The organism is Pseudomonas panipatensis (assembly GCF_900099785.1).
In the GTDB taxonomy this organism is placed as follows: Bacteria; Pseudomonadota; Gammaproteobacteria; order Pseudomonadales; family Pseudomonadaceae; genus Pseudomonas; species Pseudomonas panipatensis.
In genome coordinates this window covers 55,390-108,194 of the sequence record NZ_FNDS01000011.1, presented here as the reverse complement: position 1 = coordinate 108,194, position 52,805 = coordinate 55,390, and the positions used below count along the sequence as shown (strand labels likewise).

58 protein-coding genes (1 of these 58 running past the window's edge) are annotated in these 52,805 nt (G+C 68.2%); 43 read left to right on the top strand and 15 right to left on the bottom strand.

Annotated features, from left to right (window positions below; translation table 11 throughout):
- The 7 genes in view from BLQ74_RS22555 to BLQ74_RS22530 are tightly spaced (at most 56 nt apart) and all read left to right on the top strand, a layout consistent with a single transcriptional unit that may run on beyond the window.
- Positions 1-22: the 3' end of a DUF3383 domain-containing protein gene (locus BLQ74_RS22555; protein WP_090266786.1), read on the top strand. 1,457 nt of this gene lie to the left of the window's left edge; 22 of the gene's 1,479 nt are visible here — the last part of the coding sequence; its start codon lies off the left edge, out of view; it ends in the stop codon at positions 20-22.
- A gap of 15 nt (positions 23-37) precedes the next feature.
- Positions 38-478 (top strand): phage structural protein, encoded by a 441-nt coding sequence (locus tag BLQ74_RS22550; RefSeq protein ID WP_090266782.1) that lies wholly within the window; start codon positions 38-40, stop codon positions 476-478.
- The gene (locus BLQ74_RS22545) at positions 478-930 is read left to right on the top strand and encodes a phage tail assembly chaperone (RefSeq protein WP_090266780.1); all 453 of its coding nucleotides are present in this window, start codon (positions 478-480) and stop codon (positions 928-930) included. The genes BLQ74_RS22550 and BLQ74_RS22545 overlap by 1 nt, the downstream gene beginning before the upstream one ends.
- 56 nt (positions 931-986) lie before the next feature.
- Complete coding sequence (locus BLQ74_RS27980; RefSeq protein ID WP_280139888.1) at positions 987-1,112, top strand: DUF6889 family protein; 126 nt, start codon at positions 987-989, stop codon at positions 1,110-1,112.
- Positions 1,113-2,813, top strand: a complete 1,701-nt coding sequence (locus tag BLQ74_RS22540) for a phage tail tip lysozyme (RefSeq protein WP_090266778.1) — start codon at positions 1,113-1,115, stop codon at positions 2,811-2,813. It abuts the gene before it with no gap.
- 1 nt (position 2,814) lies between these two features.
- Positions 2,815-3,405 (top strand): phage baseplate protein, encoded by a 591-nt coding sequence (locus BLQ74_RS22535; RefSeq protein ID WP_090266776.1) that lies wholly within the window; start codon positions 2,815-2,817, stop codon positions 3,403-3,405.
- 3 nt (positions 3,406-3,408) lie between these two features.
- Entirely contained in the window at positions 3,409-3,723 is a 315-nt protein-coding gene (locus BLQ74_RS22530) for a phage baseplate plug family protein (RefSeq protein WP_090266774.1), read from the top strand.
- Here the strand turns inward: BLQ74_RS22530 and BLQ74_RS27190 are convergent.
- Positions 3,717-4,286: a hypothetical protein gene (locus tag BLQ74_RS27190; RefSeq protein WP_139199107.1), complete on the bottom strand. Its 570-nt coding sequence runs from the start codon at positions 4,284-4,286 to the stop codon at positions 3,717-3,719. The two genes, BLQ74_RS22530 and BLQ74_RS27190, sit on opposite strands and share 7 nt — an antisense overlap.
- A gap of 25 nt (positions 4,287-4,311) precedes the next feature.
- On the opposite strand from BLQ74_RS27190, the gene BLQ74_RS22520 reads away from it, so the two are divergent.
- Positions 4,312-5,286, top strand: a complete 975-nt coding sequence (locus tag BLQ74_RS22520) for a phage protein (protein WP_090266767.1) — start codon at positions 4,312-4,314, stop codon at positions 5,284-5,286.
- Here BLQ74_RS22520 and BLQ74_RS22515 read toward each other — a convergent pair.
- Positions 5,283-5,651, bottom strand: a complete 369-nt coding sequence (locus tag BLQ74_RS22515) for a hypothetical protein (RefSeq protein WP_090266764.1) — start codon at positions 5,649-5,651, stop codon at positions 5,283-5,285. The genes BLQ74_RS22520 and BLQ74_RS22515 overlap by 4 nt on opposite strands.
- Between BLQ74_RS22515 and BLQ74_RS22510 the strand changes: the two genes are divergently transcribed.
- From BLQ74_RS22510 to BLQ74_RS22450, 13 genes are all read left to right on the top strand, one after another.
- Positions 5,650-6,318 carry a Gp138 family membrane-puncturing spike protein gene (locus BLQ74_RS22510; RefSeq protein WP_212633161.1) on the top strand — a complete coding sequence of 223 codons (669 nt, stop codon included), beginning with the start codon at positions 5,650-5,652 and terminating at the stop codon, positions 6,316-6,318. The two genes, BLQ74_RS22515 and BLQ74_RS22510, sit on opposite strands and share 2 nt — an antisense overlap.
- Complete coding sequence (locus BLQ74_RS22505; RefSeq protein ID WP_090266761.1) at positions 6,315-6,668, top strand: contractile injection system sheath initiator; 354 nt, start codon at positions 6,315-6,317, stop codon at positions 6,666-6,668. The genes BLQ74_RS22510 and BLQ74_RS22505 overlap by 4 nt, the downstream gene beginning before the upstream one ends.
- Positions 6,669-7,847, top strand: a complete 1,179-nt coding sequence (locus tag BLQ74_RS22500) for a baseplate J/gp47 family protein (RefSeq protein ID WP_090266758.1) — start codon at positions 6,669-6,671, stop codon at positions 7,845-7,847.
- A 3-nt stretch (positions 7,848-7,850) separates the two neighbouring features.
- Positions 7,851-8,513, top strand: a complete 663-nt coding sequence (locus BLQ74_RS22495; RefSeq protein WP_090266755.1) for a DUF2612 domain-containing protein — start codon at positions 7,851-7,853, stop codon at positions 8,511-8,513.
- 12 nt (positions 8,514-8,525) lie between these two features.
- The gene (locus BLQ74_RS27590) at positions 8,526-9,836 is read left to right on the top strand and encodes a glycine-rich domain-containing protein (protein ID WP_212633160.1); all 1,311 of its coding nucleotides are present in this window, start codon (positions 8,526-8,528) and stop codon (positions 9,834-9,836) included.
- On the top strand, positions 9,833-10,351 hold the full coding sequence (locus BLQ74_RS22485) for a DUF4376 domain-containing protein (protein WP_090266751.1): 519 nt from the start codon (positions 9,833-9,835) through the stop codon (positions 10,349-10,351). Before BLQ74_RS27590 ends, BLQ74_RS22485 begins: the two co-directional genes overlap by 4 nt.
- Positions 10,348-10,752 (top strand): DUF1353 domain-containing protein, encoded by a 405-nt coding sequence (locus tag BLQ74_RS22480; protein WP_090266749.1) that lies wholly within the window; start codon positions 10,348-10,350, stop codon positions 10,750-10,752. Before BLQ74_RS22485 ends, BLQ74_RS22480 begins: the two co-directional genes overlap by 4 nt.
- Positions 10,752-11,381 carry a glycoside hydrolase family 19 protein gene (locus tag BLQ74_RS22475; protein WP_090266745.1) on the top strand — a complete coding sequence of 210 codons (630 nt, stop codon included), beginning with the start codon at positions 10,752-10,754 and terminating at the stop codon, positions 11,379-11,381. Before BLQ74_RS22480 ends, BLQ74_RS22475 begins: the two co-directional genes overlap by 1 nt.
- Entirely contained in the window at positions 11,378-11,692 is a 315-nt protein-coding gene (locus BLQ74_RS22470; protein ID WP_090266741.1) for a ubiquitination-like system serine protease family protein, read from the top strand. Before BLQ74_RS22475 ends, BLQ74_RS22470 begins: the two co-directional genes overlap by 4 nt.
- Positions 11,692-12,195: a DUF2514 family protein gene (locus BLQ74_RS22465; RefSeq protein WP_090266738.1), complete on the top strand. Its 504-nt coding sequence runs from the start codon at positions 11,692-11,694 to the stop codon at positions 12,193-12,195. Before BLQ74_RS22470 ends, BLQ74_RS22465 begins: the two co-directional genes overlap by 1 nt.
- Positions 12,196-12,343: 148 nt before the next feature.
- Positions 12,344-13,123 (top strand): AAA family ATPase, encoded by a 780-nt coding sequence (locus BLQ74_RS22460; RefSeq protein WP_244507249.1) that lies wholly within the window; start codon positions 12,344-12,346, stop codon positions 13,121-13,123.
- On the top strand, positions 13,116-14,699 hold the full coding sequence (locus BLQ74_RS22455) for a cobaltochelatase CobT-related protein (RefSeq protein ID WP_170842852.1): 1,584 nt from the start codon (positions 13,116-13,118) through the stop codon (positions 14,697-14,699). Before BLQ74_RS22460 ends, BLQ74_RS22455 begins: the two co-directional genes overlap by 8 nt.
- Positions 14,696-16,624, top strand: a complete 1,929-nt coding sequence (locus BLQ74_RS22450; protein ID WP_090266728.1) for an asparagine synthetase B family protein — start codon at positions 14,696-14,698, stop codon at positions 16,622-16,624. Before BLQ74_RS22455 ends, BLQ74_RS22450 begins: the two co-directional genes overlap by 4 nt.
- 36 nt (positions 16,625-16,660) lie before the next feature.
- Here the strand turns inward: BLQ74_RS22450 and BLQ74_RS27470 are convergent, their stop codons facing one another.
- Positions 16,661-16,828, bottom strand: coding sequence for a hypothetical protein (locus BLQ74_RS27470; RefSeq protein WP_170842851.1), 168 nt, complete (start codon positions 16,826-16,828; stop codon positions 16,661-16,663).
- A gap of 159 nt (positions 16,829-16,987) precedes the next feature.
- Here BLQ74_RS27470 and BLQ74_RS22445 point away from each other — a divergent pair, with 159 nt between their 5' ends.
- The 11 genes from BLQ74_RS22445 to BLQ74_RS22395 all read left to right on the top strand — a co-directional run bounded on the left by BLQ74_RS22445 (position 16,988) and on the right by BLQ74_RS22395 (position 28,843).
- On the top strand, positions 16,988-17,269 hold the full coding sequence (locus BLQ74_RS22445) for a lasso peptide biosynthesis PqqD family chaperone (RefSeq protein ID WP_090266724.1): 282 nt from the start codon (positions 16,988-16,990) through the stop codon (positions 17,267-17,269).
- Positions 17,270-17,351: 82 nt separating this feature from the next.
- Positions 17,352-17,759 (top strand): lasso peptide biosynthesis B2 protein, encoded by a 408-nt coding sequence (locus tag BLQ74_RS22440; RefSeq protein ID WP_170842850.1) that lies wholly within the window; start codon positions 17,352-17,354, stop codon positions 17,757-17,759.
- Positions 17,753-18,997 (top strand): lipopolysaccharide biosynthesis protein, encoded by a 1,245-nt coding sequence (locus tag BLQ74_RS22435; RefSeq protein ID WP_244507248.1) that lies wholly within the window; start codon positions 17,753-17,755, stop codon positions 18,995-18,997. The genes BLQ74_RS22440 and BLQ74_RS22435 overlap by 7 nt, the downstream gene beginning before the upstream one ends.
- A gap of 109 nt (positions 18,998-19,106) precedes the next feature.
- The gene (locus BLQ74_RS22430) at positions 19,107-20,339 is read left to right on the top strand and encodes a hypothetical protein (protein ID WP_139199105.1); all 1,233 of its coding nucleotides are present in this window, start codon (positions 19,107-19,109) and stop codon (positions 20,337-20,339) included.
- Complete coding sequence (locus BLQ74_RS22425; protein ID WP_090266713.1) at positions 20,336-21,262, top strand: NAD-dependent epimerase/dehydratase family protein; 927 nt, start codon at positions 20,336-20,338, stop codon at positions 21,260-21,262. The genes BLQ74_RS22430 and BLQ74_RS22425 overlap by 4 nt, the downstream gene beginning before the upstream one ends.
- Before the next feature lie 73 nt (positions 21,263-21,335).
- Positions 21,336-22,700: a hypothetical protein gene (locus tag BLQ74_RS22420; protein ID WP_090266709.1), complete on the top strand. Its 1,365-nt coding sequence runs from the start codon at positions 21,336-21,338 to the stop codon at positions 22,698-22,700.
- Positions 22,688-24,526 carry an asparagine synthase (glutamine-hydrolyzing) gene (gene asnB / locus BLQ74_RS22415; protein WP_090266706.1) on the top strand — a complete coding sequence of 613 codons (1,839 nt, stop codon included), beginning with the start codon at positions 22,688-22,690 and terminating at the stop codon, positions 24,524-24,526. Before BLQ74_RS22420 ends, asnB begins: the two co-directional genes overlap by 13 nt.
- Positions 24,519-25,517 carry a class I SAM-dependent methyltransferase gene (locus BLQ74_RS22410; protein WP_090266702.1) on the top strand — a complete coding sequence of 333 codons (999 nt, stop codon included), beginning with the start codon at positions 24,519-24,521 and terminating at the stop codon, positions 25,515-25,517. Before asnB ends, BLQ74_RS22410 begins: the two co-directional genes overlap by 8 nt.
- Positions 25,514-26,818, top strand: a complete 1,305-nt coding sequence (locus tag BLQ74_RS22405) for a hypothetical protein (protein ID WP_212633159.1) — start codon at positions 25,514-25,516, stop codon at positions 26,816-26,818. Before BLQ74_RS22410 ends, BLQ74_RS22405 begins: the two co-directional genes overlap by 4 nt.
- Entirely contained in the window at positions 26,811-27,581 is a 771-nt protein-coding gene (locus BLQ74_RS22400) for a WecB/TagA/CpsF family glycosyltransferase (protein ID WP_090266699.1), read from the top strand. Before BLQ74_RS22405 ends, BLQ74_RS22400 begins: the two co-directional genes overlap by 8 nt.
- Positions 27,578-28,843 carry an O-antigen ligase family protein gene (locus BLQ74_RS22395; RefSeq protein WP_090266696.1) on the top strand — a complete coding sequence of 422 codons (1,266 nt, stop codon included), beginning with the start codon at positions 27,578-27,580 and terminating at the stop codon, positions 28,841-28,843. The genes BLQ74_RS22400 and BLQ74_RS22395 overlap by 4 nt, the downstream gene beginning before the upstream one ends.
- 3 nt (positions 28,844-28,846) lie before the next feature.
- On the opposite strand, the gene BLQ74_RS22390 is transcribed toward BLQ74_RS22395, so the two are convergent.
- Genes BLQ74_RS22390 through BLQ74_RS22380 form a run of 3 tightly spaced genes read right to left on the bottom strand, consistent with a single transcriptional unit; the run spans position 28,847 to position 32,265 of the window.
- Entirely contained in the window at positions 28,847-30,595 is a 1,749-nt protein-coding gene (locus tag BLQ74_RS22390) for an N-acyl-D-amino-acid deacylase family protein (protein WP_090266693.1), read from the bottom strand.
- Positions 30,592-31,335, bottom strand: coding sequence for a TSUP family transporter (locus BLQ74_RS22385; RefSeq protein WP_090266689.1), 744 nt, complete (start codon positions 31,333-31,335; stop codon positions 30,592-30,594). Before BLQ74_RS22385 ends, BLQ74_RS22390 begins: the two co-directional genes overlap by 4 nt.
- Positions 31,336-31,344: 9 nt before the next feature.
- Positions 31,345-32,265 carry a bile acid:sodium symporter family protein gene (locus BLQ74_RS22380; protein WP_090266685.1) on the bottom strand — a complete coding sequence of 307 codons (921 nt, stop codon included), beginning with the start codon at positions 32,263-32,265 and terminating at the stop codon, positions 31,345-31,347.
- A 179-nt stretch (positions 32,266-32,444) separates the two neighbouring features.
- On the opposite strand from BLQ74_RS22380, the gene BLQ74_RS22375 reads away from it, so the two are divergent.
- Together BLQ74_RS22375 and BLQ74_RS22370 are read left to right on the top strand one after the other, a co-directional pair.
- Positions 32,445-33,410 (top strand): AraC family transcriptional regulator, encoded by a 966-nt coding sequence (locus BLQ74_RS22375; protein ID WP_090266681.1) that lies wholly within the window; start codon positions 32,445-32,447, stop codon positions 33,408-33,410.
- Between the two features lie 154 nt (positions 33,411-33,564).
- Positions 33,565-34,995: an ArnT family glycosyltransferase gene (locus BLQ74_RS22370; RefSeq protein WP_090266677.1), complete on the top strand. Its 1,431-nt coding sequence runs from the start codon at positions 33,565-33,567 to the stop codon at positions 34,993-34,995.
- Between the two features lie 85 nt (positions 34,996-35,080).
- Here the strand turns inward: BLQ74_RS22370 and BLQ74_RS22365 are convergent, their stop codons facing one another.
- The 3 genes from BLQ74_RS22365 to ftsH all read right to left on the bottom strand — a co-directional run bounded on the left by BLQ74_RS22365 (position 35,081) and on the right by ftsH (position 38,307).
- Positions 35,081-35,779, bottom strand: coding sequence for a TVP38/TMEM64 family protein (locus tag BLQ74_RS22365; RefSeq protein WP_212633158.1), 699 nt, complete (start codon positions 35,777-35,779; stop codon positions 35,081-35,083).
- 174 nt (positions 35,780-35,953) lie between these two features.
- Positions 35,954-36,412, bottom strand: coding sequence for an MEKHLA domain-containing protein (locus tag BLQ74_RS22360; protein ID WP_090267064.1), 459 nt, complete (start codon positions 36,410-36,412; stop codon positions 35,954-35,956).
- A 74-nt stretch (positions 36,413-36,486) separates the two neighbouring features.
- A complete protein-coding gene (ftsH, locus tag BLQ74_RS22355) occupies positions 36,487-38,307 on the bottom strand; it encodes an ATP-dependent zinc metalloprotease FtsH (protein WP_090266674.1) in 1,821 nt (606 codons plus the stop codon).
- Positions 38,308-38,575: 268 nt separating this feature from the next.
- Between ftsH and BLQ74_RS22350 the strand changes: the two genes are divergently transcribed.
- Positions 38,576-39,262 (top strand): phosphoribosyltransferase, encoded by a 687-nt coding sequence (locus BLQ74_RS22350; RefSeq protein WP_090267061.1) that lies wholly within the window; start codon positions 38,576-38,578, stop codon positions 39,260-39,262.
- Positions 39,259-39,927: a dienelactone hydrolase family protein gene (locus BLQ74_RS22345; protein ID WP_090266670.1), complete on the top strand. Its 669-nt coding sequence runs from the start codon at positions 39,259-39,261 to the stop codon at positions 39,925-39,927. The genes BLQ74_RS22350 and BLQ74_RS22345 overlap by 4 nt, the downstream gene beginning before the upstream one ends.
- Here BLQ74_RS22345 and BLQ74_RS22340 read toward each other — a convergent pair.
- Positions 39,903-40,463 carry a phosphoribosyltransferase family protein gene (locus BLQ74_RS22340; RefSeq protein WP_090266667.1) on the bottom strand — a complete coding sequence of 187 codons (561 nt, stop codon included), beginning with the start codon at positions 40,461-40,463 and terminating at the stop codon, positions 39,903-39,905. The genes BLQ74_RS22345 and BLQ74_RS22340 overlap by 25 nt on opposite strands.
- A 274-nt stretch (positions 40,464-40,737) precedes the next feature.
- Between BLQ74_RS22340 and BLQ74_RS22335 the strand changes: the two genes are divergently transcribed.
- Complete coding sequence (locus BLQ74_RS22335; RefSeq protein WP_090266664.1) at positions 40,738-42,126, top strand: nicotinate phosphoribosyltransferase; 1,389 nt, start codon at positions 40,738-40,740, stop codon at positions 42,124-42,126.
- Positions 42,127-42,129: 3 nt separating this feature from the next.
- Here the strand turns inward: BLQ74_RS22335 and pncA are convergent, their stop codons facing one another.
- Together pncA and BLQ74_RS22325 are read right to left on the bottom strand one after the other, a co-directional pair.
- Positions 42,130-42,750: a bifunctional nicotinamidase/pyrazinamidase gene (gene pncA / locus BLQ74_RS22330; protein WP_212633165.1), complete on the bottom strand. Its 621-nt coding sequence runs from the start codon at positions 42,748-42,750 to the stop codon at positions 42,130-42,132.
- A complete protein-coding gene (locus BLQ74_RS22325; RefSeq protein WP_090266660.1) occupies positions 42,747-43,724 on the bottom strand; it encodes a ribose-phosphate diphosphokinase in 978 nt (325 codons plus the stop codon). Before BLQ74_RS22325 ends, pncA begins: the two co-directional genes overlap by 4 nt.
- A gap of 323 nt (positions 43,725-44,047) precedes the next feature.
- Between BLQ74_RS22325 and acsA the strand changes: the two genes are divergently transcribed.
- The 6 genes from acsA (at position 44,048) to BLQ74_RS22295 (ending at position 50,298) form a co-directional block, all read left to right on the top strand.
- On the top strand, positions 44,048-45,805 hold the full coding sequence (gene acsA / locus BLQ74_RS22320; protein ID WP_090266657.1) for an acetate--CoA ligase: 1,758 nt from the start codon (positions 44,048-44,050) through the stop codon (positions 45,803-45,805).
- Positions 45,802-46,791 (top strand): pyruvate dehydrogenase (acetyl-transferring) E1 component subunit alpha, encoded by a 990-nt coding sequence (pdhA, locus tag BLQ74_RS22315; protein ID WP_090266655.1) that lies wholly within the window; start codon positions 45,802-45,804, stop codon positions 46,789-46,791. The genes acsA and pdhA overlap by 4 nt, the downstream gene beginning before the upstream one ends.
- Complete coding sequence (locus BLQ74_RS22310) at positions 46,788-47,762, top strand: alpha-ketoacid dehydrogenase subunit beta (protein ID WP_090266651.1); 975 nt, start codon at positions 46,788-46,790, stop codon at positions 47,760-47,762. The genes pdhA and BLQ74_RS22310 overlap by 4 nt, the downstream gene beginning before the upstream one ends.
- 18 nt (positions 47,763-47,780) lie before the next feature.
- On the top strand, positions 47,781-48,944 hold the full coding sequence (locus BLQ74_RS22305; protein ID WP_090266648.1) for a dihydrolipoamide acetyltransferase family protein: 1,164 nt from the start codon (positions 47,781-47,783) through the stop codon (positions 48,942-48,944).
- Positions 48,945-48,955: 11 nt separating this feature from the next.
- Entirely contained in the window at positions 48,956-49,207 is a 252-nt protein-coding gene (locus BLQ74_RS22300) for an acyl carrier protein (protein ID WP_090266645.1), read from the top strand.
- 170 nt (positions 49,208-49,377) lie between these two features.
- Complete coding sequence (locus BLQ74_RS22295; protein WP_170842849.1) at positions 49,378-50,298, top strand: universal stress protein; 921 nt, start codon at positions 49,378-49,380, stop codon at positions 50,296-50,298.
- 155 nt (positions 50,299-50,453) lie between these two features.
- Here BLQ74_RS22295 and BLQ74_RS22290 read toward each other — a convergent pair whose 3' ends face one another.
- The 3 genes from BLQ74_RS22290 to BLQ74_RS22280 form a co-directional block, all read right to left on the bottom strand.
- A complete protein-coding gene (locus tag BLQ74_RS22290) occupies positions 50,454-51,650 on the bottom strand; it encodes a DUF2252 family protein (protein WP_090266639.1) in 1,197 nt (398 codons plus the stop codon).
- A gap of 257 nt (positions 51,651-51,907) precedes the next feature.
- The gene (locus BLQ74_RS22285) at positions 51,908-52,231 is read right to left on the bottom strand and encodes a DUF2388 domain-containing protein (protein WP_090266636.1); all 324 of its coding nucleotides are present in this window, start codon (positions 52,229-52,231) and stop codon (positions 51,908-51,910) included.
- A gap of 163 nt (positions 52,232-52,394) precedes the next feature.
- On the bottom strand, positions 52,395-52,691 hold the full coding sequence (locus BLQ74_RS22280) for a hypothetical protein (RefSeq protein WP_090266632.1): 297 nt from the start codon (positions 52,689-52,691) through the stop codon (positions 52,395-52,397).
- Positions 52,692-52,805: the final 114 nt, after the last annotated feature.

Below are 52,805 nucleotides of genomic sequence, written 5' to 3'. Positions count from 1 at the left end.
CATCGTCAACGTCAACCGCTGATCGGAGCAGACCTGAATGAGCACCTATAGCTTCCTCGATGTAAACGCGACCCTGTCCGGCGCCGGCGCGATGATCGATCTGGGCGCCGGATCTGCCAACGCGGAGGAGGGCATCTCCATAGTCATGGCGGGCGACAAGAACACCATGACCGTCGGCGCTGACGGCGAAGGCATGCATTCGCTGCATGCCGACAAGTCGGGCCAGGTCACCGTCCGCTTGCTGAAGACCTCGCCGAAGAACGCCCAGCTGATGGCGCTGTACGACGCCCAGTCGCTGAGCTCCTCGGCATGGGGGAACAACATCATCACCCTGACCCATTCGGTCAGTGGCGACACCACTGTGGCGCGCTCTTGTGCCTTCAAGAAGCGCCCCGATCTGAACTACCGCAAGGACGGCGACATCGTCGAGTGGACCTTCGACTCCATCAAGATCGACGGCATCCTGGGGACCTACTGATGGCTGAGTTCACCGTAAACGGCCAGTGCTACCGAACCGCTAAGCTCGACGCCATGCGCCAATTCCACCTGTCGCGCAAGATCGCTCCGATCATTCCGGCGCTGATCCCGGTGTTCTCCAAGTTGGCCGAGAGCCAGAGAGCTGAGGGCGCGAAGCCGCTGAGCAACGACCTGACCGGCATGGCTGAGTTGTTCGAGCCCTTTGCCGGAGCTATCGCTGGAATGTCGGATGAAGCTGCGGAGTACGTGATGGGCACCTGCCTGTCCGTGGTGCAGCGGCAGCAGGGCACGACCTGGTCGCCGGTCTGGAGCGACCGGCAGAAGGTCTGCATGTTCGACGACATCGACGCTGGTGTGATGGTGCAGCTTGCTGCCTTCGTGGTGCGCGAGTCGCTCGGCCCTTTTTTGGCCGGACTCCTGTCGACCTCGGCGCAACCTCAGGCCCAGGCGTAGAGCTTGCCGTCCTGCCTGAGGGGCTCGACTGGCTGCTCCTGCCGGTCGCCGAGGGCATGTGCAAGTACGAGTCCCTGCTCGACGGGACACTGGATCTGGCGGATATCGCCCTGATGAACGACTGCCTCCTGGTGCGCGCTGAGAACAAGGCGCGCCTGCAGAAGGCTATGGAGTCCAAATAAATGGCCGATTCCGATGTGATCAAGGAGTTCCTGGTCGGGCTCGGCTTCAAGGTGGATGAGAAGGGGCTGAAGACCTTCACCGGCGGCATCGACAACGCCACCAAGGCGGTGACCAAGCTGGTCACCACGCTGGCCGGCGCATCGCTGACTGTCGCTGCCGGAGTCTCGGCCTTCGCCTCGAACCTGGAGGGCCTGTACTACGCGGCGCAGCGAACCGGTGCCGCGGCGGATAGCCTGAAGGCTGCCGATTACGCAGCGCGCGATCTAGGGGCGTCCGCCGGCGAAGTGCGTAGCTCCCTTGAGGGCGTGGCGCGCTTCCTGCGCGATAACCCGGGCGGCGAGGGCTTCCTGCAGAGCCTCGGCGTCCAGACGCGAGATGCCCGCGGCAACATCAAGGATACCGCCGACATCCTGGTCGGCCTTGGCCAGCGACTGCGCTCGATGCCGTGGTATCAGGCCAAGCAGTACGCCTCGATCCTCGGCGTCGACGAGAACACGCTGCGCGCCATCATGAATGGCGAGTTCGGCCGCAAGCTCGAGGAAAACCGCAAGAAGCTCTCCGGCGCCGGTCTGAATCAGGCGACCCGCGATGCTCACCAGTTCATGACGGAGCTGCGCGGAATCGGCCTGCAGTTCGAGACGCTGGGCACCCAGGTACAGGCCGAGCTGATGCGCCGGCTTGGGCCGGAGCTGGCGAAGTTCTCCGACTGGTTCGAGAAAAACAGCCCAATGATCGCCGGCCGCATCGTCGACGTCACCGAGAAGCTGATCACCCTGGCGCAGGATTCCGAGCCGTACCTGAAGTCGGTCTACGATTTCTTCGTCAAGCTGGACCAGGCCACTGACGGCTGGAGCACGAAGATCATCGTGTTGCTCGGCCTGATGCGCATGCTGGGCCTGACTTCGCTGGTCACCGGCATCCTCAACCTGGCTGCGGCGTTCGTTCGGCTCGGCGGCGGGATCACTGGTGCTTCGACGGCGGCGGCTGGTGCTTCTGCTCTTTCTACGCTGGTCGTGGGAGCCGGCGCGATGCTGTATTCGCCATCGCTCAACGAGGGCGAGGACGCAGAGGTGGCCCGCATCCGTCAGGAGAAAGGTCTACCAGCGCAGGAACCGAAGACACCGGGCCTCGATGCCGCTGCAAACGCCTGGCGCACGCTGCAGGGCGTCGACAAGGACAAGTCGACCTTCGCGATGGATTTCTTTCAGGCGCAGGGCTGGGCGCCGCACCAGGCGGCAGGAATCGTGTCTAACCTGGCCGCTGAAAGCGACCTGAATCCTCATGCCATTGGTGATTGGGGAAGGGCTGCCGGGCTTGGCCAATGGCACCCGGATCGCCAGCAGGCGTTCGAGAAATTCGCCGGCTTCAGCCTGCATGATCCGCGCGCGGACTTCATGAAGCAGTTGGAGTTCGTCCAGTACGAGCTGACCCAGGGTGCCGAGCAGAAGGCCGGGAAGCTCCTCATGGCCGCGCAGAATGCCCAGGACGCCGGATCGGTTGTCTCGCGCTACTACGAACGCCCTGCAGCGGCTGATGCCGAGGCGGCCAAGCGCGGCGCCATGGCGGTGCAGATGACCCAGAAGACCGATATCCATGTCAACGGCGGTGGCGACCCGAACTCGACCGCCCAGGCGGTGGCCGGTGCTCAGGGGCGCGTCAATCAGGACATGGTCCGCAACCTGAACACGGCGGTGCAATGAGATGCCCAACTTCGCAGGCCTGATCACGATCGACCCCAAGCGATCGATCGGCTCGATCACCGCGATGGTGACGCTGGAGGAGGTGAGCACTGACACCCTCCAAGTCACCGAGCACCCGGTCGAGCAGGGCGCCAACATCAACGACCACGCCTTCGTGCAGCCTTCGGAGGTGGTGATCCGCTGCGGCTGGAGCAACTCCAGCCTTTCCGGTCTGCTGTCCGGGATTGGCCAGTCGGTATCTGCTCTTTTTGGCGGATCGGCGTTCGGATCCGACTACGTGTCGAGCGTCTACAACCAGTTGCTGGCGCTGCAGCAGTCCCGTATTCCCTTCGACGTATCGACCGGGAAGCGGACGTACCAGAACATGCTGATGCGCAGCCTGGCGCTGACCACCGACCCGACGTCGGAGAACGCGCTGATGTGCACGGTGGTTTGCCGCCAGGTGATCATCGTGCAGACCCAGGCGACCACGCTGCCACCGCGCGACAGCCAGGCGACTCCGCAGGCCACCGGTGAGGTGGCGAACATGGGCACCAAGCAGGTCGCCACGGCCTACCCGGCCCCGGGCGGCTGGCAGCCACCGAACGGGTGAGGCATGGCCAACTACGAGATTCCGCTGTCCGCAGAAGGCCAGCGCTTCAGCATTTCCCTGAGCGGCACCGAGTACCAGCTGCGCGTGCAGTGGCGGAACGCGGCCGATGCCGGGTGGACGCTGGATATTTCCGACTCCAGCGGTAACGCCATCGTCAACGGCATCCCGCTGGTGACCGGCTGCAACCTGTTGGCGCCCTATGGGCACCTTGGATTCACCGGAGTGCTGTGGGTGCAAACCACGGCCGATCCTGACGCGGTACCGACCTTCGACAACCTCGGAAATGCTTCGCACCTGTACTGGTGGACGGATCAGTAGTTGAAAGATGTGCCGGCATTGGTCTTTTTGGCCTCAAGCTCCTGCTCGATACAGCTCTGCAGGATCATGTAAGAGCCGGCCCCACTGGCCTTGGCGACCATAGTGCAATGGCTTTGCATGGTTTCAGGAATGCGCCCCCAGGTTGGTTTGAGCTCGTTGTACGCAGACTGCTCCATCTCCATGCAACTGCCATAAATCATCTCCGATGGAGAACCACTCGCAGAAGAAACCTTCCGGCATTGCGCCGCCGCGTCGAAGCGAGGAATTCCGCTGGATGAATCCGGCTTCCGGCATTCGACCCAAGACTTGTCTGCGCCAATTGCATCATCCGGTCCCCAGCACCAGCCGCGCGACTGAAGCTCTTTGTAGGCTTCATCCCTACGGGCACATTCTCGCTGAGCATCTGGCCGATCACGGCACATGTCATTCATTGCTGAGTAGACGGATACCAAGTTGGGTAGGTTTGCAGATGCCAGGTCGGAGGTGTAGGGGTCTTGCCCGGCGAAAGCCGTGCCACAAGCGACAACAACGAATACCGCGGCAGGGATGCCTTTCCAGAGCATTTGTCGATCATCCTGAGGAAAAGCGATGAGCGTACCCCAATACCTCCGCCAGATCAGCCTGAAGATCGGCAACGACGAGACCGCGCTCGACCTGTCGGACCTGCGCATCCGATTCTCGATCAGGCGGGGCGACCTGAAGACTCCGAACTCTGCGGACATTCGGGTCTACAACGTCAGCGACCAGACGGCGCAGCGCGCGCAGAAGGAGTTCGAGCGGATCGTCTTGCAGGCCGGCTACGCCGGGAACTACGGGGTGATCTTCGACGGCACCATCAAACAGGTGCGCCGCGGCCGAGAAAGCCAGACCGACACCTACCTCGACATCACTGCCGCCGACGGCGACAGTGCCTACAATTTCGCGGTTATGAATGCCTCACTGGCTGCCGGCTCGACGCCGGACGATCACCTGCAGGTCGCACTGCAGGCCATGGCCTCGCGAGGTATCACCATGGGGCAGGGCATGACCCTGTCGGGTAACAAGCTGCCGCGCGGCAAGGTGATGTTCGGCATGGTCCGTGATCACCTGGACAACCTGGGGAAAACGCAGGATCTGAGCTGGAGCTTGCAGGATGGCCAGCTGACGCTGATCCCGAACACCGCCTACCTGCCAGGTGAAGCCGTGGTGGTCACCTCGGCGACCGGCATGGTCGGCCTGCCTGAGCAGACCCAGAACGGCATCACCGTGAAGATGCTGCTGAACCCGAGCGTGAAGGTCGGCCGGAGGCTGCAGATCGACAATGCCAGTATCCAGCAGTACCGGTATGGCCTATCGCTCGGGGACACCAACTCCAATCAGTGGGTGAAGAACAGCTCGTTCCTTTCGGCCGACGGCTTCTACCGCTCGATCGTGGTGAACCACTCGGGCGATACCCGCGGCAATGAGTGGTACACCGATGTCATCTGCCTGGCGGTGGACGCAACCGTCCCGCCGGGGCTGCTCGACCGCCCAGAGACACCTGGCGCTGTGGCGCCGGCTGGGCCGGTCAAGCCCTACGGCTAGGGCCGCTTGTATACCGACTTGATGACTCGCGCGCTGCCCGACTTGTTCACGGTTGCGGTAACGAACGCAGCTTCCGGCAGCCTCATTGTCTCGCCGTTGTCGTAGACGACCACGACATCGCCTCCGATCAGACGGCCCCAGCACGCCTTCGATGGATAGGTGACCGGCGAGGTGTACTCGCGCATGTCTTTGGCGTTGACGAGTGGGAGCTTACAGGGGCGGTCCTGATAGAGGACCTGCTTCGCGGCTCGAGCATCGAACTCGTCGCCCACGTACCGGCGCCCGTCCGCTGGATCGAACAGCACCGTTTCTGCTGCAGCAGATCCACAAACGGCCAGCAGTCCCAACAGCAACATCTTCTTCATGGTGATCTCCTTGGACAGACGCGAGCGGATGCTTGATCCGATCGAGTGGGTTTCCATCGCCTTTGGCGGCCTGCAGTCGAAACTATGGACCGCGCTGCCCGGCATTATCCAGAGCTTCGATCCAGTTGCCATGACCTGCGTGGTGCAGCCTGCCATCCAGGCGCTGGTGCGTGATGAGGCCGGCAACCTGTCGCCGGTCAACCTTCCGCTGCTGCTTGACTGCCCGGTGCAGTTCCCGGCCGGCGGTGGTTGCACGCTGACCTTCCCGGTGAAAGCCAACGACGAATGCCTGGTGGTGTTCGCCTCGCGCTGCATCGACTCATGGTGGCAATCGGGCGGCATCCAGGCCCAGGCCGAACTGCGCATGCATGACCTATCGGACGGATTCGCGCTGCTGGGATTTCGATCCAAACCGAGGGTGATCGGGGCGGTCAGCACCAGCGCGGCCCAGCTGCGAAGCGATGACGGCGCGACCTTCGTGTCCGTGGCGCCCGGCGGTGCTGTGGCGATCACTGCTCCCGCCGGCCTGACGATCAATGCCGACGTGACGGTGAACGGCAAGGTGACCACTACCGGCGACGTGAAGGCCGGGACGATCAGCCTGCAGACCCACAAGCACACCGGCGTCACGACCGGCAGCGGCACCAGCGGAGGCCCGACGCCATGAGGTATCGAAAGCTCGACGCCGCGGGCGACTACAGCTTCGGCAGCGGCTCGGCGGACTTCTACGTCAACTCGCCGGAGGCCGTGGCCCAGGCCGTGCTCACCCGCCTGGAGCTGTTCAAGGGTGAGTGGTTCCTCGACACCGCCGACGGCACGCCCTGGAGCACCGAGGTGCTCGGCGAGGGCACGCGCGGCACCTACGACATGGCGATCCGTAACCGCATCCTCGGAACGACCGGCGTCAACCAGATCGACAGCTACGACAGCACCTTCGACGCGGACGCGCGGAAGCTGTCGGTCACCTGCACGATCACCACGGCCTATGGCCAGACCACCATCAGCGAGACGCTCTGAATGGCCTCTTCGACCGCACCGACCATCGATGCCAGCGGCATCTCCGCGCCGAACTACGCCGATTCGCTGGCGTACCTGCAGCAGTCGTTCCGCTCGATCTACGGAGCGGACGTCTACCTGGGCAACGACAGCCAGGACGGACAGCTGCTGAGTGTGCTGGCGCTGGCCATCAGCGACGCCAACGCCGCCATCATCTCCGCCTACAACGCCTTTTCGCCGAACACCGCCCAGGGCAACGGTCTGTCGAGCAATGTGAAGATCAACGGCATCAGCCGCGGAGTGGCCACTAACTCGCAGGTCGACCTACAGGTGGTTGGCCAGGCAGGTACAGTGATCACCCAGGGCATCGCCCGGGATGTGAACGGCAACAACTGGGCACTCCCGGCCACCGTTACCATTCCGCCGGCCGGCACGATCACGGTGACCGCGACGTGCACAACGTCTGGCGCAGTCGCCGCCGGCATCGGCCAAGTGAACATCATCGCCACGCCGACTCGCGGTTGGCAGTCGGTGACCAACGCCTCGGCGGCAGAGCCGGGCGCTCCGGTGGAGACCGACTCCGCGCTCCGCCAACGGCAGCAGGTCTCCGTCGCGTTGCCGTCGCGCACAGTGCTTGAAGGTACAACCGGCGCTGTGGCCAACATCACAGGCGTCACCCGGCTGGCGACCTATGAGAACGACACCAACTCGACCGACGCCAACGGCATTCCGGCGCACTCCATCTCGCTGGTAGTTGAAGGCGGGGACGCGGCGGCCATCGCCCAGGCCATCGCCGACAAGAAAACCCCTGGGACTGGCACCTACGGCACCACCTCGCAGACCGTGACCGATGTCTACGGGCGCCCCCTGACCATCAACTTCTACCGGCCGACCTACCAGGCCATAACCGTGGCGATCTCTCTGAAGGCCCTCGCGGGCTACAGCTCAAACGTCGGCGCTGCGGTGCAGCAGGCAGTCTCGGACTACATCAACGGCGTGGCCATCGGCGGCGGCCTGAGCAAGGCGGTCGAGTGGGCTGACGCGATCACTGCGGCCAACAGCGTGGCCAACAGCAACACCTTCAAGCTGACCGCACTGACTATCACCGGTCCTGGTGGCGCTGGCACTCCTGATGTGGCGCTGGCGTTCAACCAGGCGGCCAGCTGCGCCCCAGCATCTGTAACCCTGACGGTGACCTGATCCATGGCCGACATCTCCGATTACCTCGGGCTGATCACCAGCGAGCATTCCGACAAGCCGAAGTTCATGGCCACGGTGCAGGCAGTGCTGCAGCCTCTGGTTGATGTGATTAATGCTGCCGATGGATTGGCGGCTAACTTCGACCTGGATGTGGCCATCGGTGCGCAGCTCGATATCGTCGGTCTGTGGGTAGGCATCAGTCGCCATGTCAAAACCCCTCTTGCAGGCGTCTATTTCTCATTCGATATCGACGGTATCGGTCTCGATCAAGGGGTATGGAAAGGGCCATTCGACCCTGACTCAGGCGTCGTGTCTCTCGACGATGACACCTACAGGCTCCTGATCAGAGCAAAGATCGGGGCAAACCATTGGGACGGAACGCTGGGTGCGTCGAAGGCAATCCTCGACTTGGTGTTCAGTGGTGCCACGCACGTGTTTATCCAGGACAACCAAGATATGTCGATGACCATCGGCGTATCAGGTGCTCGCCCAACACCTCTTGCCCTGGCCCTTCTAACCGGCGGCTACATCCCGATAAAGCCCGAAGGCGTAAGGGTCGACTACTACGTCGTCACCAGTGTTGACGGGCCTCTCTTTGGCTTCGACATCATCAATGAATACATCGCCGGCTTCGATCAAGGTAGCTGGGGAACCGTCTACTCCTAACTGGAGAACTTCATGGCAAATAATGACTTCCTGCCGTTTGCCGGCGGGGCGGGTTCGAACGTCCTAACGCAGAGCGCCTATGCCGCGCTGGCCGCGCGTACAGCAGGGTTTTCGGCAGGTACGGCTCAGTCTGCGCAGTTGAACAAAGTTTGGCGCCAATCTTCAATTATGGCGGCAGTCCTTGCGCAATTGATTGTCGATAAGACAGGGCTTGATGCAGTCGATGACGGCACTACGGCGACCTTGCTTGCAAATCTCAAGTCAGCACTTTCGATTGGCGTGACCGCCGCGCAGTTTGATGCCTCGACCAAGTTGGCAACAACGGCATTCGTGCAGAACGCCCTGGGCAACATCAAGGCATTTCAGGCTGTGACGGCGAATACCGCGCTGACCGCCGCGCAGGCGGGAACCTATGTCTGCTCCAATGCCGGGACCGGCGCCGTAAACCTGCAATTGCCGCTGCTGAGTTCGGTTGCGCCTGGTGCGACTTTTGTGATCTCGCACATCTCCAGTGCCATGTCGAGCTTCGCGGTAGGCGCTGCTGGCTCCGATCTTCTCGTCTTCCTCGACTTCGCTACGCAGCTTACGCCCTACGTCATGGCTAAGGGCGAGACGATTGTTGTCGTGTCCACGGGCTCTGCCTGGAAAATCATGGCGCGCACAGACGGCATCGCAAATGGGCGCCTTATCGGCGTGCAGGTTTTTGCCTCAGCAGGCAGCTTCACCTACACGCCAACCGATGGAACCAAGTCGGTTGTTGTTGAGGCAGTCGGTGGTGGCGGTGGCGGTGGTGGTGCCCCTGCATCTGGCGCGGGTGCCATTTCTGTGGGTGGCGGCGGGGGTGCCGGCGCTTATGCCAAGAAACGAATTACCTCAGGATTCGCCGGGGTAACTGTGACCGTTGGCGCAGGCGGAACTGCCTCGGCTGGGGCGACAGGGGGCGCGGGCGGTAGCTCCTCGTTCGGTGCCCTGCTCAGCGTCGGCGGGGGGGCAGGGGGCGCGACTGGTGGTCCAGCAGGCTCCTGCTTCTTCGCCAATGGCGGCAGTGGATCGTTAACTATCAGCGGATCTCCTGACGTCTCCAGCAGCGGTGGGATCGGATTTGCCGGATATGGAATTGTCGGCACCGGATATCTGCCCGTTGGAGGCTTCGGCGGGGCTTCCTATTTTGGCATGGGGGGTAACGGAGGGTCTGGCTCTGTCGGCGGCGCGGCACAAGCAAAAGGCTCGGGAGGCGGTGGCGCTGGGATCGGCGTCAGCGCTTCTGCACTCGCCGGCGGGGTCGGCGCGTCGGGCATGGTAATTGTCTGGGAGTACGCATGATGAAAACGTATGCGCGGATTGAGGACGTGGTCGTTGTCGAGCTGTTTGAAACTGACGGCGATATCAGCGAGATGTTCCATCCTGACCTGGTCTGGGTCGTAGTACCTGATGGCGCGGATGTAGCCTGTGGCTGGACCTATGCCGCGGGAAAATTCTCCGCGCCAGTCGTTCCTGCGCCGACGGCAGAAGAGATGAAGGCCAAGATCGCCGAACGCCGCTGGCAGCAGGTGCAAGCTGGCACCAATGCGGATGGCGTCCATCTGGACACCAGCGACACCAGCCAGGTGAAGATCACCGGCGCAGCCCTGGAAGCAACACTCGACTCGACCTATAGCTGTGACTGGAAGGCGGCCGACGGTAGCTGGGTGACCCTCAGTGCCACGCAGATCCTGGCCATTGCTCGGGCGATGCGGGCATACATCCAGGCGTGCTATGACCGTGAAAAGGCCCTGGCGGAAGAGGTCGATGCCGGCACCTTCACCGAAGCAATGCTCGACGAAGGCTGGCCGACATGAGCCGGTTCCTGACCACGCTGAAGACCGAGCAACTGGGGAAGTGGAATCACCGACTGTTGGCTGACCTGGTGCTCGAGGATGACCTCGGCACGTTCACCGCGCCGGCAGGCTTTGAGACGAACTTCGCCAGCCTGCAGGTGCTGCACAACGCCGTGCTCTTCGTGTTCTTCGCCCTGGTCGCCGGTTACGGCAACCTCGCAGCGACCATCCACGACCAGCTGTACACGGCCGGCCAACTGCCCCGGAAGGACTGCGATGCGGTGTTCTACCGCGCGCTCCGCGCCGAGGGGGTTGCAGCCTGGCGGGCCTGGATCATGTGGGCCGGCGTCCGAATCGGCGGTGCATCGCACTACACCAAGACCCGGCCCAGCGCCGGGTCTTCTGTTTCTGGAGGCCAGTAATGCCCATCACCGAGCAGCAGTTGCTGCAGATCCTTCCGAACGCCGGCCCTCGAGCCGGCGTTTTCGTTCCTGCGCTCAACCGGGCGATGATCCGCTTCGGCATCACGTCGAACGTGCGCATGGCCGCCTTCCTGGCCCAGGTCGGGCATGAGAGCGCGCAGCTCACCGCGCTGGTCGAGAACCTGAATTACTCGGCCCAGGGCCTGGCCAACACCTGGCCAAGCCGGTATCGCGGTGCCGATGGGCAGCCGAACGCACTGGCGAACCAGATCGCGCGTAACCCGCCGTTGATCGCCAATACGACCTATGCCGGCCGGAACGGAAACGGCCCGGTCAGCTCCGGTGACGGCTGGCTCTACCGTGGCCGCGGCCTGATCCAGATCACCGGGCGTGCGAACTACCGCGCCGCTGGCGCCGGGATTGGCCAGCCGCTGGAGGATCAGCCGCAACTGCTCGAGCAGCCTGACTTCGCCGCGATGTCGGCCGCATGGTGGTGGTCGGCCAATGGCCTGAACGACCTGGCCGACGCCGGGCGCTTCGACGACATCACTCGACGCATCAACGGCGGCTTGAATGGGCAGGCCGAGCGCCTGGCGCTGTGGGCCAAGGCCAAGGAGGTGCTTGTATGAGCGCCTTTGTTCAGTTGTCGCCGATCCTGGAGCGTGCCGACGACCAACTGTTCTTTCTTTGCCCCGGCTGCCAGATGCTGCATGGCGTCAACGTCAACCGTGCCATGCCTGGACCTGGTTGGGACTGGAACGGCGACGTGAACAAGCCGACCTTCAGCCCTTCGATCCTGGTTCAGTACTGGTGGGGCGAACAGCGAGAGGATCGCCGCTGCCACTCCTTCGTCCGAGATGGTCGCATCGAGTTCCTGAGCGACTGTACCCATGCCCTGGCCGGACAGACGGTCAACCTTCCCGAGATCGGAGACTACTGATGCTTCTCAACTACTGGAAGCCGCTCGCCCTGGCGCTGCTGATCGGCGCCGTCGGCGCGTTCTGCTGGCAGCAGGGCAGCTCCCGCGCCGATGCCGCCTGGCGGGCGAAGTGGGAACGGCACCTGGCCGCCGATGCTGCGGAGACCGCCAAAGCCCAGGCCGAGCAACGCGCGATCGAGCAATCCCGCCAACAATCCATTTCAAAGGTGACACAAGATGCCCAACGTGAAATCGACCGCGCGGCTACTGATGCTGCCGCTGCTCGCGCTTCTGCTGGCAGCCTGCGGGACGCAGCCGACAACCTCGCACGCAGACTGGCAGCAAGTGAAGCCGGCCGCGATACCTGCACTGCCGGAGCAAGCAAGGCAGCTGCCGCCTCCGCCCAGTTGCTCGCCGACGTGCTCAAGCGCGCTGACGAAAGAGCGGGAGTCCTGGCGGAGGCTTTTGACCAGTCCCGCACCCGGGGGCTAGCGTGTGAGGCAGCGTATGACGCGCTGCGGTGAAGCTATATAAAGGAAGGGATTCGCCCAGAACCGGGCAGGGAAGGGCCAGTGACTTTCCAAGTGACATAGTCACTCGCTGTCCGGCATGGTGAGGCGTTCATTGCAGCGAAGCGCCAAGGAAATAAGGCCTCCCGCGCGGGGTAGCGGTGTGACGCTCACGCATGGCCCGCATGGCAGCGGCAAGAGCAGCCATATCGAGCAGGTCGCGGCGCGCCTGAACTGGCCGTGCCTGCGCATCAACCTCGACGGCCATGTGACCCGCGCCGACCTGATCGGCCGCGACATGCTGCTGCTGCGCGATGGCCGTCAGGTCAGCGAGTTCGTCCCCGGCCTGCTGGTCTGGGCGCTGCAGCGGCCAATGGCGCTGATCCTCGACGAGTACGATGCCGGTCGCCCCGACGTGATGCTGGTGCTGCAGCGGCTGCTGGAAGCCGATGGCCGGCTGACCCTGCTCGACCAGAACCAGGTGCTCACGCCGCACCCGGCCTTCCGCCTGTTCGCCACGGCGAATACCGCCGGGCAGGGCGATGGCAGCGGCCTGTATGCCGGCACCCAGGCGTTGAACCAGGCGCAACTGGATCGCTGGAGCGTGGTGGCGCAGCTCGATTACCCGGCGCCCGAGCAGGAGCGCGCGATCCTCGCCGCGCGCGTGCCGCAGGTGCCGGCGCCGATCCTCACGGCAATGCTCAACCTGGCCGGACTGGCGCGGCGGGCACAGGCCAACGGCGATCTGTCGTCGCTGCTGTCGATGCGCAGCCTGATCGCCTGGTGCGAGAACCATGCCTTGCTCGGCGATGTGCGCCTGGCCTTCCGCCTGGCCTTCTACAACCGCTGCGACGACAGCGAGCGCGCCTTGCTGGCGGAAATCTTCCAGCGTTGTTTCGCTGAAGAACTCCATGGCGACAGCGCCGGTTCCACGCATGACTGAGCCAGCACGCCGGGCCAACGCGCTGGCGGCCTGGCAGCGCACCTATGCCGATGGCGGCGGGTCGCTGGCGGCCTGCGCCGTGCCTGAGCGCGGCGCGGCGGATGCCGAGGCGGCCTGGGCGCACTGGCACCGGGCGCCGGCTGCCGCCGACCTCGATGCGTCCCTGCGGCCCTGGTATGACGCCCTGGAACAGGCGCGGGTAGAAAGCCTGGCTGCCGCCGACCTGCCGGGCATGCGCCTCAACCTGGCGCGTCGCCTCGATCAACTGGCCGGCGCCGATCTGGCGACCTGGCTGTACCGCGCCGCTCGTGCGCGCCTGGCCGATCCGTCAGGCATGCCGCCACCACCGCCGTCCGCCGCGAGCGGGCAGGGCGCCTCGGCGTTGCGCAAGCTGGCCTTCTGGCGCCGCCCCGACAGCGCGCCGCCTTCCCCGGAAATGCTGCAACGCCTGCTGCTGGAAGCCCTCGACGCGGTGCGCGACTGCCTCGCCGATGGCCGACGTTATGCCGAAGCGTTGCAGCCGCTGTTGGCGGCGTGCGCGCGCTATGGCGCCGCCCCTGCCGTGACGCTGCCTCAGGCGCTCGTGGCGCTGGCCGCCGATGCTGCACTGCCCAGCGCCAGCGCGGGCGCGGAGCTTGCCATGGCGGCGCCAGCGGCGCAGGGCTATCGGGTCTATTCCACGGCCTGGGACGAATTGCTCGGAGCGCGTGAGTTGGCCGCGCGGATGCCCGCGGGCGGCTGGCCAGCGCTGCCGCCCGCGGATATCGCCAGCCGGCGCCTGGCCGTGCGCCTGCAACGACGCTTGCAGGCCGCGCGGCTGCGGCGCTGGTCGTTCGGCGAAGAGCAGGGCCTGCTGGACAACCGCCGTCTCGCCAGCGCGCTCAAGCAGGGCGGCGCTGAGCGGATCTTCCGCCGCGAGGGCGAAGCGCCGCAGGCGGAGGCGTGCGTCACCCTGCTGGTCGACCAGTCCGGCTCGATGCGCGGCCAGCCGGCGCTGCTGGCGGTGCAGGCGATCGACCTGGCGGTCGCCGCGCTGGAGCGCTGCGGCATTCGCTGCGAGGTGCTCGGCTTCGCCACTGCCGAGGGCCTGGACAATCCGCTGCGGCGCGCCTGGGAGGCCGCCGGCCGGCCGCCCGCGCCGGGGCGTCTGAATGCTGTGCGGCATGTCGTCTACAAGACCTGCGGGCAGCCCTGGCGCCAGGCGCGGCGACAGCTGCCGTGGCTGCTCGATGCCACGGCCGGGGTGGAGAATATCGACGGCGAAGCCCTGGCCTGGGCGGCGCGGCGCCTGGCGCGTCAGCCGGAGGCGCGCAAGATACTGCTGGTGATCGGCGACGGCGCGCCCTGCGATGCCGCGACCCGCGAGGCGAATGGCGCGTCCTTCCTCGACGATCATCTGCGTGCGGTGATCGCCGCCATCGAGGCGGGGCCGATCCATCTGGCCGCGCTCGGTGCCGGGCAGAATGTCGGGCGTTTCTATGCGCGCTCGATGACCTTGCGCGCGCCGGAACGGATCGCCGCGCAATTGTTCGAGCAGTTGGCCGAGTTGCTGGATGTCGGCGGGGAGAGAAGATGAGTGCGATTGCCGGTTTGATCCGCCTGGATGGCACGGCGCCCGATCGCGCCACCCTGCAGCGCATGCAGGCGGTGCTCGCGCCCTATGGCGCCGATGCCCAGCGGCAGTGGCGCGAGGGGCCGGCGGGGCTGCTGCATTGCCTGCTGCGCATCACCCCGGAAGACTCGCTCGATCAGCAACCGCGCCTGGACCCGGAGCGGCGCTGCGTGGTGCTGTTCGACGGCCGCCTGGACAATCGCCGCGAACTGGCCGCTGAGCTGGGCCTGGGCAGCGCCGAACTGGCCCTGCTGGCGGACGTCGATCTGGTCCAGCGCGCTTGCCTGCGCTGGGTCGATGCGGCGCCGGAACACCTGCTGGGGAGTTTTGCCTATGCCTGCTGGTGGCCGGCGCAGCGGCGCCTGGAACTGGTTCGCGATGCCATGGGCGGGCGCCCGCTGGTGTGGTTCCAGGGGCGTGGTTTCTTCGCCTTCGCCAGCCTGCCCAAGGGGCTGTTCTGCATTCCCGGGGTGCCGCGGGAAATCTGTCAGGCCAGCCTGGCGGAACGCCTGGCGCAGTTGCCGATGTCCGGTGCGCAGACGTTGTTCAAGGACATCCGTCGCGTCGAGCGCGGCCAGTTGCTCAGTGTGCAGGGCGAGCGCCTGGAGTGCCGCCAGTATTACCGCCTGGATCCTCGACGCGAATTGCGCCTGGGCAGCGACGACGAGTACCTGGAAGCGTTCAGCGAAGTCCTCGAACGCTCGGTCGCCAGTTGCCTGCGCGCGGCCGGGCCGCTGGCCTCGCAACTGAGTTCCGGCTTCGACAGTGGCACGGTCACTGCCCTGGCTGCGCGCCAGTTGGCGCGCAGCGGGCAGCGCCTGACCGCCTTCACCGCCGTGCCGCGCGAAGGCTTCGCTGGGCCCGCGCCCAAGGGCCAGCATGCCGACGAGGGGCCGGGCGCGCGGGCCGTGGCGGCGCGCTTCGCGAATATCGACCATGTGCTGATCCGCGCCAATCCGCGCGCGCCGCTCGATGTCCTGCGGACGCTGACAGAAGCCATGGACTGCATGCCGATGTACGCGGTCAACAGCCTCTGGCTGGATGCCATCGAGGCCGACGCGCAGCGTCGCGGTGTGCGCGTACTGCTGAACGCCAACGCCGGCAACATGACCATTTCGCACACCGGCCTGGCCTACCTCGCCGAACTCTTCGGCAAGCGCCGCTGGCGCGATTGGTGGCGTGAACTGGCGGCTTGCCGCCGTCGCCATCCGCTGGCGCGCCTGTTGCGGCTTTCCGTGGAACCGCACCTGCCGCTGCCGCTGTGGCGCCTGCAGGCACGCCTGAGCGGCACGCAGTTGCACCTGGAGAAGCGCAGCGCCCTGCATTCGCGCTGGCGCCAGGGCACGCACCTGGAGGCGCGCGCCAAGGCCCTCGACTGGTTCCTCGAACGGCCGCGCTGGAAGGACTCGCGGCAGATGCGCGCCGCCGTGCTGAACCGCGGCAATGCCGCCGAGCCGGCGATCGCCGCCAACCTGCGCGGCCTGGAACTGCGCGACCCGACCGCGGACCGGCGGCTGGTGGAGTTCTGCCTGAGCATTCCGGAAGACCAGTACCTGCGCGATGGGCAGACGCGTTGGCTGTTGCGCCGCCTGGTCGGCGAGCTGTTGCCGCCGGAGGTGCTGAATGCGCGTAGCCGTGGCTATCAGGCGGCCGACTGGTACGAAACCCTGGGCGCCGCGCTGCCGGAATTGCGCGAGGAAATGCAGCGCCTGACGAGCCATGCCGGTGCCGCGGACATGCTGGATCTGCAGGGCATGAGTGCGTCGCTGGAAAACTGGCCCGCCGCGGGCTGGGAACGCCAGGCGGTGACGGAAGAGTACCGCGCCAGGCTGATGCGCGGCCTGGCAGTCGGCGGCTTCATTCGTTACGTGGAAAGCGACAACCGCTGACGACGTCGAGTGCGTCTTCAGCGGCCGCCGGGCAGATCAGGAGAAAGTGGTAACGCCATCGGTGAAGCCGGCAGCTTTGCGCGTCTGGCTCGTGTCCAGGGTGCTCAGGGTCGGCGCCACGTAGGGTTTGCGTCCGTCTTCGGTGGCTTGATTCGGGGTTTCGCTGACGGGCTGGTCCATGGCAGCAGGGTTATGCTCGGTCATCCGGACTCCTGGAGGTGGCTCAAGTTGAAAGAATGCAGCGGGCTGCATTTGAGCATCGCGAATTAGCGAAGTCCAGACCTCTGATGGCCTGTTGCCGCCCGCCAGGGCCTTTGCTACCGTGCCGCCTCCGCTCACCGTCCCCTGCCAAGGTCCCCGCCGATGTCCGAACTCAGCCTGCACAGCCGCGTCCAGCGCCACCCCGATCTGGTCGTCGCCGACATGGATGGCGAAGTGGTGATGATGAGCATCGAGCGCGGCTGTTACTACGGCATCGGCGGCGTCGGCCCGCGCGTTTGGGAGTTGCTCGAACGCCCGGTCACGCTGGAAGCCCTGGTGCAGAGGCTGTGCGCCGAATACCAGGTCGATGAAGCGCGCTGCCGCGACGATCTGTTGCGCTTCGTCGGCGGCCTGCTCGACAACGGCATCGTGCAACTGTGTTGAACCGCCCGCGCCGATGCTGAGCCTGGCCCGGCGCAAGCTGCGCGCTCTGGCGCGCCGACCACGCTTCGTGCGGTTCTGGCTGATGCCCATTTGCGTGCTGCTTGGCCTCGGCCGCGTACTCGTTGCGCTGCTGCCCTTCGCCCGCCTGGCGAGCTTTCTCGGGCGGCGTTCGCCACTGGACACCCCGGCGCCCGCGCTGGATACCCGGCAACGGCGCAGCGCCGAGCTGATCCGCGAAACCCTGGCCCTGGGCGCGCGGCATACCCCGTGGCAGTCGCACTGCTTCGCCCAGGCCCTGGCCGCGCGTGCTCTGCTGGCGCTGTACCGGGTGCCCTGCGTGAGCTATTTCGGCGTCGCGCGCGATGCCGCCAGCGCGGGGCTGGAGGCGCACTGCTGGGTGGTCGCCGGAGACCTCGATGTCTGCGGCGGCGCCGGGCAGCATCGCTTTACCCGGGTCGGCTGCTTTCTCGGCGGTGGGCACCGGTGCTGAGGCGCGGGCTGCCCTTGCTGCTGCAATGGCTGGCGAGCCTCTACGGCGCCGCCGTGTCGCTGGGCCTGTCGATTCTGTTCGCGCGCAGCATGGGCGCCGGCGGCTTCGCCGACTACGCCTTCCTTTATGCCCTGGCCACGCTGCTGGCCTTGTTGCAGGACGCCGGCTTGCGCACCTTGCTGCTGCGCGAGCGCGTGGCGCCGTCTGCCGCGCCGGGTGCCCCGGCGAGCGCCTTGCCCGGTATCGCGCTGGGGCATCTGCTGGCGGTCAGCGCCTTGCTGATGAGTCTGGCGGCGCTGCTCGGCAAGTGGCTGGACGCGCCGGCGCTGATCGCGGCGATCGCCTGCTTCGGCGCCATTACCTGGTCGCAGTGGCTGTCCGCCTGGCTCAAGGGCGCGGGCCTGTTCCGCCGCGACGCACGCTGGCAGATGCTCGGGCGCAGTGCCAGTGCGCTGCTGATCCTGGCCGGCATGGCGCTGTTCGGGCCGCGCCCGCTGGTGATCTTCAGTGCCTGGGCGTTGGGCCTGGCGCTGGTCTACCTGGTGCTGTTCCGCGGCGACTTCCCGGCGACGCCGCGCTGGGATCGGCAGGGGCGGGTGCATCGGCAGGCGCTGGCCTTCCTCGCCGTCGATCTGTTCTCCACGCTCTATCAACGCATCGACATTCTCATCCTGCGTGGCGTCCTCGATGATGCCGCCGAGGTCGGCCGTTACGCCGCCGCCTACCGGCTGCTCGATGGTGTGTTCCTGTTGGCGGCGCCGGTGGCGCTGATGCTGTTCCGCCGCCTGCGCTTGGCGGCGGACGACCCCGGAGGCTTCGCCCGGCTCGCCGCCAGGGCCCTCGGCCAGGCCGCGCTGCTCGGCGCGTTGCTGGCGCTGGCCGGCTGGACCTGCGGCGCCTGGTTGCTCGGCCGGCTGTTCGGCGCCGAGTTCGCGCTCGGCGCCGGGCCACTGATCGGCTGGCTGTTCAGCAGTCTGCTGTTCGCCTTGCCGAACTATGTGCTGACCCAGGCGGCCATCGCTACCGGGCGTGAGCGCTGGTTCGCCGGCAGTGCCGCGCTGGCGATGCTGGCCAACCTGGCGCTGAACCTGTTGCTGGTGCCCTGGCGCGGCGCCGAGGGCGCGGCCTGGGCCACCCTGGGCACCGAGGCGGTGCTGTGCCTGGCGCTGGCGTATGGATTGCGTCGGCCCGAAGCGGTCTCCGAGAAAAGCCGGCCTGGCCAATTGCCTGCCTCCTAGGCCTGTGGCAAAGTCCGTCAGTTTTTTCTGAACGCCCTCAGAAGGCGTCTGGATTGCCGCTTCGCGCGGCGGTGCGCAAGCACCTTTCTTTCCATTCGGGGAACTTCTCATGCAACCCTTGGCTGAGCGGAACGCGCTACGCGCCGTTCCCGGCGAAACCTCATTGGCCGAACTGGCCCTGATGCTGTTGCGCTTCTATCGCCGTTTCGGCCGCCTGCTGTTATTGCCGGCGCTGCTGGCCTCGCTCGGCGCCGCCTGGTGGACGGCGCAGCATCCGGTGTACCGCGCCAGTGCGGTGATGGACGTGCCGGGGCTCAGCCTTGAAGAATGGCGCCAGGTGCTGCCGTTGCTCTGGGACCCGCGCTGGGTGGCCGCCTCGATGCCGGACGATTCGCCGGCGGCCGCGGCTTTCCAGCGCCAGGCGCTGAATCCCGCGTTCTGGGACGAGCGGGTACAGTTCCGCACCGCGCTGCGCCGCGACGACCTGCGCAATACGCCCAATGCCGATGTGCGGAACACCCGCACCCTGGGCCTGGAGATGAGCCTGCCGGTCGTCGATGAGCGCCAGGCGCAGCGCCGCTTCGACAGTCTCGCCGGACATATTCGCCAGGCCTTGTTGTGGAATGAGCTGTCCGGCTTCGTGCGCGAGCGCCAGGCCGAACTGGCCAGCAGCCGCCCGGCCCTGCAAGTCAAGATCATCAAGGCGCGCTTCGGGATCGAACAGAACCGCCAGCGCATGGCCAGCATGCAGGCCCTGCTGCAACGCTATCCAGAGCTGCGCAGCATGAACGCCAGCAGCGTGACCACGGTTCAGGAAGGCGGTGCGAGCTACCTGGCGCCGATGACGCAGATAGTCGCGCTGGAAGCCGCCAACGCCAATGCCGAGGCCGAGGAGCGCCAGGACCGCCGGGAGCTGGAGCGGCTCGACTGGTACGCGAAACTGCTCGGCGAGGTGGACGCGGTGATCCGTGACAGCACCTCGGGCACGCAGCTCGCCGACTACTTGCGCAAGCAGCAGTCGAGCGTGCTGGGCGGCGTCCAGGAGATCCCTGACGTGGCGCGCCAGGTGGCCGACGAAATCAATCAGAAACTCGAGGGCGCGAGCTTCCGCGAGCGTACGAGCCTGTTCAAGTCCAGCGTCGCCATCGGGCAGCGGCCGATCGCCGCGCGCAATCCACTGCTGGTCGGCCTCGGTGTGTTCGCCCTGGTCCTGGGCGGGCTGTCCTTGCTGCTGGCCGGCAAGCTGGCGTTGCGCCGCTCCGACGCCCGCTTGCCGGCGCCGCTGTTCCCCTGGCTACCGGCGCCGTTGCGGCGGTGGCTGCTGACGGCCGATGCGCGATGAAGCGCCTGCTGATTACCGGCGGTGCCGGCATGATCGGCCGCCGCGTGACCGCGGCCTGGGTCCGCGCGGGCGGCGAGGCGGCGGTGTTCGACGACCTTTCCAGCGGTTTGCCGATGCCGGCCGCCGCGACCCTGAGCCTGCGCGGCGACATTCGCGATGGCGAGGCGCTGAGTCGCCTGTGCCGGGATTTCCGGCCGCAGGCAATCATGCACCTGGCCGCCGTGCACCACATCCCGACCTGCGAGCAGCGCCGCCGGCACTGCCTGGAGGTCAACGTGGCCGGCACCGAGCAGGTGCTGCAGGTGGCCGAAGAGGCGGGCGTGCGGCGGATCGTGCTGGCCTCCAGCGGCGCGGTCTATGCCTGGAGCGACGGCGCCCTCGGCGAGCAGGCCAGCGCGCTCGACGCGTGTGACAATTACGCCTTGTCGAAGCTCAGCAACGAACGCCAGCTGCGCTTCTGGTGCGAGCGCGGCGCTGGTGTCGGACGGGTCGCGCGGATTTTCAACAGCATCGCCCACGACGACCCCAACGGCCATCTGATCCCTGAGGTGCTGGCGCAACTGGGCGCCAGCGGCGGCGCCGAGGCGGAAGTGCGCCTGGGCAACCTCAGCCCGCGCCGCGACTACCTGCACGCCGACGACGTGGCCCAGGGGCTCTTGGCCTTGCTCGGCGACAGCCGCGCCGATCAGCCTTACGACGTCTTCAACCTGTGCACGGGGGTCGAGCATTCCGTCGAGCAACTGGTGGCCGAGATCGGCCGCGCGCTCGGCCGCCAGGTGCGCATCCGCGTCGATGACAGCCGCCGCCGGCGCGTCGACCGCCCCAGCCAGTTGGGCGACCCGTCGCGGGCCGCCGCGCTGCTCGGCTGGCGCGCGCAACTGGACTTCCCGGCGGCGATCCGCCGCGTGCTGTCGCCGGCGTGATGCAGCGGTCGCGCAAGCCAGCCCTGGGCGGCCGTCGCTCCGCGCCTCGGCAACCGGGCGCCAGGGTCTGCCCATGTTGAAACGCGTTGGCGCGGCGGCTGCGGTCTACGCCGTCGGGCAGTTGGCCAACCTGCTGTTCCAGGGGCTGCTGATGCAGCACTTGGGCGCGGCGCTGTACGCCGAGGTCGGCCTGGCCCACCTGCTGTTTCTCAGCGTGCTGTTCGTCGCCGATCTCGGCTATGCCTCGCTGTTTCTCCGCGAGCGGCCGGACGCCCCCGGATGGCTGCGGCGCTGGCGCCAGGCGCTGGGCCATCGCTTGCTGGCCAGTGTCCTGCTGTATGCGCTGGTGCTGCTCGGCTGGCGCCTGCATTACGGGCCCGGCAGCGCGGGGCTCGACTATCTGTGGGCGGCGGCGCCGGCGGCAGTGTTCGCCCTGGGCAACTGCGCCGCGCCGTTCATGGCCCGTGGCGAGCGCCTGCGCGGGGTCGCCATGCAGCAGATCGCCTGGCCGGTCGCGCTGCTGGCCGGCATCGTCGTGGCTGCCGGACTCCCCGGGCAGCCAGCGCTGGCCGCCGGCCTGGCGGTGAGCCTGGGCTACTTGGCGCAGGCATTGGTCAACCTGTACTGCTTCCGCCGTCCGGCGGCCCTGCTGCCGACCTTCGGCCGCGGCGAGCCGGCGTTGCTGCGCTCGGCGCTGCACATCGCCGCGATGGGCATCGCCGGCACCCTGCATGAGCGTCTGACGCCATTCCTGCTGGCGCCCCTGGTGCCGACCCTGATGCCGGCCTATCTGTTGCTCGGGCACCTGTTGAGCGGCCTGTCCGGGGTCTTCGTGCAGCTCAATCGCCTGCTCACCGCCGAAGCCAGCGCGCAAGCCAGTCAAGCCTGGGCCTCGCGCCTGGCGTCGCTGCTGCTGGTGGGCAGTGCCGGGCTGTTGCTGCTGGCGGCGGCCGGCGTGCTGCTGCGTGGCGTGCCGGCGGAGCTGGCGTTCTGGCAATTGGCGCTGCCGCTGCTGCTCGGCTGGAGCCTGTCCAGCGCCAGCGGCCTCGCCGCGGCGCTGCTGATCGGGCGTGGCCGCGAGCCGGTGCTGGCGCGGGCGATCCTCGCCGGCCTGGCCGTCAGCGCCGTGTTGCAACTCGGCGGCGCTGCGCTGGGGTCGGCCGAGATCATGCTCTGGGGCCGACTGTGCTGCCTGCTCGGGCTGGCCTGGCTGTCCCTGCGCCTGCTGGGGCAGCGCCTGAATCGCACCGGGATCGCCGTGTTGCTGGCCTGCCTGCTGCTCGCCGGCGCCAGCGTCAGCCTATTCTGCTGGGCCGCCAGCCTGGCGCTGTTCGGCGCGGCGCTGGCACGACTCGGCCGGCGCCGCCACGGGCTGTTCCGGCGCGCAAGGCCAACGGCCGTCGGCACTGGTCACGGGGAGCCGTTATGTGCGGAGTAGTGGCGCTGCGCTCCTGGCGCCCCGGCGATGACCTGCGCGCCCAGGCGTCCCGGGGACTGGAGGCGATCCGCCGGCGTGGCCCGGATGGCCAGGGACTGGTCCTGGAAACGGCGCCGGTGCCGACCGCGCTGGGTCACCGGCGCCTGTCGATCCTCGATCTGAGCACGGCGGCGGAGCAGCCGATGCGCTGCCCGCTGAGCGGCAACCTGCTGGCCTTCAACGGCGAGATCTACAACTTCCTCGAATTGCGCCGCGAATTGCAGGCGCTCGGCCATGTGTTCCACACCGACAGCGACAGCGAAGTGCTCTTGCAAGGCTGGCTGGCCTGGGGCGAGGGGCTGTTCCAGCGCTGCAACGGCATGTGGGCGCTGGTGCTCTGGGAGCGCGCCAGCGGCGACCTGGTGTATTGCCGCGACCGTCTCGGGGTCAAGCCGCTGTACCTGCACCACGACGGTCAACGGCTGATGCTGGCCAGCGAGATCGGCGCCATCGCCGCCATGCTCGGCGGCTACCCGCGGCCGGACCCCCAGGCCGCCTTCGACTTCCTCTGTGTCGGCCTCAGCGACCATGGCGGGCGCACCTTCTTCGACGGCATCCGCGCGGTGCAACCGGGCTGGGTGCATCGCCTCGACCGCCACGGTCGCGGCAGCGCGCGGCCCTATCACCAGTGGCCGCAGACGCCGCAGCCGGCGCCATCGGCGGACGAGTTGCAGGCGCTGGTGGAGGACGCCATCCGCGTGCGCCTGCGCGCCGACGTGCCGACGGTCAGCCTGCTTTCCGGGGGCCTCGACAGCTCCATCATCACCACCCTCAGCCTGGCTGCCGGGAACCTGCCGCGAACCTGTTTCGCCGGTGCCTTCACCTATGGCTACCTGGACGAGCTGGGGACGCGCTTCGACGAGACCGAGGCCGCCGCGCGACTGATGCGCGGCCTCGGACGCGAGGCGGCGCACCATGTCCAGCGGGTCGCCACGCTGCCCGACGAGGACGAGCTGCAGGCGCTGGTCGTCGCCCAGGGCGAGCCGTTCTGCACGCCGTCCATCCTCGCCAGCTTCCGCATGTACCGGGCGATTCGTCAGGCCGGCTACAAGGTGGTGCTGTCGGGGGAGGGCGCCGATGAGCTGTTCGGCGGCTACATCAAGCTGTACCAGGCACTGGCCGCCCGTGACGCCTTGCACGCCGGGCGAGCCGGACAGGTCCTGCGCGCCTGGCGCGATGCCGCGTTCGAGCCGCGACTGCTGCTCAACCGCCTCAGCTGGGATCTGCCGACGCCGCTGCTGGGCCGCCTGCTGCGGCGCCAGCGGCCGAGCGTCGCCTGCATCGCCGACGGTCTCTGGCACGCCCAGCAGGAGCGCTTCGCCGCGCTGCGCGAGGACCGCCGCGCGTCGCTGGACGGGCGCATGCGCGCGGACGTGCTGCGCACCAACCTGCCCATGGTGCTGCGCATGACCGATCGCAACAGCATGCATTTCGGCGTGGAAGTGCGCTCGCCCTTCATCGACTACCGCCTGGTCGAGCGCATGCTGGCGACCCCGGCGCAGACGCGCATGGGCGACCGGCGCGGCAAGGGCCTGTTGCGCGATGCCTTCGCCGGACGCCTGCCGGAGGCCGTGCTGCAGCAGCGCAAGAGCACCGGCTTCGGTCACGCCGAGCAGTTCCTGGTGCAGGCCATGCCCTGGCGCCAGGCGCTGGACGCCCTGCCCGAGGCGGCGAACGAGTTCATCGACGTCGGCCGCCTGCGTGCCGAGCTGGCGCGGGGTAACGGGCACAGCACCCTGTGGCTGGCGCTGTCCTTCGCCTTCTGGTACCGGAGCCTGTATGCCTGAGGCGCGGCGGTTCGAACTCGGCTTCGATCACGGCCAGTGCCGCTTCTGCGGCAGTAGCCTGGGGCAGCGCGAATTCTGGACGGAAACCTACGCCGGCAGCGGCCAGAGCCTGCGCCGCTGCGGTCACTGCGCCGGGGTCTACCTGGCGCCGGATTTCACCGCCGACGGTTTGCAGCGTTTCTACACGGAGCACTACCGGCGACTGTTTCCGGCCGAAGTGGCCTGGCGCGACAGTGCGCGCTTCTTCGCCTGGCGCGGTGACGCCGAGCTGGCGCGTCGGCGCCTGGCGCTGATCGCCGGCCAATTGCCGGCGGCGGCCAGGCTGTTCGAGATGGGCTCGGGATTCGGCGCCTTTCTCGGTGAAGCGGCGCGCCTGCGGGCGGACCTGCGCTTGAGCGCCAGCGAGCCGGACGCCAGCCATCGTCAGCGCTTGCTCGGCTCTGCGCGGGTCGCCTTCGTCGAGGGGCCGGGCGTGCTGCCCGACGCCAGCCTGGACGCCCTGGTCGCCTTCCATGTGCTCGAACACCTGGCCGATCCGCGCGGGTTCCTGGTCGAGGTCGCGCGCCTGCTGGCACCGGGCGGACTGGCCTGGATCGAGGTGCCGGACCTGTTCGCCGACTGGCGCTCGCGCAACTACGTGCAGCCGGCGCACCTGAGTTACTTCGATGCCGAGCTGTTGGCGCGCCTGGCGCGGGCGGCCGGCCTGGAGGTGCGTTACTGCGGCAGCCACCCGGCGGGCGGCGAGCTGGCGGAGAACCTCTGGCTGGAGCTGCACGCGGCGCACGGCAGCGGCGCGGCGCCGCTGGAGGCCGCCACGGCGGCGCGCCTCGCGGCCATCGACGGGCGCCTCGAACGGGTCGCCTGGGGTTGGCGCGAGCGTCTCAAACGGCTGCTCAAACGCACCGCGTTGGGCCTGCTCGGAGCCGGCCTGGTCGGCGAATGGCAGCGCTGGCGGCAGTACCGCCGCCGCCAGCGGGCGGAGGCGCCATGAGAAGACTCTGCTTGAGCCTGTTGATCCTCTGGGTGCACCTGGGCGACCTGGCGAGCGCCTGGCTGTATCACGGTGGCGCCTGGCCGCAGGCGGCGCAACTCCGCCCGCTGCGCGATCTGCTGAGCATCGCCCTGGCGCTGGCCTGCCTGCTCACCCTGCGTCTGCCGACGAAGCTGCTGCTGCCGATCCTCGCCTATGGCGCGCTGGCCGCGCTCTACCTGCTGGCCGGCTGGGGGGAGGGCATGGCCAGCGGCATCCTGGTCGGTTCCCTCGGCACCTTGCTGATCCCCATGCTGTTCTTCCTCGCCGGCTATTACGGCATCCGCGACCGCGTCGATCTGCGCCGCGCGGCGAGCCTGTTGCTGCTGCTGGGGATCGCCAGTGCGCTGTTCGGCGCCTGGGATCGCCAGCACAGTGAATTCTGGATCGAGGTCGTGCGCTACCCGGCCTACATCCTCGATGTGAAGGGGGTGCTCATCGGTGCCAACCCGGATACCGGCCTGCCGTGGAATTTCTACGGGGGCGAGGAGTTGCAGCGGCGCGCCGCCGGCCTGCTCGCCGCGCCGCTGGCCCAGGGCATGTTCCTGGCGGTCACTGCGCTGCTCGCGCTGGCCTTGCGCCCGCTCGGCGCGCGCTGGCTGGGCATGCTCCTGTGCGGCTTGCTCTTCGTAGGAATCTGGATGTCCGGCACGCGCGGCGCGATGCTCGCCGGCGGCATCGCCGTGCTCGGCTTTCTCGCCAGCGCCCGTGGCTTGTTGCGCAGCGCCTTTGCGCGGCTGGCGTTGAGCGCGGCAGCCTTGCTGGCGATCGCTTTCGCCTCCTACGGCATCGTGCAGATGAGCCTGGAGATGCGCGACGGCTCGACCGTCGGCCACTGGATGGCGTTGCAGAAGAACCTCGCCGACCTGCCCCAGGTGTGGCTGCTCGGCGCCGGGCTCGGCCACCAGGGCGGCATCGCCGCGCAGAACGGTCTGTCGATGGTCGGCGGCGGTGAGGGTGCGCTGTTCAGCGTGGCCTTCCAGCTCGGCGTACCGACGGCGCTGGTGTTCCTCGCCTTTTTCCTGTCCGTGGCCCAGCAGCTCTGGCGGGCCTATCGCCACACCGGCGACTCCCTGGCATTGGCCCTGTTCTGGCTGGCCCTGGGGATCGCCACCACTTTGATCAGTTCCGAGCATGTTCTGTCGGTCTCCGCAACGGCAGCCTTCTGGCTGATGTGTGGCGGCGCCTTGCGCGCCAACGCCGTCGCCGCTGCCGTCGCCGAGCCGCGCGTGGCTATGGAACCCGGGAGTATCGATGAATAAGCGCGTGCGGCTGTTGGGCTGCCCCCTTGACCTGCTCAGCCAGGCGCAACTGCTCGATCGCGTCGCCCAGGCGGTGGACGACGGCAAGCGCCTGCGGATCGAGGGCTTGAACGTGGCCAAACTGGTCGATGCGCGCTGCGACGATGCGCTGCTCAGTGCCCTGGAGGAGGCGGAGGTCGTGCATGTCGATGGCATGGGCATCTCCCTCGGCCTGGCCTGCCTGGGGCGCCGCGCGGCCGAGCGGGTCGCCGGCATCGATCTGATGCAGACGCTGTGCGCCGACGCGGCCCGGCGTGGCGCCTCGGTGTACTTGCTCGGCGCGCGCCCGGAGGTGGTCGCGCAGGCGGCGGTGCATCTGCGCGAGGCGCATCCGGGGTTGCAGATCAGCGGGGCCCGCGACGGCTATTTCGCCGTGGAAGACGAGCCGGAGGTGGTGGCCGACATCCGCGCCTCGGGCGCCGAACTGTTGTTCATCGGCATCAGTTCACCGAAGAAGGAACGCTTCCTGCGCGAGCACTGGCAAGCCCTGGGGGTCTCCATCGGCATGGGCGTCGGCGGCTCCTTCGACGTCATCTCCGGCCTGCTGCCGCGGGCGCCGCTATGGATGCAGCGTTGCGGTCTGGAATGGCTGTTCCACCTGCTGCTCGAGCCGCGCCGCCTGGCCGGGCGCTACTTGCGCACCAACCTGGTGTTCTTCTGGCTTCTGCTGCGCGCACGCCTGCGGCGCAGTAACGGCCTCGTCGGGGAAAGCCTGCAGCCATGAGCGCGGCGACCCAGGCCCGCCTGACGGCGCCGACCTGGCTGGTCGCGCTCTGCGTCCTCGGCTATCTGGCCTGCAGCCTGCAGCAGGTGGTGATCGGTCATTCCCTCGGCGTCGGCCTGTCGCTGGGTTCCATGCTGTTGCGCCTGTTCGCCGCCGGCATCGCGCTCTGGGCCCTGGCGCGGCATGGCGTGCCACGCCCGTTGCGCTTGCCCGGGCTGGCCATCCTTGCCTGCGCGCTGGCCCTGGGGTTATCGGTGCTGGCCTCCGAGCATGCCGACATCGCCAGCCGCCATGCGCTGCGCTACGGACTCGAACTGCTGTCGCTGTGGGCCATGCTGAACCTGGCGCTGGCCTGGCCGGCCTGTCTGCTGGCGGCGGCGCGGGCGGCGTTGATCGTGCTCTGGCTGGGCCTGGCGCTGGCCATTGCCGTGGCCCTGGACTTGCCGCAGGCGAAGAGCCTCTCGCTGGCCTTCCATGTGGCGGACACCTTCAAGTACCTGCCGCGGGTTTCCGGCTTCTACGAGCATCCGGCGTTGCTGGCGGCGAGCGGGGTGCTGGTCGCGCTGCTGGCCACGCAGCTCCTGCGCGAGGGCTACTGGAGCCGCCGCAGCTGGCTGGCGGCGCTGGGCGGGGCGCTGCTCGCGCTCTTGCTCAGCGGGGCGCGCAACCCCTTGCTGGCCCTGCTGGCGTTGCTCGGCCTGTGGCTCTGGCAGCGCCGTGGCGCGGCGCGCGCATGGCGCCTGGGGCTGCTGGCGTTGCTCGGCGTCGGCCTGCTGCTAGGGGGCGCGATCGCCAGCCGTTACGCGGAGATCACCAGTGCCAGCCGCGAAGGCTTCCTCACCGCCTTTTCCCTGGGTCGCACCTACCTCTGGGCTGGCGCATTCGAGGCCTGGCGCAGCCACCCCTGGTTCGGCCTCGGCGCGGGTGTCTACCAGTACCTGGTGCCGGACTACACCGGCGGGCGTTTCGACCGCGGCGAACTGCACGCGCACAACCTCGTGCTGGGCGTGCTCTCGGAGACCGGGCTGGTCGGACTGCTGGCCTGCCTGTTCCTGCTCTATGCGCTTTGGCGCCCCTGGCTGAGCCAGCGTGGCGCGCCCGGACGCGGCTGGGCGCTGGCCTGGCTGCTGGCGCTGCTGAGCCTGGGGCTCTTCGATTTCTACCTGCCCTTCTACAGTTTCACCCTGCACGCCGCGCTGGCCGTCGCCTTGCTCTACGCGCTCTATCCTGGCGCGCGCGCTGGCGCCATGCCCGGGCCTTGAGGCTCAGGCATCGCGATGCCCGGCGAGGAAGCGCCCGAAGCCGGTCTGTTTGCCCAGTTCCTCGGCGAAGCCCTGTTCGCGGCGGTAGGCGATGCGGCCGTTGATCAGGGTGGCCTCCACCGCGGCGTCGTTGCGCTTGACCAGGCGCGGCAGGCCGAGGACTTCCATGGGCGCGACGCTGACCGCGTCGAGTTCTTCGGTGAGGCCTTCGGGATTGACGATGGCCAGGTCGGCGCGGTCGCCGACGCGGATGTAGCCGGCGTCGATGCCGGCGAAGTCAGCCAGCTCGCCGGTCAGCCGGCGCACCGCGTGGCTGACCGACATGAAGGGCGTGCCGGCCAGTTCGGCATCGCGCACGTACTTGAGGAAACGCAGCGGGAAGTTGTACTGGGCGTGCGAGGCCAGGTGCGCGCCGGAGTCGGCGAAGCCCGGCTGGGTCCAGGGGCTGGCCAGCAGGCGCTGCATGATCTGCGGGCGGTGGTTGCCGTAGCAGGTGTTCCATTTCAGCGCTTCGCGGTACTCGCCGGCCAGGTCGAAGAAGGCGTCCACCGCATCCTGGCCGCGCTCCCGGCCGATCTCCTCGAAGTTGCGCCCGACCAGGCGTGCGTCCGGGCACTCGATCACCCAGCAGTCGGACAGGTCGCGATGCCACAGGCCACGGCTGAAGGTGGCTTTGAGGTCGCGCTTGAAGCGGGCGCGGAAGGCTGGCTCGCGGATGCGCGCATAGAGGGTTTCCGGGTCTTTGATATCGCGCAGGGTTTCGCCGGCGCCGAACTCCTCGAAGCCGTTCATGTTCAGCCCTTCGATGCGCACGTTGAACGGCGCCGGCAGGGTCTGCCAGCGGAAGTGCCCGCGCAGCAAGCGGTTCGCCAGCCAGCCGGAGGCGCGGGTGATGCGGTGCATGAACGGCTGCGACTTGAGGTCGAGGGCGGTGAGCATCGAGCATTTCAGCGGCCGGCGGAACCAGCCGTGGGCCTGCCAGAGGAAGGCGAACACGTTGATCTTGGTCACCGCGTTGGGCGCGCCCTGCATCAGCGCGCCGCGCCGGCGCAGCACGGCGAACAGGCGCGAGAATTCCCGCCAGCCGGCGAAGGTGGAGGGCAGCGGGCTGGACCAGGCGCGTTCGCCGTCCATCTTGTCGAGGCGCGTGGTCATCACCGACAGGCCGATGCAGCCGGCGTCCAGCGCTTCTTCGAGCAGTTGCTCCATGCGCTGCAGCTCGGCCTCGCTGGGCTTCACCTTGCGGGTGGCGCGCGCCAGGCCCATGACCGCCACGCGCAGTTCCGAGTGGCCGAGGAAGGAGCACAGGTTCGGCCCCAGCGCCTGGCGCTCGTAGAAGGCTCGGTAGCCGGCGGCGTCGCGCCAGTTGCGTTTCTCGCGGAGGATCGGCAGCACGCACTCGCGCGGCACCGCTTCGACGCGGGTGAACAGGTCCGAGCAGTCTTCCGCCTCGCCCAGCACCATGCTGATCGAACAGGAACCCAGGGCCACGCTGGTGACGCCATGGCGCACCGATTCCTTCAGCGCCGGCGCGGCGATGGCCTCGGCGTCGTAGTGCGAGTGGATTTCGAGGAAGCCGGGGGTGACCCAGCGGCCGCTGGCGTCGAGCACCTGCGGGCAGCCGCTTTCCTCCAGCGGGGAGGCGCTGAGGGTGTCGATGCGTCCGGCGCGGATGCCCAGGTGGCGCGGTACGCCGGGGGCGCCGCTGCCGTCGAAGTAGAGGCCGTTCTTGATGATGATGTCGTAGCTCACGTCAGGCTCCAGGGTGACAGCAAAAGGGTCCCGCTGAGCAACAGCAGGGCATGGATGGCGAAGCGCACTTGGCGCTCGGCGAAACGCTGGTGCAGGCGTTCGCCGAGCCACAGACCGAGGGGCAGCAAGGGTGCGTAGGCGAGTACCCGCGGCAGTGCCGGGAGCAGCCGGCCATCGTGGAGGAAGGCCAGGCTGAGCAGGCTGTTCAGGCTGAACCAGACGCTCACCAGGGTGGCGCGCAAGCGCGACTTGTCCAGCCGCTGGCTGGCCAGGGCGTAGACCAGCAGCGGCCCGCCGGACGCGAACAGGCCATGGCAGATGCCCGCCGCGGTGCTGGCCAGGCGCAGCACCCAGCCGGGGGTATGGCCGCTGGGCGCGTTGCCGGCGAGCAATTGGCGGATTTCACGGGCGGCGAACCAGAGGATCAGCAGGCCCAGGCCGCGCTTGAGCAGCGCCGGGTCGAGCCAGGGCAGCAGCAGGTAGCCGACCAGGGTGCCCAGCAGCAGGCCGGGCAGCAGGCTGCCGAACAGCAGGCGGGTGTCGATCAGGCGGTGGTGGCGACACACCAGGTAGCCGCTGAGGGCGACGTTCAGCGGCAGCAGGATCGGCAGCAGGCGATCGACCGGCATCAGCAGCGCGCCGAGGGACAGCGCCACCACCACGCTGCCGAAGCCGGTCAGCGCTTCGAGCGTATAGGCCAGCAGGATGAAGGCGCCGAGGGCGAAGGCGGGAGCGGACATGCGCGGGACTCAGCGGCGGCTGTCGGCGAGCGCCGGGACGAGCGCCGGCGCGCGGCGCGACCAGTACAGCGCCAGGGCCAGCCCGGAGAGCAGTTGCCAGCAGCCCCAGAAGGCGGCGATCAGCAGCATGCCGCCGGCCTGCGGGAAGAACGTCAGGATCAGGGCCATGCCCAGCGCGGAATTGTGGATGCCGCTTTCCAGGGTCACCGCGCGCACGTCGGCTTCTTCCAGCCGGCTCAGGCGCGCGCAGAGGTAGCCGAGCAGCAGGGCGCTGCCGTTGAGCAGCAGGACCAGCCAGAAGAAGGTCTGGAAGTGCGCGATGAACTGGCGATAGTTGCCGGCGAACGCCGCGCCGACGAAGGCCAGCAGCACCAGCAGCGAGAGGCTGCGCAAGGGGCGTTCCAGACGCCTCGCCAGGTGCGGCCGGCGCCGGCCCAGGGCCATGCCGGCGAGCAGCGGCAGGAGCAGCACCAGCACGACCATGGCGAGCAGTTGCAGCGGCTCGATGCTGATCTGCGTGAGCAGCGCGCGAGTGCCGGGCGCGAGTCCGGCGTAGAGGGCGAAGTTGAGCGGCGTGAAGAGTCCTGCACAGAGGCTGGAGACGCCGGTGACGCTGGCGGAGACGGCGACGTTACCGCGCGCCAGCCAGGTCATGACATTGGAGAAGGCGCCGCTCGGGCAGGTCGCGACCAGCAGCATGCCCAGGGCCAGTTCGGGCTCGATGGGCAGCAGGTTGGCGAGCAGGCAGGCGCCGGCCGGCAGCAGCAGGAATTGCACCAGCATGCCGATCAGCGGCGCTTTGGGCGCGCGCAGGATGCGCAGGAAGTCCTCGCTGCGCAGTTCCAGGGCCAGGCCGAACATCATCAACGCGAGAATCCCGTTGAGTGCCAGCATGGAGGCGGCGGAAAATTCCAGGTGGACGCTGGGCATCAGACCGCTCCTCGCAGGATCGGCGGGGTGCGGCGGGGAGCCGGCAAGGCGGCGGAGCAGGGTAGGTTGGGCATGCAAGGCGTTCCGATTTGTCTTTCTCGTTGTAGTTCGCAAGCATAGGGGCCCGTCGTGGCCGGCGTATCGGCTCAATCAGGACCTTTTACGGTTAATTCAGGACCATGAATCAGTCGCCCTCGGTCACCATCCATTACGCCCAAGGCATCCTCCAGGCCGCCGAGCGCCTCGGCCTGGCGCTGCCGCCCGGCCTGCGCGAACTGGGCCGCGAGGCGCGTATCCCGCTGGCGCGCCAGGACGAGCTGTGGGAAGCCTTGTGCGCCAGCAGCGGCGATGCGCTGATCGGCCTGCGCCTGGGCAGTGCCTTGCAGGTCGGCCATCTGGATATGCTCGGCGCCTTGCTGATGAGCTGCGAAACCCTTGGCGAGGCCCTTGAGGCGTTGCTGGAGTACTACCCGATCATCGGCGAAGGCAGCGATTTCAGCCTGGAGCGCGCCGGCCAGGCGGTCAGCCTGGGCTACCGGCCGAGCTACCAGCGGCGTCGCGCCGAGCGGGTTGAAGCGGTGCTCGCCAGTCTGGTCCACCTGACCGCCTGGATCACCGGCGGCCGGGTGCGCCCGCAACGGCTGCTGATCGCCCATGCGGCGCCCGCCGAGGTCGAGCGTTACACCGAGCTGCTCGGTGTCACGCCGCTGTTCGATGCCTCGGTGAATGCCCTGCAATTCGCCCCGGCGGACCTGGGCGTGGTGCTGATTCAGGCCAATGCGCCGATGCGCGAACACCTGCGCGCGCTGGCCGACGCGCAGTTGCAGCGGCTCGGCGCGCAAAGTCTGGCCGCCCGCGTGGAGCAACTGCTGCGCGCGTATCCCGACTGGGGCAAGGAGCGCATCGCCGAGCAGTTGCAGCTCAGCGGCCGCCACCTGAACCGCAAGCTGGCGGAGCAGGGCAGCAGCTTCAAGCTGCTGCGCGAGCAGGTGCTCTACGCCATGGCCGAACGGCTGCTGCGCGAATCGCCGCGCCTGGCGGACGTCGCCGAACGCCTCGGCTTCTGCGACGAAAGCGCGTTCGCCAAGGCCTTCCGCCGCTGGAGCGGGATGACGCCGGGGCAGTTTCGCCAGTCGCTCGAGTGAGCCGCCACGGCGTCGGCGAGGAAAACCTTCGCTCCCGGGCTTTCTCAGCGCCAGGCTGCTCCGGTAGCATTCGCGCCGGCCTGGCTTTGTGCCAGGCCACCCGCCGGTGCGCCGGCCGCTTCCTTGTTCGACGGCTAGTCAAGAGATCGTATTCATGCAGGTTCAAATCGAGCTGGAACGGCGGTTCTGGTTCCTGATAGTGGTCGCGCTGTTGTCGTTGCTCTGCCTGTGGGGCATCGGCGACATTGCCTTCGTCAGCCTCAACGAAGCGCGGCGCGCGGTGACCGTGCGCGAGATGTTCCAGTCCCACGACTGGCTGCTGCCGCGCATGAACGACGAGTTGTATCTGGCCAAGCCGCCGTTGTTCTACTGGCTGGCGCTGCTGCCGGTGAGCCTGTTCGGTGCGGTCTCGGAATGGGCCGTGCGCCTGCCGTCGGCGCTGTTCGCCCTGGCCTCGATGGGCGGCGCCTACTACTGGGGCAGCCGTCTCGGCGGACGCGGCATGGGCATCTTCGCCAGCCTGTTCCTCGCCGCCAACGCCAGCTTCAGCCAGTTCGCCCGCGGCGCCGAGATCGAGATGACGCTGACCGGCTTCTGCTTCCTCTCGCTGCTCTGCGCCTGGGTCTACATCTTCCATGACGGGCGCCGGCGCTGGTCGATCCTCAGCTACCTCCTGCTCGGTGGCGGCCTGTTGACCAAGGGCCCGGTCTGCCTGTTGCTGGTGACCCTGCCGGTGCTGCTGTTCTCGCTGCTGCAGCGCGGCACGCGCGCACGCCAGTATCTGTGCGACCTGCCAGGCTGGCTGATCGCCCTGGGGCTGGGTGTGTCCTGGTACCTGGTGGTGACCCTGCACGAGGGCCTGGGCGTATGGCAGGCGATCTTCAAGCAGGACATCATCGACAAGGTCAGCGGTCAGGCGCCTGACCACTGGTACGCCTACCTGCTGTATGTCGGCGGCGACTTCTTCCCCTTCCTGCTGATACTGCTGGTGCGCCCGCGCCAGCTCTGGCGGCAGATCAAGGACAACCCGCAGCTCAAGCTGCTGCTCTGTAGCGTGCTGGCACCGCTGCTGGTGTTCTCGCTGTTCAGCGACAAGCACGCCAAGTACCTGCTGCCGGCCTATCCGCTGTTCGCCCTGCTGCTGGCCTTGCACTGGATGCAGGTGCTCGGCGCCCTGGGCGGCTGGAAGCGCCGCGTCCTGCTGTGGACGCCGCTGGTCCTGGTGGCCTGCTTCGTCGGCTTCTTCACGCTGGCGCAGGCGCGGGTGTTCGCCTACCGGGTCGAGGCCCTGCCGGCGATCACTCGCGTCGCCGAGGCGCATGCCGAGCTGCCGCTGTATACCCTCGGCGTGCCCGACATGCGCCTGGTCTACTACGCCGGCCGGCCGGTGCGCACGCTGAACCCGGAGGCGCTGGCCAGCGTCGACAAGGGCCTGCTCTTCGTCGAAGGCAAACTGCCCGAGACGCTCGCGCTCGACCCGCGCTGCGTACAGCCGCCGGTCAAGCGCTACCTGAGCAAACGCAAGGATCTGCAGGTGGTGCTGCTCGGCAGCGCCTGCGCCGCGCCGCCGGCCGTGGCGAACTGAGCGCAGGATGCGCGCCCCACCAAGTTTGCCCAGAGGCAGCGCCAGTCCCGCCGGGTTCGCGCTCCGGGGCGTTGGCCAGGGTGGCTCAGGGCTCGTTGGTTTCGCCCAGTTGCGCATCGACGCTTTCGTCGATGCTCACGCCGTGGCGGAAGCGGTGATAGAGGAAGCCTCCCAGCGCGCCGGATATCACGAACAGCACCAGTGCGCCGCCGATGCGCAAGGTGGGATCGACATTCACGCCACTGCCGACCAGGGCGAAGATCAGGCTCTGCGGCAGATAGCCGATGAAGGTGGCGGCGAGGAACGGCAGCAGCCGCGCACTGGAAATGCCGGCGGCGAGGTTGGTGAGGATATTGCTGCCGACCGGTAACAGGCGGATCAGCAAGGTCATGGCGAAGGGGTGTTGGTGGATGAACCGGTCGAAGCGCGCGGCCCTACCGCCCAGGCGCTTCTGCAACGGGCCACGGCCGAAGAAGCGCGCATAGACGAAGGTGGCCAGGCAGCCGAGCAATGCGGCCAGGGTGCCGAGCAGGGTGCCGGAGAGCAGGCCGAAGGCGTAGCCGGCGAGGAAGCCGATGATCTGCCGGGGCAGGCCGAGGGCGGTGAACAGCGTGCCCATGGCGAGGAACAGCAAGGTGCCTTCGACGCCGTGTCCGCGGACGTGGGCATCGATCCAGGCCTCATTGGCGGCGTTGCCCAGGTCGCTGCTGTTGAACAGGTAACCGAGCAGCGCCAGGCTGAGCATCAGTCCCGCCCCTTTGAGCAATACCCGTGCGCTCAGCATTGCCTGGCTCCGGCCGCCTCGGCGGAGCGGTGGGCGGCAGCCCGTGGCTGATGGTGGATGGCTGGTCTCGACATGCGTGTTCTCTTTCTCAGGCGTGCGGCTTTCATTTCCGAGCATAGCCAGGGTTGGCGCCCGGCGAAGCGCGGCGCCGCCGGGCGAGCGTCGGCGTGCGGATCACTCGGCGCGCCAGACCAGCGCGGCCTGGCCTAACGCCTGCCCTTGGGCATCCTGCAATTGCCAGAGCTCGCCGTTGACGATACGGAAGGCTTGGCCGTCGCGGGTGAGGCGGATGCCGCCGTAGCCGCTGGCATAACCGTGCTGTTTCACCGCGGCGAGAATCGCGTCGCGGTCTTCCTGGGCGTCCGGCCCCGCGCTCAGGCGCGAGGGCAGGCCGATGAAGGCTTCCTCGCTGTAGCCGAAGGCGCCACGGGCGGCGGCGTTGACGTAGATGAAGCGTGGGTCGGCGCTGGCGTCATGGGCCAGCAGGGCGAACGGCGCCTGCTCGTCGATCCAGCGCAGGCGCTGCGCTTCCGGGCCCTGGTAGAGGCCCTCGGCGAGGGACTGGCCGCGGTAATGACGGTAGGCGTCGTCGATGCGCTGCAGCAGGTGCAGCCTGTTCAGGGGGGCGCTCATGGCGATTGTCGGCTCGGCGGTCGATGGCGGGTGGCGCATTCTACCCGCCATGAGCGCGCCCCTGGAGGGCGATTTCAGTCTCGTGCTGGCGCGCTGGCGGCGGCCAGCGGGGGAAACTCTTCCGGGCTGAGGGTTTCCTTTTCCAGCAGCAGCCGGGCGCCCTCATCGAGATCGTCGCGGCGGCTTTCGAGCAAGGCGCGGGCGCGCTCGTAGGCCTCGTGGATCAGCTCGCGGACACAGAGGTCGACTTCCCGCGCGGTTTCTTCCGAATAGTCCTTTTCGCGCATGCCGCCGATGTGGCCGTTGTCGCCCAGGTAAGGCGTGGATTGGCGCTCCAGCACCGCCTGGCCGAGCGACTCGCTCATGCCGAAGCGGGTCACCAGTTGCCGGGCGATGTCGGTGACCTTGGCCAGGTCGTCGGCGGCGCCGGTGGAAATTTCGCCGAACACCAGGGATTCCGCCGCGCGCCCGGCGAGCAGCACGACCATGCGGTCCTTCAGTTCCTGGCGGCCGATGAGGAAGCGGTCCTCGGTGGGACGCTGCAGGGTGAAGCCCAGCGCGCCGATGGAGTGCGGAATGATCGACACCTTGTGCACCGGGTCCATGCGCGGCAGGGTCGCCGCGGCCAGCGCGTGGCCCATTTCATGGTAGGCGACCACCTTGCGCTCGGCGGGTTGCAGCAACCGGCTCTTGCGCTCGGCGCCGGCGACGATGCGCTCCACCGCGGCATTGAAGTCAGCCATGCTCACCGCTTCGCCACCGCGCCGGGTGGCGCCGATGGCCGCCTCGTTGACCAGGTTGGCCAGGTCGGCGCCAGTGAAGCCGGTGGTGATCGCGGCGATCTGCTCGCTGTCGACGTCCGGGCCGGCGGTGATGCGCTTGAGGTGCACCCGCAGGATCGCCGCGCGGCCGCGCCGGTCCGGCCGATCGATGAGGATCTGCCGGTCGAAGCGGCCGGCGCGCAGCAGCGCCGGGTCGAGCACTTCCGGGCGGTTGGTGGCGGCCAGCAGCACCACGCCCTCGCGCGGGTCGAAGCCGTCCAATTCGGCGAGCAGTTGGTTGAGGGTCTGTTCCTTTTCGTCGTTGCCACCGAAGGCGCCCAGGCCACGCATCTTGCCGAGGGCGTCGAGTTCGTCGATGAAGATGATGCAGGGCGCGGCCTTGCGCGCCTGCTCGAAGAGGTCGCGGACCCGCGCCGCGCCGACGCCGACGAACAGCTCGACGAATTCCGAGCCGGAAATGGAGAAGAACGGCACCCCGGCCTCGCCGGCGACCGCCTTGGCCACCAGGGTCTTGCCGGTGCCGGGCGGGCCGACCAGCAGGATGCCCTTGGGAATACGCGCGCCGAGCCGGCTGTAGGTCGGCCGATCCTTGAGGAAGGACACCACTTCCTGCAGTTCCGCTTTGGCTTCGTCGATACCGGCGACGTCATCGAAGGTCACCCCGGTATCGCGCTCGACGAACACCTTGGCCTTGGACTTGCCGACGTTGACCATGCCGCCGAAGCCCTGCTTCTCCGCCATGCCACGGAAGAAGAAGGTCCACAGGGCGAAGATCAGGATGAAGGGCAGCAGCCAGCCCAGCCACTTGCCGGCGGTGTTCTCGCCGACGCCATTGAACTCCACGTTGGATTTCTCCAGCTCCGCCGCCAGTCCGGGCTCGACACGGTTGGTGGTGAAGCGGGTGCGGCCCTGGATCGGCTCCTTGAGCGTACCGCTGATGCGTTCCTGGTCGACCTTCAGGTCGCTCAGCTTGCCGGCCGCCAGCAGGCGCTGGAACTCGCTGTAGGGGATGGGCGCCTCCGCCGAATAGTTCCCCAGCCAATTCTGCAGGATCAGCAGGATGCTGAAGGCTGCGATGAAGTACCAGAGGTTCCATTCGTGATGCTTTTCCATGGGCCAGTCCTATTCGGTGGGCGGGTGGCGAAGGTTCGATTGAGGCAATGGATCATTGCAGAGGCGTGGCCGCTGACGAGCGACGCCGATCAATGCATGAACGCTATATCGACAGCTTAGTTTCTCCAGAAAAACTTCTCGTGCTCGCCGCAGCGGCGTGGCCACCGTGCGCCGAATGCTCTTCTAGCGCTCGACAGCTTAATCAAGATCAACGACAGCGGAAAAAGTCGGCGCAATCTGGAGCAGCCTGATGACGGAGGATGAGGAGATGGCCCGACATTCGTTGGCGACGCCCATGCGCGATCGTACCGAGGCCGGACAGTACCTGGCCCAGTTGCTGTCTGCCTACCGCCAGCGCAGCGATACCATCGTCCTGGCGTTGCCGCGGGGCGGTGTGCCGGTGGCGTTCGAGATTGCCACGGCGCTGGAGCTGCCGCTGGACCTGCAACTGGTGCGCAAGCTCGGCGTGCCCAGTCACCCGGAGCTGGCCATGGGCGCGATCGCCAGTGGCGGCGTGCGGGTGTTGAACCGCGACATCGTCGCCTATGAAGCGCTCGATGAGCGAGTGATCGAGCGCGTCGCCGAGCGCGAAGGCGCCGAATTGCAGCGCCGCGAGCGCGCCTATCGTGGCTCGCGGCCGGCTCCCGAGCTGCGCGATCGACTGGTGATCCTGGTCGATGACGGCCTGGCCACCGGCGCGACCATGCAGGCGGCGGTGGAAGCGGTGCGTCGGCAGGCGCCGGCGCGCATCGTGGTGGCCGTGCCGGTCGGTTCGGCGGAGGCGGTCGCCGATCTGCGCCAGCGGGTGGACGAGGTGATCTGCCCGCTGATCCCCGGCATGCTCAGTTCGATCGGCCGCTGGTACCTGGACTTTTCCCAGACCTCGGATCAGCAGGTGCTCGACTTGCTCGAACGGGCCTGGCGGCGCGAGGCCGACGCCGGAGGTGAGCGATGAGCGCGCTGCCCGAGCGGCGCCTGCTCAGTCTCGACATCGAGGGCCAGCGCCTCGACGGCGAACTGTGCCTGCCCAGCGGCGCCAAGGGCCTGGTGCTGTTCGTGCATGGCAGCGGCAGCGGCCGCCTGAGCCCGCGCAACCAGCGAGTGGCCAGCTATTTCCATGGCCGCGGCCTGGGCACCCTGCTGTTCGATCTGCTCAGCGCAGAGGAACAGGCGATCGACGAGCTGACCCGCGAGTTGCGCTTCGACATTCCCTTGCTCACCGCGCGCCTGCTCGGGGTGATCGACTGGCTGGCCGCGACGCCCACGCTCGCGCCACTGCGCCTCGGCCTGTTCGGCGCCAGCACCGGCGCCGCCTCCGCGCTGAAGGCCGCGGCATTGCGCGGCACGCGGGTGGCGGCGCTGGTGTCACGCGGCGGCCGTACCGACCTGGCCGGTGAAGCCTTGCCCGCCGTGACGGCGCCGACGCTGCTGATCGTCGGCGGCGAGGACCGCGTGGTGCGCACGCTGAACCGGCAGAGCGGCGCGTTGCTGCGCTGTCCCCACGAACTGGCGGTGGTGCCGGGGGCGACCCATCTGTTCGAGGAACCCGGCGCCCTGGAGCAGGTGGCGCGCCTGGCCGCCGACTGGTTCGAGCGCTATCTGTCGGAGGCGGCCGCCTGACGCCGCAGCTCGATCTGGAACTCGGCTTCGTAGGGCGGTACGTGGCATTCGACGATATCGCGCGGGGCCACCTGCAAATGGATACCGACGATATCGGCGTGGACCGGCTGCCGGCAGACGTGGCGGTCGACCAGCACCGCGGTGCGAATGTCGCGTGCGCCCAGACTGGCCAGGTAGGCGCAGGTGCGCAGCAGCGAGTGGCCCTCGAAGAGCACGTCGTCGACCACCAGCAGGGTCACGGCGGACAGGTCGAGCGCGGCCAGTTGCGGGCTTTCGCTGAGGGCGGTGTGCGGATGCAGCAGCGCCAGGTCATCGGCGTAGCGCTTCACCTTCAGCGGGTAGAGCGGAAGCTCGGCGAGACCGGGATAGGTGGCCAGCCGCGTTTGCAGCATGCGCGCCAGGGGCTCGCCACGGCGCAGGATGCCGACCAGCGCGCTGCGCCCGGCCGGCAGCAGCAGGGCGGCGTGGCGGGCCATGGCGCAGAGCACGCCGTCGAGTTCCTCGGCATCGTAGATGACGCTGGTTTGGCTGGACATGCGCGGCTCCCCCTCGATCGTCTGCCTGGCGCTCGCTGTTCACTATAGCCGCGCGCCTGGCCGCCACCGCCGGAGCGTGCGGCAACGCCGCAGCCAACCGGCCGCGTTTGATAGGGATCAAGGACTTTGCCGGGGGCCGTACCAGACTGAGCCAACGGTGAACGGCGAGGGCGCGCGCATGGCGCGCTGGGCCTGTGCCTTCGCTACCCAGACCGCGGCGAACGCCGCCGGCGGCAGGCAACCTCGGCCAGCGCGGCCGACCAGGAGAAGGCCCATGGCTGACCATCCACCCGGCATCGCCGCGCCCGGCGCGCTGCTCACCGACCTTTACCAACTGACCATGCTGCAGGGTTATTTCGAGCGCGGCATGTTCGACACCGCGGTGTTCGAATTCTTCGCCCGCAAGTTGCCCGCCTGCCGCAATTTCTATCTGGCCGCCGGACTGGAAATGGCCCTGGACTACCTGGAACAACTGCACTTCAGCGACGCCGAACTGGCCTGGCTGGACGGCCTCGGGCGCTTCAGCTCGGCCTTTCTCGACTACCTGGCCGGGCTGCGCTTCAGCGGCGAGGTGCAGGCCATGCCCGAGGGCACGCTGTTCTTCCCCCAGGAGCCGATACTGCGGGTCACCGCGCCGCTGCCAGAGGCGCAACTGGTCGAGTCGCGGCTGATCAACCTGCTGCACTTCCAGAGCCTGATCGCCAGCAAGGCGCTGCGCTCGGTGCTGGTCGCCGATGGCCGGCTGCTGGTGGATTTCGGTCTGCGCCGCGCCCATGGCGCGGAGGCGGCGATCTTCGCCAGCCGCGCGGCCTACCTGGCCGGATTCGACGGCACCGCCACGGTGCTCGCCGGCGCGCAGTTCGGCATTCCGCTGTACGGGACCATGGCGCACTCCTTCATCCAGGCCCACGACAGCGAGGAACTGGCCTTCGAGCACTTCGCCCGCAGCCTGCCCGAGGGCTTGCTGCTGCTGATCGACACCTATGACACCGAGGCGGCGGCCGCGAAGGTCGTGGCCCTGGCGCCGCGCCTGGCCGCCAGCGGCATCCGCGTGCGCGGCGTGCGCCTGGACAGCGGCGACCTCGGCGAGCACGCACGGCGGGTGCGGCGGATACTCGACGACGGCGGACTGAAGGAGGCGACCATCTTCGCCAGCGGCAATGTCGACGAGTACCTGATCGCGCGGCTGCTGGAAGAGGGCGCGCCGATCGACGGCTTTGGCGTCGGCACCCATCTGGACACCTCCGCCGACGCCCCGGCCCTGGACTGCGCCTACAAGCTCCAGGAATACGCCGGCAAGCCCCGCCGCAAGCGCTCGGAGGGCAAGGTCACCTGGCCGGGGCGCAAGCAGGTGTTCCGGCGCTTCGACGAGCACGGCCACTGCTGCGGCGACACCTTGAGCGTGGAGGGCGACCGCATCGAGGGCACGCCGTTGATCGTGCCGGTGATGCGCGGCGGCCGGCGCTTGCAAGCCTCCCCCAGCCTGGAACAGGTGCGCGCGTATGTGCGCGGCCAGGTCGCCAGCCTGCCGCCGGCGTTGCGCCGCTTGCCGGCCGCCGAGGCCTACCCGGTGCAGGTGGCGCCGGCGCTGGAGGCCCTCGCCAGGGAAGCGGACCGCCTGATCGGGCTGGCGACGGCCGGCCCGGCGCCGTCGGCGCGCTAACCGCTAGCGCAGTTCGACGCCGGCGCTGCGCATTGCCGCCAGCGCCGCGTCGAGCGAGCCATCGAGGTCGATGGCGCGGCAGGCCTCTTGCAGCAGCACCACCGCGAAGCCTTGGCGGCGCGCATCCAGCGCCGAATAGAGGACGCAGTAGTCGGTGGCCAGGCCGGCGAGGAACAGCCGGCGGAAACCGCGCTCGCGCAGGTAGCCGGCGAGGCCGGTCGGCGTGCGCCGGTCGTTCTCGTAGAGCGCCGAGTAGGAATCGATGTGGCGGCGATAGCCCTTGCGCAGGATCAGTTCGGCGTGGGGAATCCGCAGCGCGGGGTGGAACGCCGCGCCGTGGCTGTCCTGCACGCAGTGGTCGGGCCACAAGGTCTGTTCGCCGTCGGCCAGCGGCAAGCGCTCGAACGGGCGCCGGCCGGGGTGGCTGCTGGCGAAACTCTGGTGGCCCGGCGGGTGCCAGTCCTGGGTCAGCACCACATGGGCAAACTTCGCAGCCAGTCGGTTGATCGACGGCACCACTGACTCGCCGTCGGGCACCGCGAGGGCGCCGCCGCTGCAGAAGTCGTTCTGCACATCGATCACCAGCAACAGGTCGTCGTCGCGTGGGCTCAGTTCAGCGTTCAGCACCTGCCGTGCTCCTGTTCAAGGGTGTAGGCCTCGCGCAACCATGCCGCCACCAGCGCGGAGGAATCCAGGATATCCAGGCCCTGCGCGCGCTGCTGCGGCGTCAAGCGTAAGGGCACCACGCTGTCGCAGATGACCACGCGTTCGATCAGCGGCGTCTCCAGCAACTCGGCGCCGGCGGTGAACAGACCATGGGTGGCGGCGGCGAACAGACGCGCGGCGCCGGCGGCATGGCAGGCCGCGGCGGCGCGCAACAGGGTATCCCCGGTGCTGATCATGTCATCGAAGAGAATCGCCACCTGGCCGGCCACCGCGCCGACCAACTGGCCGCCGCTGAGCTGGTCGTTGTGGCGGAATTTCTCCGTGTAGGCGGAGCCGATCGGGCGCCCGAGGCGTTCTTCCAGGGCCAGGCGGAACTGCTCGGCGCGCTTGATCCCGCCGGTATCCGGCGAGACCACCACCAGGTCCTCGGTGGGCAGTAGGGCGGCGAAGTGGCTGGCGAACAGGCCGGTGCTTTCCAGGTTGTCGGCGGGAATGCGGAAGGCGTTGTCGAAGGCCGCGACGTTGTGCACGTCCATCGCCAGCAGGCGGTCGACGCCGCTCGCCTCCAGCAGGGTCGCGACATAGCGGCTGATCACCGCATCCTGCGGCCGGGTGCGGCGCTCCTTGCGCCCGTAGCAGAGGTACGGGGTGACGACCTGCACATGGCGCGCGCCGGCATCCTTGAGCGTTGCGCAGAAGAACAGCAGGCGGCAGAGCTTGTCGTTGGCGCTCTGTCCGGGCTCGCCGTACAAGCCATGGAAGACCACCACCTGGCGGCCGCTGACCGGCGCGATCGGCCGGCTCTTGTGCTCGCCGTCCTCGTAATCGCGCTCTTCGTGCTCGGCCAGCGCGCTGCCCAGGTAACGGGCGACGCGCTCGGCGAAGTCGCGGCTGCCGTTGAGGGCGAACAGCAGGGGCGGGGTGGCGTGCATGATCGGTCGACTCCGTGGGCGGGGCGGCCGGCGGGACGGCGCGCAACGCGGATTGGTTGCTTGACCCAGGCGATGATGGGAAGCCCGCGGGCAGCGCACTTTGATCCTGATCAAGCCGGCGCCGCTGCCGGCCGGGCGAACGCCCTGGCGATAGTTTGATGCCGATCAAACCGCCCGCACGGTCCTGTACCTAGCCTGAATTCTGCTTCGAGGCGAGGAACCGCGACCAACTGCTCGACCTGCTCGCCGCCAGCGGCAGCCGGTCCAGCGCATGCACGGATGCCCAGCAACCAGCACGGCCGGGGTAGCCGGGGAGAACCAGCATGCGTCCGCCGATCATCGAGAAAACCGCCAGCGACCTGCGCCTGCCGCCCAACTGGCCGGCCAGCGAGCAGCCGGGGCCGTTCTTCTGGACCACCGAGGCCGCCGCCCTGGCCGGACTGCCCGGTGGCGGGCTGAACCTCGCCTACGAAGCCGTCGACCGCCACGCCCGCGGCGACCGCGCCGAGCACATCGCCCTGCGCCTGCTGGACGGCGAGGGCGGCAGCCGCGACATCAGCTATGCGCAACTGAGCGCGCTGAGCAATCGTTTCGCCAATGTCTTGCGCGGCCTCGGCGTCGCGCCGGGGGCGCGGCTGTTCATTCTCTGCGAGCGCGGCCTGGAACTGTTCCTCGGCGTCCTCGGTGGGCTGAAGAATGGCTGCGTGGTGTCGCCGCTGTTTTCCGCCTTCGGCCCGGAGCCCATCGCCACGCGCCTGCGCCTGGGCGAGGGCAGCATCCTGCTGACCAGCGAGACGCTGTATCGGCGCAAGGTCGCCGGCATCCGCGCCGAGTTGCCGGCGCTGCGCCATGTGCTGGTCCATGGCCAGCGCGCGGACGAGCGAGTGGCGCACGGCTGCCTCGACCTGCAATCGCTGATGGCGCAGGCGGACGAGACCTTCAGCATCGCCCGCACCCGCGCGGACAGCCCCTCGCTGCTGCATTTCACCAGCGGCACCACCGGGATGCCCAAGGGCGCCCTGCATGTGCACGGCGCCGCGCTGACCCATTACGTCACCGGCAAGTACGCCCTCGACCTGCACCCCGAGGACATCTACTGGTGCAGTGCCGATCCGGGCTGGGTGACCGGCACCTCCTACGGCATCCTCGCGCCGCTGCTGCTCGGCGTCACCAGCATCGTCGACAGCGCCGAGTTCGACGCCGAGCGCTGGTACTCGATCCTCGAACAGCAGCGGGTCAGCGTCTGGTACACGGCGCCGACGGCGATCCGCCTGCTGATGAAGGCCGGCGTGGCGCTGGCGCAGCGGCACCGCTTCCCCGATCTGCGCTTCATCGCCAGCGTCGGCGAGCCGCTGAACGCCGAGGCGGTGTGGTGGGGCAAGGAGGTGCTCGGCCTGCCGATCCACGACAACTGGTGGCAGACCGAGACCGGCGGCATCATGATCGCCAACCTGCTCGCCTGGCCGATCAAGCCGGGCTCCATGGGCAAGCCGCTGCCAGGGGTCGAGGCGGCCATCATCGAGCACCGCGAGGACGGCACGTTGCGTTTCCTCGCCGCTGGCAAGGTCGGCGAGCTGGCCCTGAAACAACCGTGGCCGGCGATGTTCCGCGCCTACCTGGGCCAGGAGGAGCGCTACCGGCGCTGCTTCGCCGGCAACTGGTACCTGAGCGGCGACCTGGCCCGGCGCGATGCCGATGGCTACTACTGGTTCGTCGGCCGCGGCGACGATGTGATCAAGTCCGCCGGCCACCTGATCGGCCCCTTCGAAGTGGAAAGCGTGCTGATGGAGCACCCGGCGGTGGCCGAAGCCGCGGTGGTGGGCAAGCCCGAGCCCTTGCTCGGCGAGCTGGTCAAGGCCTTCGTCGCGCTCAAGGACGGCTACCAGCCCAGCGCGGCATTGCACGACGAGTTGCTCGGCCATGCGCGCAAGCGCCTGGGTGCGGCGGTGGCGCCCAAGGAGCTGGAGTTCCAGGCGCAGTTGCCGCACACGCGCAGCGGCAAACTCATGCGCCGCCTGCTCAAGGCGCGCGAGCTGGGCCTGCCCGAAGGCGACACCTCGACGCTGGAGAACCCCCGATGAACGACGCGCTGATGGCCTACCCGCAGGACGTCGCCCTCGGCCTGCTGCACGACATGCTGCGCATCCGCCGCCTGGAGGAGCGCGCCGCCGAACTCTATGGCGAAGGCAGGATTCGCGGCTTCCTGCACCTGTATATCGGCGAAGAGGCGGTGGCGGTCGGCGCCGTGCATGCCCTGGCGGCCGACGACGCGGTGGTCGCCACCTACCGCGAGCATGGCCATGCGCTGCTGCAGGGCATGCCGATGAGCACCATCATGGCCGAGATGTTCGGCAAGGCCAGCGGCTGCTCGCACGGTCGCGGCGGTTCGATGCACCTGTTCGACGCCGGGCGGCGCTTCTTCGGCGGCAATGCCATCGTCGCCGGCGGCCTGCCGCTGGCGGTCGGCCTGGCCCTGGCCGAGCGCATGCAGGGCGGTTCGCGGATCGTCGCCTGCTTCTTCGGCGAAGGCGCGATGGCCGAAGGCGCGTTCGCCGAGTCGCTGAACCTGGCCGCGCTCTGGCAGTTGCCGGTGCTGTTCTGCTGCGAGAACAACCTCTACGCCATGGGCACGGCCCTGGCGCGCTCGCAGGCGCAGACCGACCTTTGCGCCAAGGCGGCGGCGTTCAAGGTCGCCGCCCAGGCGGTGGACGGCATGGATGTGCTGGCGGTGCACGCGGCTACCCGCGATGCCGTGGCGCGGGTACGCGGCGGCGCCGGCCCGGCGTTCGTCGAGTACCAGACCTACCGTTTCCGCGCCCATTCGATGTTCGACCCCGAGCTGTACCGCGACAAGGCCGAGGTGGCGAAGTGGAAGGAGCGCGGCCCGATCCACAGCTTCAGCGCGCGGCTCAAGGCGTGCGGCCTGCTCGACGAGGCCGGCTTCCTGGCCCTGCAGGCGCAGGCGGAGGCCGAAGTCGAGGCCGCCGTGGCCTTCGCCGAAGCGGCGCCGCTGGAATCGCCGGCGTCCTTGCTGGCCGACCTGTACACCCCGCAGGTGGCGCCATGAGCCGTCGCTGCAGCTACCGCGAAGCGTTGCGCGAGGCCCTGCGCGAGGCCTTGCAGCGCGACAGCCGGGTGTTCCTGATGGGCGAGGACGTGGGCCGCTACGGCGGTTCCTACGCGGTGTCCAAGGGCTTGCTGGAGGCGTTCGGCGAGCAGCGCATCCGCGACACGCCGCTGTCCGAGCTGGCCTTCGTCGGCGCCGGCATCGGCGCGGCCCTCGGCGGCATGCGTCCGATCGTCGAGATCATGACGGTGAACTTCAGCCTGCTCGCCCTCGACCCGATCGTGAATACCGCCGCCACCTTGCGCCACATGTCCGGCGGGCAGTTCTCCGTGCCCCTGGTGCTGCGCATGGCCACCGGCGCCGGGCGGCAACTGGCGGCGCAGCATTCGCACAGCCTGGAAGGCTGGCTGGCGCACATCCCCGGCATCCGCATCCTCGCCCCGGCGACCCTGGAAGACGCCCGCGGCATGCTCTGGCCGGCGTTGCAGGACCCCGACCCGGTGCTGATCTTCGAACATGCCCAGCTGTACAACCTGGAAGGCGAACTGGAAGAGGGAGTGGCGGTGGACATCCATTCGGCGAAGGTCCGCCGTGGCGGCAGCGACCTGACCCTGATCAGCTATGGCGGCACCCTGGGCAAGACGCTGGCCGCCGCCGAGCAACTGGCGGGCGAGGGCATCGACGCCGAAGTCATCGACCTGCGCGTGCTGCGGCCGCTGGACGAGGCGACCTTCCTCGCCTCGGTGCGCAAGACCCGCCGCGCCCTGGTGGTCGACGAAGCCTGGCGCAGCGGCAGCCTGGCCGGGGAAATCATCGCGCGGATCGTCGAGCAGGCGTTTTACGAACTGGATGCGCCGCCGGCACGGGTCTGTTCGGCGGAGGTGCCGATTCCCTACGCGAAACACATGGAAGAGGCGGCCTTGCCGCAGGTGGCGACGATAGTCGCAGCGGCCCATGCAATCTGCGGCTGACGGACGGGCGAGGGCAGCATGATCGAATTCAAACTGCCCTCGCTGGGCGCCGACATGGACGAGGGCACCCTGCTCGAATGGCGGATCAAGCCCGGCGAGCGGGTCGAGCGCGGCCAGGTGGTGGCGGTGGTGGATACGGCCAAGGCGGCCATCGATGTGGAGTGCTGGCGCGCCGGGGTGGTGCAGGCGTTGCTGGTCGAGCCGGGCAGCAAGGTCGAGGTCGGCACGCCGATCGCCACCTTGCTGGAGCCTGGCGAGCAGGCGGACAGCGGCGCACCGGGCAAACCTGGGGCGCCGGGAAAACCTTTGGCGCAGGGCAAACCCGGCGCGGCGCCGGCGCCGGCGCCAGGCGAGGAAGCCCCGCCGGCAGCGCAGCGGGCACGGGTGTCGCCAGCGGCGCGCAAGCGCGCGCAGGAACTGGGCGTCGATCCGCTGGCCGTGCATGGCAGCGGCCCGCAAGGCGCGGTGACCCTGGCCGACGTGGAGCGCGCCGCGACCCAGGGCGCGGTCAGCGACCGCGCGCGGGCCATGCGGCAGGGCATCGCCGCCGCCATGAGCCGCTCGAAACGCGAGATTCCCCACTATTACCTCGCCGAGCGCATTCCCCTCGGCCGGGCGCTGGCCTGGCTGGCGGCATACAACGCGGCGCGCGTGCCGGAGCAGCGCCTGCTGCCCGCGGTGCTGCTGCTCAAGGCGGTGGCCCTGGCGCTGCGCGACCATCCGCAGTTCAACGGCCACTGGCTGGACGGCGGCTTCCGCGCCGCCGAGGGCATTCACCTGGGGGTGGCGATCGCCTTGCGCCAAGGCGGCCTGCTCGCACCGACCCTGCAGGCGGTCGCGGAGAAATCCCTGCCCGAACTGATGCGCGAACTGAGCGAGCTGGTGCTGCGCGCGCGCACCGCTAGTTTGCGCAGCTCCGACGTGAGCGCCGCCGGCCTGACGGTCACGCAACTGGGCGAACAGGGCGTGGAAACCGTGTTCGGTGTGATCTATCCGCCGCAGGTGGCGCTGGTCGGCTTCGGCCGCATCGTCGAGCGGCCCTGGGTCGAGGCCGGCGAGGTGCGGGTCGTGCCCTGCGTCAACGCCAGCCTGGCGGCCGACCACCGGGTCAGCGACGGCCACGCCGGCGGGCTGTTCCTCAGCGAAATCGCCCGCCTGCTGCAAGCACCGGAAACACTCTGAGGAGCCTATCGATGGACGAACAGCAGCTGCGCCAACTGATCCTGCGGACCTTGCACAGCGTGGCGCCGGAAATCGACCCCGAGGCCCTGCGCGGCGATCGGCCGCTGCGCGAGGAAGTCGACCTGGACTCGATGGACTGGCTGCGTTTCATCAGCGCGCTGCACCAGCAGACCGGCATCGCCATTCCCGAGTCCGACTACCAGCGCCTGGTCAGCATCGACGCCCTGGTGGCCTATCTGCGCGAGCGCCGCCCGCTCGCCTGAACGGCGTGGCGCGCCGGCGCCGGGGGGCTTGTTTGATGCACATCAACATGCTCGGCGACGGCTCGGCGCAAAAGAAAAAGCAGGGGGCGAGCGTGATCGCTGTTGCGCTTGTCGCTATCCGGTACCGAGACCGCGGGCTGTTGCCCGGGCGATCCACCTGGAGGTGTTCCATGTCCAAGTATCAGCATCTGCTTCTGCTGGCCCCCGCCGAGATGCGCCGCAGCCCGGCGTTCGAGCGGGCGCTGGCGCTGGCCGGGGCGACCGGCGCGACGCTGCACATCGTGATTTTCCTGCATCCGTCGAGCCTCGAAAGCGGCTGGCTGGCGCCGCAGGAAGCGCCGCAGGAAGTCCGCGAGGCCTATGTGCAACGCCATCGCGAGTGGCTCGACGAGCAGGCCGCCAGCGCCCGTCGCCAGGGCCAGCAGGTCAGCAGCGAAGTGGCCTGGGTCGAGCATCCGCTGCAAGACATCATCCTGCACGTCAGGGAAGCCCGCGCCGATCTGTTGATCAAGGACGTTCAGCACGAGTCGGCGCTGCACCGGGCATTTGCCACGCCGCTGGACTGGCAGTTGCTGCGCGATTGCCCGATACCGCTGTACCTGGTGAACCGCGCCGAGCAGCCATTGCCGCGCAAGGTGGTGGCGACGGTCGATCCTTTCCATGCGGAAGGGCAGATCCATGCGGTCAACGAGCAGATCATTGCTGCGGCGAGGACCCTGGCCGACGAATGCAGCGCCGAATTGCACCTGCTGCATGTGTTCGACCCGTCCGGCATCTATTCGGTGGAACGCGGGCTGGGTGCGATGCCGCTATCGGCGGGGCTGAGCGATGGTGTGCGGCAATCCCAGGAGGACGCCTTCGAGCTGCTGGCCGAGCGCCACGGAATCGGCCAGCACCAGCAGCATTTCCTGGTCGGCTCGGCGGCGCGGGTCATCGCCGAATTCGCCGAACGCGAGCAGGTCGACGTGCTGGTCATGGGCACCACGCACCGGCGCGGCCTGAACAAGCTGCTCGGCAGCACCGTCGAACATGTTCTCTACCGCGTGCCTTGCGGCATCCTGGCGATCAAGCGGAAAGACAGCGCGCCCTAGGCCGCTGCAAAGCGCGGCTGCCTGAGTTCGCCGCGGCGCGCTGGGCGGCAAGTCTCGGAAGGGCCGCGCGCGGGAGCAGATGAGATTGACTCGCGTCGCTCGTTCCGAGCGCTCGGAGGGCCTTCCGGGCATTCGCTGTCACCAGCGCAGGCGGGCTATTGCGCTTTTCCCAGGGCATACATGTAGCGGCGGCAGTGCTCCAGGTAGCCTTCTTCATGGCGTCCGATCAGTTGGACCACGCTGGTCCATAACCAGGAGGGCGCGTCGAGCGTCCTTGAGCGGTTGAGGCGCAAGTCGGCCAGCCAGTTCTTGCGTGTGCCTTCGTCCATTTGTCGAGCATGGGCAATGCCCAGCACACGGGCCAGATAGTCTGCCGCCGCCATGGCCTCCTGGCGGTTCAAGGTGTCCAGTTCCAGCTTGAGGTCTTGCGGCAGCAACTCGCGGACAAACACGCCGTGATCGAGGAAGCGTGTCGCCATCATGCGCTTGCCGAGCGTAGGGGAAAGTTGCCGGGCGCCTTCGAGCACGCGATGCGCGTTATCCCGCGGCATATGTACGTGAGCGCCGCGGGGAGCCGCTGCCCTCACGGCTTCTTTGACGTCGATCAGGCAGTAGTCCCGTTCATCAGCTTCGCCAACGCTCAGCAAGACGGCATAGCGCAGCAGGCCGAGCGAACTGCAGCCCTTGACCCAGAAGGCTGAATCGAGCATCGCCACACGGGCATCCGCCGCCCGGCCTTGCAACGCACTGACCAGCCGCTGCAGGGCGGGGGTCGCGCAGAACGCCTCGATGGCGGCGCTCTCCGCGCGCGAAAGCGGCCAGAAGTGCCGGCCAAGGGGGAGGCTGGGGCGCGTATTGCTCACGCGAGCATGGGCGAGATGTTTCCAGGTACGTTCGACCGCGTCGCGCATGCAGGCCTGTACCTGCGGCGGACGCTTCGGCATGCCGGCTGGTGCCTCCTCGAAAGACGCTTCGTAGCCTCGCATCATGGCTTCCAGCATGTGCGCCGTCGTGACGCCGGGCAGATCCGAACCCCGCACTGCGGTGGCCAGCGACAGTGCCAGGCGGACCAGATCATGCACGGGGTTGCCAATGACGCTCTGGTCGAGATCGCGGATATGGATATCGATGCGTCCATGACGATCGGCGATCGGCCCCAGGTTGCCTACGTGGCAGTCACCACAGATCCAGACATTGGGGCCATGCGGTAGCGTCCTGCCCCGCTGACTGTGCAGCCATTGGTAGAAATGCACGGTGCTGCCGCGCAGATAGGCGTGCGCCGAACGTGCCATTTTCTCCTGGCGAAGGTGTCGGAGTAGCGCTGTGCGTTCTTCTGGGCGCGGCAACTTCATCTGCTCACTCCGTGGGGCTGGCCAAAGCGCCGGGGGCGACGCTTCAAGTCATCGTGCCTCTAGGCAACGGGCCGTCGAGGCGCGCGGAAATACTGGCGCTGCCCCGATGCCGCCGGCTCGAACGAGGCTTGCCGCTGTGCTGCCTGCGAGTCCTGGCACGTGCCGCCTGGACGATTCCGCGCCTTGTCGAATGGCCATAAAAACAGACCCAGGGATGCTCATGAGCCTGTTCCCCGGAGGCCGCCCGGCGGTTCACTTCAGCGACCGCCGGTGTCCGGCGATTTCACGAGGATCGCCGTGGCCAGCTCCTCGTCGCTCGCCTGCAAGCCGGGATGTTCGCGGCGGATCTGCTGCAGCGCGGCCTCCAGGTAAGCGCCGCGGATGCCACCGTCGCTGGCGATGAAACTGCTGGCATCGTCCTGCGCGGCAACGACGACCTTCTTGTCCTTGAAGGTGGAATACAGCGAGGCGGAAATCCCCGCGGAGGTGGCGACATCCTCTGCATCCACGCTACGGGCCAGCGCCGAGGCGACGGGCAGGCAGAGCGACAGTGCAGCGACGACAACTAGTGTGCGGCTCATGGCAAAGACCTCTTGCGAGCAAGACAGCCCACTGAGTCAGCGTCCTGGTGCAGGCGGGAGTTCCCGGTCGTCGGGCACGGGTCTTCGCCGCCCGCTGGGCGCGTTGCTCACTCAATGGCTGAAAACATGCCTCCATGCAGCCCTTGAATGCGATTCCAGACGGTTAGACGAAGGGTTGACCTGCGAACCCGCGAGGCAGTCGCTGGCGCCCGGGTATGGCGGCCAGCTTCTGCATCCAGGCGGCGCGCCACCGGTAGGCGGCGTGAGCGATCTTCGCGGTTTGCCGTGCCGCTCTGCGCGCGGCGTTCCGTTCGATCCGGCGAGCATCCTGGAACGCGTCGGTGGCGCGGCAGCTGCGACACTTCACCCGCGCCACTTCCGTGGTGGAGACAAGCGTGTCGCCGTGGCGGCCGCAGGCGAGATGCCCGTCGACCTTGAAGTGGGTAACGTGGATAGCCATCTGTGCGTCTCCTGCGCAGTGAGTGCGGTACAGCGCAGCAACAGACAACGGCCTACCACATCTCAGGGTTGGAAAAGCCGTATCCCTGGCAGCTCCGCCACCTTGCTGAAATGG

What these genes read in the sequence shown, in the direction of transcription:
- BLQ74_RS22550 (WP_090266782.1), top strand. Translation starts at nt 38, where the DNA reads ATGAGCACCTATAGCTTCCTCGATGTAAACGCGACCCTGTCCGGCGCC.
- BLQ74_RS22545 (WP_090266780.1), top strand. Translation starts at nt 478, where the DNA reads ATGGCTGAGTTCACCGTAAACGGCCAGTGCTACCGAACCGCTAAGCTC.
- BLQ74_RS27980 (WP_280139888.1), top strand. Translation starts at nt 987, where the DNA reads ATGTGCAAGTACGAGTCCCTGCTCGACGGGACACTGGATCTGGCGGAT.
- BLQ74_RS22540 (WP_090266778.1), top strand. Translation starts at nt 1,113, where the DNA reads ATGGCCGATTCCGATGTGATCAAGGAGTTCCTGGTCGGGCTCGGCTTC.
- BLQ74_RS22535 (WP_090266776.1), top strand. Translation starts at nt 2,815, where the DNA reads ATGCCCAACTTCGCAGGCCTGATCACGATCGACCCCAAGCGATCGATC.
- BLQ74_RS22530 (WP_090266774.1), top strand. Translation starts at nt 3,409, where the DNA reads ATGGCCAACTACGAGATTCCGCTGTCCGCAGAAGGCCAGCGCTTCAGC.
- BLQ74_RS27190 (WP_139199107.1), bottom strand. Translation starts at nt 4,286, where the DNA reads ATGCTCTGGAAAGGCATCCCTGCCGCGGTATTCGTTGTTGTCGCTTGT.
- BLQ74_RS22520 (WP_090266767.1), top strand. Translation starts at nt 4,312, where the DNA reads ATGAGCGTACCCCAATACCTCCGCCAGATCAGCCTGAAGATCGGCAAC.
- BLQ74_RS22510 (WP_212633161.1), top strand. Translation starts at nt 5,650, where the DNA reads ATGGTGATCTCCTTGGACAGACGCGAGCGGATGCTTGATCCGATCGAG.
- BLQ74_RS22515 (WP_090266764.1), bottom strand. Translation starts at nt 5,651, where the DNA reads ATGAAGAAGATGTTGCTGTTGGGACTGCTGGCCGTTTGTGGATCTGCT.
- BLQ74_RS22505 (WP_090266761.1), top strand. Translation starts at nt 6,315, where the DNA reads ATGAGGTATCGAAAGCTCGACGCCGCGGGCGACTACAGCTTCGGCAGC.
- BLQ74_RS22500 (WP_090266758.1), top strand. Translation starts at nt 6,669, where the DNA reads ATGGCCTCTTCGACCGCACCGACCATCGATGCCAGCGGCATCTCCGCG.
- BLQ74_RS22495 (WP_090266755.1), top strand. Translation starts at nt 7,851, where the DNA reads ATGGCCGACATCTCCGATTACCTCGGGCTGATCACCAGCGAGCATTCC.
- BLQ74_RS27590 (WP_212633160.1), top strand. Translation starts at nt 8,526, where the DNA reads ATGGCAAATAATGACTTCCTGCCGTTTGCCGGCGGGGCGGGTTCGAAC.
- BLQ74_RS22485 (WP_090266751.1), top strand. Translation starts at nt 9,833, where the DNA reads ATGATGAAAACGTATGCGCGGATTGAGGACGTGGTCGTTGTCGAGCTG.
- BLQ74_RS22480 (WP_090266749.1), top strand. Translation starts at nt 10,348, where the DNA reads ATGAGCCGGTTCCTGACCACGCTGAAGACCGAGCAACTGGGGAAGTGG.
- BLQ74_RS22475 (WP_090266745.1), top strand. Translation starts at nt 10,752, where the DNA reads ATGCCCATCACCGAGCAGCAGTTGCTGCAGATCCTTCCGAACGCCGGC.
- BLQ74_RS22470 (WP_090266741.1), top strand. Translation starts at nt 11,378, where the DNA reads ATGAGCGCCTTTGTTCAGTTGTCGCCGATCCTGGAGCGTGCCGACGAC.
- BLQ74_RS22465 (WP_090266738.1), top strand. Translation starts at nt 11,692, where the DNA reads ATGCTTCTCAACTACTGGAAGCCGCTCGCCCTGGCGCTGCTGATCGGC.
- BLQ74_RS22455 (WP_170842852.1), top strand. Translation starts at nt 13,116, where the DNA reads ATGACTGAGCCAGCACGCCGGGCCAACGCGCTGGCGGCCTGGCAGCGC.
- BLQ74_RS22450 (WP_090266728.1), top strand. Translation starts at nt 14,696, where the DNA reads ATGAGTGCGATTGCCGGTTTGATCCGCCTGGATGGCACGGCGCCCGAT.
- BLQ74_RS27470 (WP_170842851.1), bottom strand. Translation starts at nt 16,828, where the DNA reads ATGACCGAGCATAACCCTGCTGCCATGGACCAGCCCGTCAGCGAAACC.
- BLQ74_RS22445 (WP_090266724.1), top strand. Translation starts at nt 16,988, where the DNA reads ATGTCCGAACTCAGCCTGCACAGCCGCGTCCAGCGCCACCCCGATCTG.
- BLQ74_RS22440 (WP_170842850.1), top strand. Translation starts at nt 17,352, where the DNA reads ATGCCCATTTGCGTGCTGCTTGGCCTCGGCCGCGTACTCGTTGCGCTG.
- BLQ74_RS22430 (WP_139199105.1), top strand. Translation starts at nt 19,107, where the DNA reads ATGCAACCCTTGGCTGAGCGGAACGCGCTACGCGCCGTTCCCGGCGAA.
- BLQ74_RS22425 (WP_090266713.1), top strand. Translation starts at nt 20,336, where the DNA reads ATGAAGCGCCTGCTGATTACCGGCGGTGCCGGCATGATCGGCCGCCGC.
- BLQ74_RS22420 (WP_090266709.1), top strand. Translation starts at nt 21,336, where the DNA reads ATGTTGAAACGCGTTGGCGCGGCGGCTGCGGTCTACGCCGTCGGGCAG.
- asnB (WP_090266706.1), top strand. Translation starts at nt 22,688, where the DNA reads ATGTGCGGAGTAGTGGCGCTGCGCTCCTGGCGCCCCGGCGATGACCTG.
- BLQ74_RS22410 (WP_090266702.1), top strand. Translation starts at nt 24,519, where the DNA reads ATGCCTGAGGCGCGGCGGTTCGAACTCGGCTTCGATCACGGCCAGTGC.
- BLQ74_RS22405 (WP_212633159.1), top strand. Translation starts at nt 25,514, where the DNA reads ATGAGAAGACTCTGCTTGAGCCTGTTGATCCTCTGGGTGCACCTGGGC.
- BLQ74_RS22400 (WP_090266699.1), top strand. Translation starts at nt 26,811, where the DNA reads ATGAATAAGCGCGTGCGGCTGTTGGGCTGCCCCCTTGACCTGCTCAGC.
- BLQ74_RS22395 (WP_090266696.1), top strand. Translation starts at nt 27,578, where the DNA reads ATGAGCGCGGCGACCCAGGCCCGCCTGACGGCGCCGACCTGGCTGGTC.
- BLQ74_RS22385 (WP_090266689.1), bottom strand. Translation starts at nt 31,335, where the DNA reads ATGTCCGCTCCCGCCTTCGCCCTCGGCGCCTTCATCCTGCTGGCCTAT.
- BLQ74_RS22380 (WP_090266685.1), bottom strand. Translation starts at nt 32,265, where the DNA reads ATGCCCAGCGTCCACCTGGAATTTTCCGCCGCCTCCATGCTGGCACTC.
- BLQ74_RS22375 (WP_090266681.1), top strand. Translation starts at nt 32,445, where the DNA reads ATGAATCAGTCGCCCTCGGTCACCATCCATTACGCCCAAGGCATCCTC.
- BLQ74_RS22370 (WP_090266677.1), top strand. Translation starts at nt 33,565, where the DNA reads ATGCAGGTTCAAATCGAGCTGGAACGGCGGTTCTGGTTCCTGATAGTG.
- BLQ74_RS22365 (WP_212633158.1), bottom strand. Translation starts at nt 35,779, where the DNA reads ATGCTGAGCGCACGGGTATTGCTCAAAGGGGCGGGACTGATGCTCAGC.
- BLQ74_RS22360 (WP_090267064.1), bottom strand. Translation starts at nt 36,412, where the DNA reads ATGAGCGCCCCCCTGAACAGGCTGCACCTGCTGCAGCGCATCGACGAC.
- ftsH (WP_090266674.1), bottom strand. Translation starts at nt 38,307, where the DNA reads ATGGAAAAGCATCACGAATGGAACCTCTGGTACTTCATCGCAGCCTTC.
- BLQ74_RS22350 (WP_090267061.1), top strand. Translation starts at nt 38,576, where the DNA reads ATGGCCCGACATTCGTTGGCGACGCCCATGCGCGATCGTACCGAGGCC.
- BLQ74_RS22345 (WP_090266670.1), top strand. Translation starts at nt 39,259, where the DNA reads ATGAGCGCGCTGCCCGAGCGGCGCCTGCTCAGTCTCGACATCGAGGGC.
- BLQ74_RS22340 (WP_090266667.1), bottom strand. Translation starts at nt 40,463, where the DNA reads ATGTCCAGCCAAACCAGCGTCATCTACGATGCCGAGGAACTCGACGGC.
- BLQ74_RS22335 (WP_090266664.1), top strand. Translation starts at nt 40,738, where the DNA reads ATGGCTGACCATCCACCCGGCATCGCCGCGCCCGGCGCGCTGCTCACC.
- BLQ74_RS22325 (WP_090266660.1), bottom strand. Translation starts at nt 43,724, where the DNA reads ATGCACGCCACCCCGCCCCTGCTGTTCGCCCTCAACGGCAGCCGCGAC.
- acsA (WP_090266657.1), top strand. Translation starts at nt 44,048, where the DNA reads ATGCGTCCGCCGATCATCGAGAAAACCGCCAGCGACCTGCGCCTGCCG.
- pdhA (WP_090266655.1), top strand. Translation starts at nt 45,802, where the DNA reads ATGAACGACGCGCTGATGGCCTACCCGCAGGACGTCGCCCTCGGCCTG.
- BLQ74_RS22310 (WP_090266651.1), top strand. Translation starts at nt 46,788, where the DNA reads ATGAGCCGTCGCTGCAGCTACCGCGAAGCGTTGCGCGAGGCCCTGCGC.
- BLQ74_RS22305 (WP_090266648.1), top strand. Translation starts at nt 47,781, where the DNA reads ATGATCGAATTCAAACTGCCCTCGCTGGGCGCCGACATGGACGAGGGC.
- BLQ74_RS22300 (WP_090266645.1), top strand. Translation starts at nt 48,956, where the DNA reads ATGGACGAACAGCAGCTGCGCCAACTGATCCTGCGGACCTTGCACAGC.
- BLQ74_RS22295 (WP_170842849.1), top strand. Translation starts at nt 49,378, where the DNA reads ATGTCCAAGTATCAGCATCTGCTTCTGCTGGCCCCCGCCGAGATGCGC.
- BLQ74_RS22290 (WP_090266639.1), bottom strand. Translation starts at nt 51,650, where the DNA reads ATGAAGTTGCCGCGCCCAGAAGAACGCACAGCGCTACTCCGACACCTT.
- BLQ74_RS22285 (WP_090266636.1), bottom strand. Translation starts at nt 52,231, where the DNA reads ATGAGCCGCACACTAGTTGTCGTCGCTGCACTGTCGCTCTGCCTGCCC.
- BLQ74_RS22280 (WP_090266632.1), bottom strand. Translation starts at nt 52,691, where the DNA reads ATGGCTATCCACGTTACCCACTTCAAGGTCGACGGGCATCTCGCCTGC.